This window comes from Enterococcus sp. GPZ-007 (assembly GCF_059374735.1).
This window is the reverse complement of the sequence record NZ_JCAFYN010000004.1, coordinates 115,344-156,523: the sequence shown is the minus strand read 5'-3', so window position 1 is coordinate 156,523 and position 41,180 is coordinate 115,344. Positions and strand designations below refer to the sequence as shown.

Genomic DNA, 41,180 nt, shown 5'->3' with positions numbered 1-41,180 from the left:
TTGTGCTTGAAAAGCCAAGTTACACATATATATACAAGGTCGAAAAGTGTGTCTTCGCACTTACTCACCTCCCCGTGATTTGTAGTGTATACAGGTTTCTTTAGGAATATTTTATTACAAAAAACAAGGTTCCGATAGGAACTCAGCACCTTTTCATCTGGTGTTGTGTCTTGAGCGGAATCGCGAAAGGAATGATTATATATATGAAAGATACAGGCGAGGAAAAATATTGTGATCCTATTAAGAGTATAAAATTCTCTAAAAGTTATCTAAGTAATATAAAAAAAATTGCAGAAACAGTTATTAATTATGATCCGGAGTTAACTGAAGAAATCTATAATGCTGAAAATGACAAAGCTAAAAAAATGTTTCGAGATATTAGACTTGATACTGACAAACAAAACATTCAAACTGGGGATATTGGGGATTATGTGATTTTAGTAGTGGCTAATATATTACGAGATGAAAAAAAGAAAATAAATTATGTTACCGGTAAAGGAAAGTATCTAAAAGCAAGTGATAAGTTGATATCAAAGGTTTTATTAAATGATAAAAATAAAGGAAATATTTCTGAATTTTGCAGGAATAACGGAATCCAAAGGAGCAAGTACTATAGAATACTTAAAAGAAATTTTAAGCACCAAAGTGATGTGGAACGAGTTAATAAGATTGCAGAGAGTGTAATATAAACTGTATAAGTAACCATTTATTCTTGGAAGATGGTTGCTTCTCGGTGTTTTATTATAGCTCGAATTTCTTTAAGCACTTTTGTCTAATTAGACAATAAAATCAATAATCTTCTGTCACAAATTTCAAGTGGAACTTAGCCACCTACTGAGATTCGCTTATTATTTAGTTTGTTATTTCTTTCATCCAATCTCGAATACGCCGAATATTTGCGAGGGAAATCTCTGCCAAGTGGGTGCCTTTGGGAATAAATCGCCAAATGATGCCATTGTGATTCTCATTTGTACCCTGTTTCCACGAAGCGCACAGATGAGTGAAGTATACAGACGTTACCTCTGACAAAAGTTTGGAGATGCTGAGAAAACTCAGTGCCATTGTCTGAAGTAATTGTTTGGAACAATAGCGCAAAGTCTTTGCCAGCGGCATCATGTAAGTTTTTAAGGGTACGATTCACAGGTTTCACGATTTGTCCATCAATTTTGATGATCATCTCGTAATGGGTTTTCCGTTCCGCCAAAGTCAAGAGGACATAGTCTTTGCCTGTTCACAGGGCAACCACTATATCGATTTCCCAGTGGCTAAATTCTTCTCGGCTATCCACCACGTCCGGTCGCTTTTCATCAGTTCGCCTAAAATTCGCTTGTTCTTGTTGTGCTTTCTTCGGGCTATGTCGCACTTTGAGGTATAAGTCAATATTACGAGTATCCATCAATTCGAGATCAATATAATGATACAAGAAGCTTGGAAGATATTCATAAGGAAGCGATTCTCACTTTTTGTACGTCCAACAACGGCATCTGGAGAGTAATTTTTAACTTTCATCATAAAATCCGCCTATCGAGCATAGTTAATGAACTAAAAGAACTAACGAATGAATCAGGTGAATTTCTACAAACGTTATATGGATGATTGATGAGAAGAAAAGACAATTAGATTGTTAAATTAATTTGAGGTTTTCAGTGTTTTTTTGTATTGGTATATGCAAACGAAAAAATAGGGAGCTTTTAATCGGCAGTTTTAATAGATTTAGTATAAACTTGCTAAAAATTTACATATTATTAAAGTCAGAGCCGAAAGTATTCATTAAATTGTAGCTAGTTTGGTAGTAGATTGAGCTAGTTTAGTAGTAGTTTGTCTTTATCTATCAATTAAGTGAGCTAGTTTAGCAGTAGATTGTGCTAATCTCGCACTAGATTTTATTATTCTCCTTTTAGAATATAAAATTGGTATATCTATCTCAAAGCTTCCCTCTAAAAATGACTAGCAATCTTCACATTCTGAAAGAGTGAAAGCGCTTCTTTTCTTCACACAAAGAAAGATTTTGATATCCAATAAATTCACACTAGGAAGAGTAACAAAAAAAGCCCTTAAACAAAGGCTTTTGAAGAGAATATGAAAGGTAAAAAAATGAGTGTGAGTAAATTTCACGCTTATTTTTTTCACAAACGAAAGAGATAAACATTTAGTACTTAGTGAAAGTTTCACATTTATTTGAATTCTATATTTGCTCAGTAGTATTCTTATTTCGATGTTCAACCAGAGCGCGGGCAGTAGCAAGTATCACTTGTCTCTCTGACTCGGAAAGAGTATTACCTTCATATGTCATAGTAATATTATTATCACTAATATCTATTTCTTCTGGGAGTTCTGAATTATTTACAGATGGATTATCCGTTCTTCCTAAAAGGTAATCCGTAGAGACATGGAAATAATCAGCGACCAGTTGTAATTTATCAGCTGTTGGGCTACTTTTTTTCCATTTATAAAAAAGGTTTTCTCCTAAGCTTAACTCTAAAGCTATTTGTTTTGGTGTTTTCCCACGTTTTTGAGCTAATTCTTTGATTTTATCAAAAGTCGTCATATTTCTCCTCCTGATAGATTACGGATTACGAAATATAATTGTAAAATATGATACTCATACATTTGACAAAAGTATCGAATTGGATTATATTTGTATCGTAAGCTAATTTAATAAGCTAACAAGCACAAGAAAAAGGCCTATAAAAATAAACAATTCGGCGTCGGCAAACTAAGAAATGTTGATTTAATAGAGTTGATTCTATGCTTATTTAACTACGAATAAATAGTATCCCATTGAATACAGACTGTCAATTGGAATTAGCTAATTATATTAGCTTACAAATCTATTGAGAAAGGGCAGGTTTTCTAATGTCACAACAATTGATCGAAGACATCAAGATACAATTAACATTAAAAAACAAAAGCCGTAGGTGGCTTGCAAAAAAATTAGGGATTTCTGCGGTGTATGCAAAAGAGATATTGGATGGGACAAAACCAGGAAGACCTCAAATTGAAAAGATGCAAGTTCTGTTAGCAGAACTGCAAGCAGGAAAATATGATCAGGAGGATAGCTAATGTCAGAACATACAATTAATTACAACAATTTGCAATATTTGGCGCTCATGCGATATGGACATCAAATCGGCTGTGGTTGGTACTCGATTTTAGTAAAAGCTGAGAAAGAACTGCTTGCACAAGGATACTCCATTACTGATGTTGAGAAAAAGGAAGGAGCTCTTTTGATTTCCTTAGATACAGACATGGAAAATCTGACATCTGAGGTACAGAATATTTTGTATGAGAGTGAGCTTACTAGTGAGACAACCTGTGAATGGTGTGGTATTTATACGGTTTCGCAAACAGTGATTGATAAGGAAACCTGTACGATTTGTGAAGGTTGTCAAGAAAATTGTGAGAGCTTAGTCGGAATTGAAAAACGAATGCTGCAACAAAGAATTCATAAACTTGAGCAGAAGATTCTAATTCAAAATAGGGCTTTGGAGAAGCAACAAAATCAAGCAGCATTTTTAAAAATGGAACTTGATCATTACAAAAAAGCAAATGAAAAACTGAAAAGCGGAACACGAAGGCCAGAAATTCGGGTGGTTACTTCAAATCGCCATGAAAAAAATTAGACCTAGTATAGATTAAGAGGGAGAGAATGTGAAAATGGGAAAACATAGTAAAAAAAGCAAAGTAGTTGAATATGGAAGAAGCACTAAGAAAAAAATTGGATATGTAACTTTATTCGGTACGGTTCTTTTAAGTAGTGGATTCTTAATGGGCGGACAGAATATTCAAGCATCTGAAACTGACGGTAAATGGGAGCCTCGATCCATCGAACAAATCAAAAAGGATGTCGCAGGAAAAAGTGAGTATACGATCGTTTGGGGCGACACATTGAGTGGGATTTCTCAAGCTACGAACTTAACAATGGAAAAGCTAGCTTCTTTGAATGGCATTGGTGATTACAATTTAATATATGCAGGTAATAAAATGATCTTTGAAGGAAATGCGGTCACCGTTCAAGATTCTAATGGAGTAGTAACAGATCGGCAAACGATTCAAGAATCAGATAAAGTAGTTCCTAACCAACCGGCAGGTCAATCAGTAGCACAAACTGAACATGCAGCTCCAGAGCAGCAATCACCAACTGTAGACAATACAGTAAACACAGGCGGTGGACAAACAGAGCAGCCAGCACCGACGCCTGAACAGCCGACAACACCATCAACACCAGAAGCTCCAGCAAATCCGACAACACCGTCTCAGCCTGAGCAACCAACAACGCCAGTTCAGCCAGAGACTCCAACACAGCCCGAAACACCAACGCAACCAGAACAACCTGCGGAACCGCAAATCAAATACACTGTTTGGTTTACAGTCTATGAAGGCGAGGATACTTCTAAAAATATCGTACGTGGAAGTCAATTTTTCGATACTGAAGCAGAAGCAACAGCATATATTGATAACTACGCTGACCAATTATTAATGCAGGGAATCGCAGGATCATACGGCGTAATGTCATGGGAAGTGTAACAATCATCTAAACGAATAAATGAATGAAAACACTTATTAGAGAAACAAATCTTCTAAGTGTTTTTCTTGTATAGAGAGAGTTGATTTAAAACGAGTAGTTGCTAACATACAATTAGCATATTGATTCAAAAATCAAACCTAGGCGTAAATTAATAAGGAGATCAAAATGAGGAAGAAAATTTTATTTTTTGTTGTGATTCTAAGTACTTTTCTATTTAGTGCTTGTCAAAAATCAGACTCTAATTCAAGTACAGAATCAACAGAACAGGCTAGCGAGAAAATGGGTAGTTCAAGTGTATCTGTATCACGAACTCGATCGACTTCTATCACTAGTGAAAATGAAAAGAATATTGCTAATCAAATAAATGACACACAAAATGAACTGACCAATGAAGAACTGGCAATTGCCTTGTTTCTATCAACCAATTTTCAAAACCGATCAATGGATGCAGCGATTACCGAACAAATCAATGCTTATGAAGAAGATACAGGATCTAGTTCTAAAATACAATTATCGAAAAGGATGCAGCCAGATATGATTGTAAGTTTTTCCTCAATGGGTTCAACGCAAAGAGTTCATTTCGAAGAAGATCTTCTAACTGTAACAGCGTATTCAAATTCTGGAGATGAATCAGTAGGAAAGTATAGTAAAAAGGAATTGAATCGAGAATTTGGAGAATATAAAAAACAATTGGCTATATTAGCTGAAAAAGCAGAAGCGTATTCCCCTTTAGAGGAATCATCTGAGGCAACTGAAAATTCTTCCGATACAACTGTCGATACTAAAAATCTAACTTCGCAGCAATTCAAAGATTGGGTCAGTGCAGTTTTAGATAAACAATTTAGTTTAGGTAGAACTTCTTTTCCGTATGATTTATTCTTAGAAAACCATGAAGGGTACGCCTATGTTCGAGTAAAACATAGCGAGTTACAAGTCGACACAATTACCATGTTCAGAATAAATAATGAAGGACTGTTAGAAGAAGAGGATAAATCAAATGGATATCCAGTATCTTATAGGGTGATGTCTTCAAAATTCATGGATACTTCTGATGTGAGTGTAATAAGGTATTAATAATATCAGAAGAGACACTAATGGATGGGGAATTCAAAAAGCTAATGTAAAGACAGTCTTTTCTATATTATAAATGGCATGTTTAGAATTCTAAAATACAGCATAATTAGCATGCTACGATAGCTGCTTGATTTTTGTCTTTATTTGGCCCCCACCTTTTTTATTCGCCTTTCTTTTAAACACTATCAACTGCCAAAATAAAAACTTGATTATGTAGGGGGAACGAATATTGAATCAATTTTCCGATCAATTATTACTTGCAGAAAAAATTGTTAAAAAAGTCCATGAAGGACAGAAAGATAAAGCAGGAGTAGACTATTTTGAACACGTAAAAACTGTTAGCAAAATGGGGAAGAATATAAACGAGCAAATCACTGGTTATCTTCACGATGTAATTGAAGACGGTGGACTATCATTGTCTGATCTAGATAACTATGGATTTTCAACTTTTATTCTGAACGCAGTTGAAGCAATCACTCGAAAGGATAACGAAAGTTGGAATGCCTATATTAGGCGGGTATGTGAAAACTCACTAGCAACAAAAGTTAAGCTTAATGATTTAACGCATAACAGCGATTTATCGCGAATTGGTCAACCCAAAAAGGTAGATTTTGATCGCGTAGAAAAATATAAACAAGCTATTTCTAAGTTAGAGAAAAAACTAGCTTCGCATAAAATCGTTTCAATTGATTTTGTCTCTGACCTACACATAAATCATTACGTGCAAATTTGCTCGTGTGACAGCCAATGGAAGCGGGAAACGAAAGAATTTATTTGGCAAAATTATTTAGTGGATCAAAAAAGTGAAGTCATTGTGTTAGCAGGTGACTACTCTGAAATCAATCGACAGTCAATTTGGCTAATTGAATCTTTTGCAGAAGCATATGACCATGTTTTAGTCGTTTTTGGTAACCATGATCATTATATGGTTGGAAAAGAAATGCTGGATGTATACGAGTGTTCTTCAGAGAATCGGGTCAGTGAGGTAGTAAACCATTTCAAAAATAGCCCCAATATTCACTTTTTGCAAAATAAAACCGTAGAAATTAGTGGTTTAACATTTGCTGGGTCAAGACTTTGGTACAATATTAAATCTGTTGAAAACTTAAAATTCTACAATTTACGATCAAACGATAGCAAGTACATTTTCCCTGATCCAAGCACTATTTATAAGAAATATCATGAAGCAGATATGGCTTTTTATGAAAGTTTAGAGCATGTGGACGTTATGATTACCCATGTACCACCAGTTATACCTCCGTCTGGCGGGAAGATTAGTGAGTTATATGTAACCCCAGTAAAAGAATTCAAATCGAAACATTGGATCTGCGGCCATCAGCACTTGGTAGAAAACTTCAAAATAGAGGATACCGTCTTCCATATGAATGCGGTGGGTTATCCATCAGAAGAGAATACACCTAGCATAAAAACATTCATTTGTGAGGAGGATTAGGAATGAAATTTTTTATTGCTGATTTACACTTTTATCACAAAAATGTGATTGACTTTTCTAATCGTCCATTTTCGAATACTGAAGAAATGAATGATGCACTGATCAAAAACTGGAACCGTGTTGTCAAATCTGACGACCAGATTTTTATTTTGGGAGATCTCTTTTATCACGCGACTGTCGATCAATGTAATAAAACGCTTAAGAAATTAAAAGGACGTAAATACCTAATCAAAGGAAATCATGAGAGCTATCTAAAACAAAAAGATTTTGACTTAACCGCGTTCGAATGGGTAAAAGACTATTATGAATTTAAAGAAGAAGGCAAAAAGTGGTGTCTTTTTCATTATCCGATTTTTGAATGGAACGGTGCTAAGAATGATTCATACCACTTATATGGGCACGTTCACAATAATACCCCAAAAATGTTTGAACAGGCTTTAGGACCGCTGGCTGTGAATGTCAGTGCTGACATGATTAACTTTACTCCAATTAGCAAGTACGAGCTTGAAGAACGAATAGCTCAACGAATCTGCCACCGAGCATGGTAAAGTGATTTAGATGCGTTAAAGTATGAACAGGTTTAGTTATTCGATCTGATGAAAAATGAAAAAGTTATAGCTGTATACAAGAAATTATTAGTTTACTTTCATATTACTCGATGGTATATCTAGGTAACCTAAGTATACCGAATGGAGACATTAGTATGACAGATGAAGAATTGAAACAGTTAATATCTTTAGGAGTTAAAATAAACGCAAGGATATCACAAGAGAAATTTCGAGGTGATATAAAAAATATTATACAAATTGATTTGGCACCGGAAAAGAAAACCAAAGAATATAAGAAAGTTGCAAAAGAACTTGCAAGAAGGTTATCAGAACGAGGGTTAGCCGAAGAAAAAATTATACCTTATGAGAAATTGAGTGAGATTGAAAAACAGGCTGTAATAATGATTCGAAATGATAGCAACCGAGACACAGAACATTTAAAAGGGGATTATGTTATTTCTAATTTTCTTGAAATTGAAAGAATAAAGCGTAATAAGAGTGTTCCACCACTGAAAAGGTTACAACTGAACGATAAGCAGATTTACCGAATTTTTCAACTGAATGCTCAGAAAGTATCCATTAGAGAAATAGCGAGTTCTATGGGTTTGAATAGAGGGACAGTCAATAAGGTCCTGAAAAAGGATTACATTGATAAAAGAGATATTGAACGGATTAGAGTTGCTGAAAAGAAAGTAGTTGAAAATCATAAAACAAAAAAGTAGATTGAGTGTTTAATGGTGTGTGTGGTATTAATTTAACGCTCTAAATTTTGAAACGGAGTGACAAAAAATGAAATCCAATGAATACGAAAACGAGTTACTGATGGCCAAGAAAATTGCAAAAACTGCACATAAAGGTCAATTGGATAAAGTAGGAGTCGCTTATTTTGAGCATGTAAAAGCAGTCGGAGAAGCTGGAGAAACAATCGAAGAAAAAATTGTTGGCTATTTACATGACGTTGTAGAAAATAGTGATATCACATTAGTAGATCTAGCCGCCCATGGTTTTTCAAGGAATACTTTGACTGCTGTAGATGCAATTACTCGTAGACAAGATGAAAGTTCTCGAAAGTATAATCAAAGAGTTGAGAGTAATCCTATTGCTGCGAAGGTAAAGTTGAATGCTTTGAAGTGCGATAGTGAGTTAGATCGAATTGATTCACCAAGTAAGAAGGAGTTATCTCAAAAAGAAAAATATAAAAATGCTGTAGATGACATGCTAAGAGATCAACTATTCGCTCATCTAAAAAAACTCGACAAGTTCCCTCCCATGAGATTTAAATTGGGTCAAAAAGTGAGAATTAAAGATAAAGAAAATCTTACAGGAATTATTTATGCAGCCGATTTTGGCGGGGCCATGGGATTTGATGTTCATACGTATGATGTAAAAATCAAAGATACACTGCATAAGCATATTCCTGAAGCACAACTAGAAGAGGTGGAACAAGAGGAGAGCGAATTATGAGTATACAAACCATAGTGGATGCAATCAATGATTATCAATATGAAAAAGGTCAAGAAAGTGGCATCCAACAGGATCAATTAATGTATACAGAAATCGTTGAAACAGGAGAAAACATTGTCAGTTTTGAGACAAGAGCTTATAGCAACGATACGAAGAAAGTTGAATTTTCAATAACAACAGAAAGAGGAAAAGTAATATCAATCAATGAACTATAGCAATTTTATTTTTTTCATAAAGCTTGAATTGTCAAATCAAATGCAACACTTTATCAAAGAAGACTTCATAAGTTGTTTTTCGAGAGTGTAATATAAATTGTGTAAGTAACTATTTTTGGGTTTTACCAAATTATTTTGCGTAAAAGTCAAATTCCTTATGATATAATAGAAAACGTACAAGTTATCAACTATTATTTTGGTTGATCATTCTTATATAATAGGGGTGTTTTGATGGGGAAAGTTACCTTACGAAGAAAGAAAATTATTGAAGTGTTAAGTAGTAATCCGATAATTTCTTTGACAGATTTAGCAACGCTATTGGATGTGACAACAGAAACTATCCGAAATGATTTGAAATCAGAATATTTAGTGGATAAGGTTGTTCAGGCACATGGTAGTGTGGCATTGGCCCATACAACAATTGCTAGAGATGTTCCCTATTCTTTTCGGAAGGAAGTCAATTCAGAAATAAAAAATAAAATTGCTGACCGAGCTTGTCAATTAATTTCTCCAGGGCAAGTTGTAGTCATTGAACATAATAGTATTTCTGTGCCGCTAGTTCATTTGCTTAGTCAAAATTCTGAACTGTTGAATAGTATTACGATAATTACTAATTCCTTTAGTATCATGCAGTATATTCAAGAAAAGCAACTGAGTATTCATGTGATTTTTCTAGGGGGGACATTTAGCCTTAAACAAGAAAACTCTTTTGGATCAACAACAGTAACACAAATGAAGAATTTAAGAGCCGATATTTCCTTTTTAAGTCCAAGCGCAATGAATGAGAGACTAGAGGTTACTGCATATAAGGAACAAGATGCAGAATTGCAGAAAGAGATTATGCGAAGCTGTAAAAAAAACGTGTTGCTAATTGAAAAAAATAAATACCCGGAGATTGCGATGTGGCGAGTGAACTTAGCAACGGATTATGATGAGATCATTACCGAAGTGTCTTTTGATACAAAACAAAAAGAATGCTTACTGCAGAACGATGTGCGACTTACTACAATCTAAATTTCTAAGAGGATAATTTGGAATATCCAATTTATTCTCTTTTTTTGCCAAAATATTTGGTATAAACAAAAAAAAAATTGACATTAACCAAAAATATGATAGTATTTGAAATGAAGAAAACGTTTTATTCGAAAAAAAGAGAAAGAGGTATCTCTAGTATGGAAAATAGCGAGATTATAAAAAAGTTGGAACGACCGCAAGGAAAGATTGATGTGGTTCTAGACACAGATACATTTAATGAGATTGATGATCAATATGCACTAGCATATATGATTCAGTCGCAAGATAAGTTCAATATTTTAGGAATTTATGCTGCCCCATTCTTTAATCACCATTCGGCAAGTCCGAAAGAAGGAATGGAAAAAAGTTACGATGAGATTTTAAATGTTTACAAGTTATTAAACCGTCCGGAATTTGAAACGATTACATTCAAAGGATCGACGGAATTTCTGACAGATTCAGAACCAAAGATGACGGATGCTGTAAAACATTTGATCGATACAGCATTGGATCATTCACCAGAGAATCCGTTATATGTGATTGGAATTGCTGCCGCAACAAATATCGCATCAGCAATTTTGCTAGAACCAAAAATTATCGATAATATAGTCGTTTTGTGGTTAGGTGGATTAGGATATGAATGGCATAACAATTTATCCTTTAACTGCCGCCAAGATTTAATTGCAGCAAGAGTATTATTAGATACGCCAATGCCATTAGTTCAGTTTCCTGGAATGGGTGTGATTTCCGCTTTTGCGACAACAGGCCCTGAATTGGAGTATTGGTTAAAAGGGAAGAACAGTTTTTGTGATTATATGGTTAATAAAACAGAAGAGGAGGCAAGAATTACGAATCTTAAAAATGGTGGGAAAGTTTGGTCTCGTGCATTATGGGATATCGTACCCATCGGTTGGCTATTGAGCGATGAATTTATGAAAGACAAACTTGTTTATAGCCCAATCATGCAAGATAATCACTATTACAGCTGGGATTTTAGAAGGCATTTTATCAAGTATGTCTATTTCGTTGAGCGCGATAAATTAATGGAAGATGTTTTTGAAAAGTTGGCGAACATTGAAACTATTTAGAAATGGAGGAGTTTTTTGATGGGGAAATATGAGAACCTAAATAACTTTATCATTGAAAATGTGGGTGGGGACGATAATATCTCTGCTCTGACACATTGTGTGACTCGACTACGCTTTACATTGAAGGATGAAAGCTTAGTAAATCGAGAAGCATTGGTAGGTCACAATGAAATTATGACGGCGCAAGCAGCGAATGGTCAATATCAAGTGGTTGTGGGAATGCAGGTTGATGATATTTATCAAGAAATGCTGCCTAAATTATCTATTTCAGGTTCAGCGCCTGAAAAGGAGAACGCTCAAGAAAAAAGTGGTGACAAAAAGACGCTATTGAATCGTTTTATCGATACTATAACTAAGATCATTACACCAACGCTTGGAGTTATGGTGGGGTGCTCATTGATACTGGGGGTACAGTCCCTCTTAGTGGCCTTTCATATCATCACACCTGGTGACGGAACGTTTGTCATTTTGAATGCGATAGGCTATGCACTATTCACTTTCTTTCCAATTATCTTAGGATATACTAGTGCCAAAACTTTCGATTCGGACCCATTTATCGGCATGATTGTTGGAGCGGCATTAGTTTTCCCGAATTTAGTAGCAGATCTAACTGGGTCGGACGTTCTTTATAAACTATTTGACGGAACCATTCTTCAAACCAACATTCATAGTAACTTCTTAGGCCTTCCAATTGTTTTCCCAGAGAATGGTTATACATCAACAGTCATCCCAATCATTCTTTCAATGTTTTTCTTATCTAAGTTAGAACGATTTGTAAAAGGTATTATTCCAAAATCGCTTCATTTTACATTTGTACCATTCTTTACATTGATACTTGGTGTTCCAGCAACAATTTTAGTGTTTGGTCCAATTGCAAATGTAGCAAGCAGCCTTATTTCTAGTGCAATTTTAGGCCTATTCAGCTTTTCGCCAATTATTGCAGCTTTGTTCATCGGAACGTTGTATACACCGTTAGTTATTCTAGGCCTGCATTGGCCGTTGGTTGCGATTGGAATTAATAATTTAGCAACAACTGGAACGGATTATTTACTTCCGATGATATTTACAGCACCTTTAGCACAGATGGCCGTTGTTTTTGCGGTTTATTTAAAAACGAAGAATCCTGAGGTGAAGAAAATCTGTGTTCCCGCGATGGTTTCTGACTTTTTCTGTATCATCGAGCCTTCAATCTATGGAATCACTTTGCCTGTGAAAAAGCGCTTCGTCTTCACTTGTGTGGGAACAGCAGTTGGTGCTCTGATTATTGCTATGGCTGATGTTCATAATTTTGCGAGTACCATTGGCGTCTTAGGTATTGGTGGTTTTATTAATCCACAAACCGGAGATACAAGCTTTGTGCTAATTGTTACTCTCGCAACATTAGCAACCATGGCTGTTTCATTCTTACTAACAATATTCACTTATTCAGAAGATTAGTTGATTAGCCGAGCAGGATGTTTCTTGCTTGGCTAATCTTGAAATTTGGATAGACATAAGGAGGAAAACATGTTTTTTGATCGATTTAAAAAAGTAAAAGAAACGATAGTTACTCAACCCGTTGCCGGTCAGCTTATCCCGCTTTCCGAAGTTGCGGATCCAGTTTTTTCACAAGAGCTAATGGGAATCGGATTTGCGGTAAGACCAAAAAGTGGGAAAATTTTTTCTCCTATTGAAGGTGTGGTAGAAAGTGTATTTCCGACACAACATGCGATAACCATGAAAAGTGAAGCTGGTGTAGAGCTGTTACTGCATATTGGGATCGATACAGTTGAACTAGGTGGGAAAGGTATTCAGACTTTGGTAACTGCTGGACAAAAAATTACTCCTAATACTCAAGTCGCTGAAGTAGATTTGGATGCATTGGCAGAATCAGAAAAAATCAGTGATGTTATCGTTGTTTTTCCCAATTTGGAGCGAGAATTGATTGGAAAATTTGATTTATCTGGTGAAAGCTCGGTTTTGGCTACGTTGTGAGGAGTATAAAGCTTATGAGGAATAAACTATTAGTAAACTTGTTAGGGAGCACTTTAATGGGAGTCGGAATCAGCTTGTTGATTTGGTTGGAGTTAGGAGTAGATACGATTAGTATCTTATATCTGGGTATCCAACAGTATTTTGCTCTACCTGTTTGGCAGCTATGTTTTCTATTTAATATCTTTGTTGTTTTCCTTGTCTTTTTGATTGAGCGGAATGAAATTGGTTTAGGAACAGTGGTCAACTTTCTAATACTAACCATTTGTTTAAAATATTTTCCGTTATTGTTGACTCATTTTTCAACAGACAATTTCACTCGAATTGTCCAAGGATTGTTTCTTTTGACAGGTGTCTCCATTCTGGCTGTGGGGTGTGGTTTATATGCTTCGGCGAACTTAGGAAGTGCGGCATTAGAAGCATTGAGTACTGCACTTTCTAAAAAGATTTCATTTAGTTTCAGAACTGTTCGAATTTTTTTGGATGGATTATTAGTGATTGCTGGACTGATATTAGGAGCAAAAATAGGCGTAGGAACTATTCTGTGCGTTCTATTGATTGGCCCGATTTCACAGCAAGTACAAAAAATGTATTGTTAACGAAAAGATAATAGTAATTGGCAGGAGGATTCGATGGAAAAATTATTAGAGACAGTTACCTATTTAAGAGAACGTGGGATTAAAGATGTTGATTTTGGTTTAATCTTAGGTTCAGGACTTGGTGAATTAGCAGAAGACATTCAGGGAAGTATTAACATTTCTTATCGAGAGATTCCAAATTTTCCAGTGTCAACTGTTGTCGGCCATATGGGTCAATTGGTTTATGGGAAGCTGGCGGGGAAAAAAGTTCTAGTTATGCAAGGACGCTTTCATTATTATGAAGGTCATCAAATGGAAGTAGTCGTTTATCCGATTCGAGTGATGAAGGAGTTAGGGTGCCATTCATTGGTAGTAACAAATGCTGCGGGTGGAATTAACGAAAGTTTTCAGCCAGGTGATTTGATGCTGATTACAGACCAAATCAATTGTATGGGTGATAATCCGTTAATTGGTCCGAATTGGGAGAATATGGGACCACGTTTTCCTGATATGAGTCAAGCATATGACTTAGGGTATCAACAAAAAGTAGAGAACCTTGCTAAGAAACAAAAAATTGTTTTGAAAAAGGGTGTCTATTTAGCATTTTCGGGACCAACCTATGAGACTCCAGCTGAGATTCGGATGGCTAGACTGTTAGGGGCTGATGCAGTAGGAATGTCCACCGTTCCAGAAGTGATTGCGGCTAATCATGCGGGGATGAAGGTTTTGGGGATTTCTTGCATTACTAATTTAGCAGCAGGAATGCAGCAGAGCTTGGATCATGGAGAAGTTGTTGAAACGACTCAGCGAGTAAAAAATATTTTTAGTTGTTTAGTTAAGGAAGTTCTGTCGATTTTGTAAGGAGGTGAAGTACTGTCATGGAAAAATCACAGATAAAGAGGCTGCCTAAAGTAGAGCTACACTGTCATTTAGATGGATCAATTCGCAAAGAAACCTTACGCAGCATTTATGTTGAACAAGATAATCCATTACGACTCTCTGACGCAGCGTTACATCAAGTAATGACCGCAGCTGAACAGTGCAGCTTAACTGAATATTTATCCTGTTTTCGAATTGTCTCATCAGGGCTGCATACCAAGCATGCTTTACAGTTAGCGCTTTTAGATGTAGCCAAGCAAGCAGCAGAAGAGAATGTTCTATATTTGGAAGTTCGCCTTTCTCCTGTGCATCTAACTACAGAGAGTTTTTCATTAGAAGATGTGACTGAAGCATTGATTACCGCTGTTGATATAGCTGAAAGACATTATGACATTCAGCTTGGTTTGATCTTTTGCTGTATGCGACAGCAATCAGAAAATCAGAATAAAGCGGTGATAGATCTAGTAAAAAGGTATCTAGGAAAGACTGTTGTAGCCGTTGATTTAGCTGGTGATGAGTTGAAATTTCCTACTAGCAACTATCGAGCTTTGTTTAGTTATGCAAGTCGGCTAGGTATCCCTTACACAATCCATGCAGGCGAAACAGGAAACCTAGAAAGTACGCTAACTGCGATTGATTTCGGGACCAAAAGAATCGGTCACGGAATCGCTTTAGCTCAATCACAAAAAGGAATGGAGATAGCAAAGAAACAAGAAGTGTTGTTAGAAATGTGTCCAGTCTGTAATATCCAAACTGGTGCAGCAGTTAACTGGCAAACTTATCCCGTGGAAATATTTAGTAAAAATAACTTAGCATTTTGTTTTAATACAGATAATCGCACAGTTTCGAATACAACATTAACGAATGAGTTTTTTCAAGTTGATCAAAACAGCTATTCTTTATCGGAAGAGATAATTTTTCAACAAACCAAAACAGCGATCTCTTACTTGTTTATTGATACTAAGTCTAAATTATCATTGATGAGAAGACTAGAAAGTTTTTTTAACCAAACATCCTAACGCTTACAATTATTTTGAATGAATAATGTAGAAAAAGTAGTCATATATCATTATTAGGAAGTCCAATCGTTTATTTTTAAGGATTGGACTATTTGCATGCTTTGAAAACCATTTGTTTTGTGAGTAGTTCTAGAGCCAGAAGTGTCTGCACAAGTTGAATGGAAAGAAGATCTTGTCCTTTACAATCGTTCGGGTCAACGGTTTCAAATCAATTTATTTTTATATGTTCTAGGCAATTCACGTTGGAAGTATATCAAGTTAACGCTAGACAGAAAACAAGATACATTACTTCGTTGTTTGAACAATACCTTTCTTTCTTAAGAAGGAATCCCGCATGAAATTTGGTTTGATAATATGCGCACCGTCGTTGATCAAAGTAGAACGCAGTTTAGAAAGGACATTTGGAGTCAAAGATTCTATAAATACAGTAAAGATGCAGGATTTAAACCAATTGCCTGTCGACCTTATCGTCCGCAAACAAAAGGGAAAGTGGAATGAATTTTATTTGAAGGCTGGTCGAAATGATGAGAGGCACATCCGCCGGAATCTCAAAAACTCTCGTAAACGTATACGAAGTATTGACTCAAATCCAGTACTAGCGAAAGAGTACTGATTACAATAAGTAGAAGAATTACTTTCATTTTCAACTGTAAACTGTCCATTAACTAAATCGAAAATCGCCTAAAAAGAATTTTTTATATCAAAATATTGATTTTGTGTTTTTTTTAGAGTAAACTCAAGATAATAAAATGATATTAGAGGGATAGACAAATTATGAATAACCAATCTGTGAAAATAGAACGTATAAACTTGGAAAATATCAAGAATGTATGCAATGGAACGATTGATTTGACAGCTAAAAATGAATCTCTCAATGTTATGGGGGTTTATGGTCAGAACGGTTCAGGAAAAACAGCGCTAGTTGATGCGTTGACAATGGTTAGAGAGCTGATTTTAGGTGGCAAATTAAATTCAGGAGAAGTAGATCTTTTAAATGAAGATAAAGAATCGAAAATAAAAATAGTAGTAGTATTTAATAGTAACTTAGAGGTTTCTTACGAAGTGAGGTTAAAAAATAAAGGCCATAACGTAAACGTCATATCAGAGTGTGTTTATTTAAAAAAATTAAAAAAGTATCAACGAAAAAAAATGATTTTTGATTATAGACCTACTGAGAATGGTATTTCCGTAGATTTTTGTGGAAATAAAGACAGAAAATACAATGAAGATGAACGCGTGGAGTTATTGACAGCGCATGCTTTATCTGAACAAAATGAAACCTCTTTTTTATTTAGTGAGAGAATTAGAAAGTTTGTTTGTGATGAAAAAAATAAAGGAATAATTAATTCAGAATTACCATTAATTTTAGAGTTTTTAGTAAATGAATTTGCTAAAAACTTGTTTTGTTACTCAAATAAATTTTCTGGGATGATATATGCTGAAATACTTTTACCTATGAGCTTTCAAGTTGAAAATATGTATGGCTTAGTCCCTATTCCCATGGATGCATCAGAAGAAATTTCGGAAAATTTATATGAAACAGCAAATCTGATTTTCACACAAATAAATCAAGTTTTACCAAATTTAATTCCAGGTTTAACGATAAAACTGAGAATTGAAGATAAAAGCAAAAACCTTGAAGGAGAAAGTGAATATCGGGTTTCTGTTGATTCTATTAGAAATGGTAAAGCAATTCCTTTTAGAAAAGAATCGGATGGAATAAAAAAGATTGTTTCTATTCTTAGTACGTTAATAAATGTCTATAATTCTTCAAACGTTATAGCTATAATTGATGAATTGGATGCTGGGGTTTTTGAGTTTTTATTAGGAGAAATTGTAGAAGCTTTGTCTGATGAAGCAAAAGGTCAATTAATTTTTACATCACATAATTTAAGAGCCTTGGAAGTTTTACCATATCAAAAGATTCTTTTTACGACAACTAACCCTAAAAATAGGTATATTCGGGTAACGAATGTGAAGAAAACAAACAATCTGAGGGATATGTATATCAGAGCAATACAGTTAGGTGGTATGGAAGAAGAAGTTTATCAAGAAACAGATTCTTATGAAATCAAAAGATCATTTAAAAAAGCTTTTAAAAAGAAACGCGATGCGAGGGATTCGCATGGTAAATAAAAGAAAAGTAGTGATCATTTTAACTGAGGGTGTAAATGATGTTGATTTATTAAAGCCATATATAGATCAAATAGTCGATAAAACAAAAGTTAGATTCGAAATTACTGGAGGAGATTTATTAACCAAGCCTGAAAATAGTAGAAAAAATGCAAAAAACATAGTAGGTGACATTGTATCTAATATTTGCAAAAAAAGAAAATTTCGTGATGAAGATATTTTGTTTGTTGCACATATACTGGATCTTGATGGTTCTTATATAGACGAAAAAGATATAATAGTTGTAGACTCTCATGATGGAAATAAAAAATATGATATAGAAAATAATAAAGTAGTGGTAAAAACAGACAAATTTAAAGACCATCTTCTGAATACATGGGGGAGAAAAAGAGATAGACAAGGCGTTCTACGTTGTACGAGTAGAATTAAAAATTTAAAGTACTATATTTACTATAACTCAATAAATGCTGAACACGTAGTAGCTGATTGTTTATTAGAGGAACAAGAAGATAAAGAAGATTGCATTGAAAATTTTGTTGAGAATAATACACTGGAACAATTTACTAGTCTTTTAGCGGATAGTAATATTTTACTTGGAAATGATTATAAAAGTTCTTGGTTAGCGATTTGTAATTCTAACGGTTTTAAAAGAGCATCTAATGTTCATTTTTTAACATTAAAGGAAGTATAACATTTTAAGCGGTCAAAGGATTGATACATCAATCTTTTGACCGCTTTTCATCTGGTCTTTTTCCTATTAAACTAGAGAGATGAAACCCAATATTTTACACGCCATTTTCTTTGATGAATATCAAAACTGGGAGAAATTCAATCAAAGGTACATGAGAAGGATTCGATCCGTTGTGAAAAGAGAAGTGAAGAAGTTTCGCGATTGTGGTGACCTTAAAAAAGGTTATCGTCTATTTGTCTGTGAAGGATGCCATGATGTAAAGAAAGTGGCTTTTCGTTGTAAAGGGAAATTTTGTCCAACTTGTGCAACTGGGGAAAGTCAACGGTGGGCAGAGGTTGCGGCGAATGATCTGTTTACAGTGACGCATCGACACGTCATCTTCACGATCGATGAAGGTTTACGTGAGATTTTTCTGAAGGAGAAGTATCGTAAGGAGTTTTTAAAAGGATTAATGAACGAAGCTGCACGGATACTATTAGATTTTTTTAGAAAGCACCATATACAAGCTGGGGTTGTGGCAACACTCCACACCTTCGGTTCTCAGCTAGAATACAATCCGCATGTTCATTTAGTCGTCACCATGGGTGGACTGACGACAGATGGAAAATGGAAGGACTATGACTATTTTCCGTTCGCAATGTTGAGGAAATATTGGCAGAATGCGGTCCTAAAGCTCATTCGAAGAACCTTATCCCAATGGGATAAGGCACGAGTCCAGCCGCTTTTACAAGCGGCGTACACGAAAAATGCAGAGGGTTTTTACGTGCATGCACCCAAAAGGAGCCGAACTTCTCTCAAAAAGATATTAGAATATATCAGTCGTTATATGAAACGTGGTCCCATTGCTTTAAATCGTATCCTTTTGTACGATGGGAAAATAGTGATGTTTCAGTATCATGATAAACGAACTAACACGGATAAGATAAAGACGATGTCGGTAGAGGAATTTATTGGTGCACTGATTCGTCATATTCCAGAGAACCAGTTCAAAACAATTCGTAGATACGGCATTTATAGTCGGCGGATCAAGACAATCATGAAAAAAGTATTAAGTAATTACCAGAAAGAGATTCAACGAATGCTTGTGAACGTGAAGAAAGCACTTAAACCAAAATCATGGTGTGAACGAATAGCCGAAGAATTCGGAGTAAATCCATTGGAATGTACTAGATGTGGCGAATATTATGAATTTAGTGGAGTTAGTGTGTCTAAAAATGGACGACTTGTAGTGAAATATGCGAAGAATAAAGAATCGGAACGATTCATGCGAGAGGAGAATAAAAAAATTGGGGAAGAAGCATCGAAACGTAAGTATGAAAAAGAAAAAGAAGCAGCTTTTAAAAAACTTCGATTCCAATGGAGTGGTTCATTACATTTGTCTTGAATGTGGGATAAAGGAAAAAATTCCAAAGGAAGTAGTTCAATTTTTGGATGCAGGAGATGTTGCATTTGATCCTGAGAACGCTCCGCAATTTGATTGCGAAAAATGTGGTGGAGAGATGTATCCAGAATATTATAAGAACGTACTTGGATACGAATTTAGAATCAGTGATCGACAATAAAATGATTCATCTAAACAAAAAGTCCTCAGGAGCGGTTTTCTCCTGAGGTTTTCTTATTGGAAGAGATAAAAAGCATTTAATCCTATACTCAAATTTCAAGTAGAGCTTAGCCGCTAAAGAGGAGTGGCTAAGTTTTACTTGAAATTTTTATTTATCCAGTCTTGTACTCTGTGAACTGGTGTTAGTGGAGCAGAGAACATTCATGTTCTTTTATGATAAAGCGCCAAATGATCCGTCGTGATTTTCCTTTTTTCACTTTACTAAGAAGAGTAGGGGTGATTAAAAGAACGTAAGTATTTTTTCGAGAGCTGCGAACTTTTGTTCGGGGCTGTTATAATCCTCTCCCAAAATGTGTCCACTAAATCATCCTAACCCCAACCCTAAAAAAGCTTTAACCATATTCGTTCAAAAGTAAAAACTAGCGATGCCTTCGAGTTTATTCAATCAAAGAAAATTATCGGGTGGAAATTTGGCAAGAAGATGACTAAAGAATTGGTTATTGTCCCTTTTGACCTTGCGTGTTTAAATCAAAGATCTTCAGAGAACTTGATTTTCCACTCAGATTTAGGTTCTCAGTACACCAGCGAAGCCTATGAGGCAAAGCTAAAAGAATTGAACATCCAACATTCCTTCATCCGGAAAGGAAGAAGTCTATCCGTCAAAAGCATATGAAAATTCTGAAGTTACTCATTTAGCTCTATTTCAGTATATTGAGGGATTTTACAATCACAAGTGAATTCAGAACAATATTGATTATTTAACACCAAATCAGATGGAGGAGTTGTCCTTACAAGCTTAGTTATTGCCAGCCACCTACAATTTTTTGTGAGCATTCCACTGGAGAATTCCTTCATCATTTCGATCAGCAATCAAATAAATTTTGTTTGATGGCTGGTCGAAACGATGAGAGTCTCATCCGTCGGAATCCCCAAAAAAATCTTAAATCATGTCCGATGTATTGACTCAAATCCAAAAAGTATATGGAGAGACAAGTGCCTTTTCTGTCTAGTGTAGCCGATTCACCCAACTTGGGTTTAACTATGTGGTGAGTGATTCACATCTTTCTTTTTATGAGTGGTATAATGGCTACATTAAAAACAGGAGGGCTTTGAGTTTGAGTGGGAGTCAGGAATTAGGACGGATAGAAGAAACTGCTTACTTGAATGCGGAAAATGTAGAACGTTATCGCTGGGTGATGCATTATTTCTTTACTCAGCATCGTCAAATGAATATGCTTCTTTATCGTGATGATGTATTGACATATGTTCAAGAAAAATTTGATGGTTCTTATGGTGAGCGAGAGGTTGATCAGGATCTAGATCAGCTATATCAATGGGGCAACCTGTCTCGGCGGCAGGAGATGGGAGAACCTAAAAGTATCGAGGAGTATAAGAATCGTCGTTACCGTTATCAGATTACGGAAACGAGTATCCAAATTGAGGAGATGCTGGAACGATTAGGGACTGTAAGTGGCAACAGTCAAGGGAGACTAGATAAAAATGTTTTCCAGGAGTTATTGGATGGCTTGCAGGAGCTAGTTCAATCTGATCTTTTTGACGAAGAGGAAACATACAAGTTATGGGAAAGAATTGTCCGTTTGTTTAGCGATATTCAACGGAATACTTCGAATTATATGGGTTATCTTGCGAATGAAGCGGTAGTAAACTACATGCAGACGGAGAAATTTTTGATTTACAAGGATCAATTTGTCCAATATTTACGAGATTTTATTGTAACGGTTCAAGGTCTGCATTATCAGATTGAGCACCAACTGCAACTGGTTTCTCAGGAGAAGCTGAAATTGGTTTTTGAGAGTATGTTGGCGCGTGAGCGAAGGATTCCTCGAATCGATGATTTTCAGCTGGATCAGGAACGGATCAAGAGTGAACTTTTTGGTAGTTTTCAAACGATGAAACGCTGGTTTATTGATGAGGGAGATAAAACGAGTGAATTTTCCACCTTGATTCGTTTGACCGAACAGATGATTCGTCGGATGACTGGTTTGATCCAGCAACTGAGCAGTCAGTTCAAGCAATATCAAAGTCGTCGTAAGGATTATTTACAATTGGCGCACTGGTTTGACGAAGTCGCTTCCTGTGATGAAGCGGCGAATCGTTTTGCCTCGATTTTTGGCAGTCTGACATGGAAGCATTATTATGGTGTCGAACCGATTGAAGGAACAAAAAACGAAAGTATTTGGAATTTATCGCCAGAGGTATTGCAGCTTGATTCCCGCAGCCGCAAGTCGCTCCTTAGTCAGCGAACGATCACCTATACGGTCGATCGCGAACTAAAAGAACAGCAACGAGTGGAGATTGCTGAAAAGAAAAACGAATTACAGACCAAAATCGCCCAGTTTATAACGGATGGTGAGATCCGTTTGATGGATGATCTAATGGTTCCAAGTGAGATTCGTGTGGTTTTTCTTCAATGGATCAGTAGTAGCCTGGCAAAGGATGTCCAAGTGTTTGAAGAGGAACGGCTCGTTTCAACCAATTTAGGCTATCAAGTGGGAATCATGATTCAGCCTGAGAAGCGGATCACGATTCGTTCTGAAGATGGGCTACTGGAGATGCCGCAGGTGACTATGAAGATCAAGGAGACCATAAACGATGAATGAGGATGTATTTTTAGCACTTGAGAACTTGTTTGAACAGTTCTGGATTATTCGGGATGAGCAGCCGGAGTTGTATCGAATGATCCTGCGCAATCGCAAAGAGATTCGAAAAATTTTAAATGAACGCTTTGGCTTGAATTTGATTTATCATCCGCGTTTTTTTCAGGTGCAAAAGCGGCCAATCAAGCCGATGCCTTGGATGGGGATCGAGGGCTTTTCGGATCAAATGGATTATGCTTTGATGATGTGTGCCATGGCGTACACAGAAGAAAAGAATGAAAAGGAAGCCTTCTTACTGAGTGAATTGGTGGAGGAGCTCCAGCACAGCTATCCGCGAGAAAATTTTGTTGATTGGACCAACTATCGCCATCGCCGAAGTTTAGTACGTGTTTTGAAAAAGATGGTGGAATTTCGTTTGATCGAAGTGATTGAAGGAGAGACTGAGGATTTCTTAAGCGAGGGAGAAAATCGTGGCGATGTGCTGTATCAGGTCACGGTCTACAGCCGCTATTTCTTGGGACAGCGGCCGGAATCTTATAGTGATTTTGAGGATTTTTCGGAAATGCAGGCGAGCTTTGAACGAATGTATCCAATTGAGCGACCCCATCGGGTGTATCAACGCTTGCTTTTAGAACCGGTACTTTTGCGGACAGAGGAGACGCTTTCTGATTTTGAGTATTTGAGAAATCAATATACTTCGATCGAAAAATTTTGGGAACAGACCTCCTTCCGCTTTGAATTGACGAGAGATACGGCGATTCTTTCGATCAATCGCCGCAGAGGCGGAAATTATTTTCCGGCTTTCCGAGTGGTGGATGAGATTTTGCTACAGCTTGCGGAGGTCTTTCGGCTGGCTGATCAAGATTATGATGAATACGGGCGGATTCATTTGTCACGAGTAGCGTGGCGAGCGATTGTTGAAAAACTGAAGGATACAAATGATGAGTATTGGTCCAAGGAATATCGTGAGCTGACATTGACTGAATTGGACGAAACACTGCTGAAAACAGCCTATGATCATCATTTCTTAACTCATGATGAAACGGATGTGGTCATATTCCCTTCATTTGCACGAACAATCGGATATCTGAACACGGAAAAGGAAGGGGATACAACAAGTGGAGGAAAATAAATGGCAGCTTAGTCGAGCGGGACTATTTAATTTTTGGTATTATGACAATCAAATTTTCAATTTTGCCGATGGGAAGATTTTATTGCGGGGAACGAATGGCTCTGGAAAATCAGTCACAATGCAAAGCCTGCTGCCGGTGCTATTGGATGGTCGAACAGAGACGAAAAGGCTTGATTCCTTCGGCTCGAATGCGCGGCGGATGGAGGATTATCTGTTGGGCGAGGAAGAGGTGTCCAATCAGTCTGAACGGATCGGCTATTTGATGTTGGAATATCGAAAAAAAGGTACGGATGAGTATTTTACTTCAGGGATCGGCTTGTCGGCCAGACGAGGTGGCAGCCTGAATAAATGGTATTTTGTGATCACCGATGGGACTAGGGTTGGTCTTGATGGAATTGATTTGGTGGAGAAGCTAGGAGCAGATCAATTTCAACCGCTGACCTTGAAACGCTTGAGAAATAAGTTGGAAATTGAGGGGAAAGGGAAGGTTTTTACCAAGCAAAAGGATTATGAAGCCTTCATCAATCAACGGATCTTCGGTTTTCAGTCGCTGGAGCAATTCGATGAGCTGATCAAGCTGTTGATACAACTGAGAAGTCCGAAGTTGTCGAAAGATTTCAAGCCAACGGTAATTTACGAAATTCTCACCGCTTCTTTACCACCCTTGAAAGATGATGATCTGCAACCTTTGTCGCAAACGATTAATCAGATTGATTCTTATAGAGAGCAGCTGGAGCAGCTAGAGATCGAGACTCAGTCACTAGAAAGCTTATTAAAGGCTTACCGTCCTTATCGTAGCGAAAAAATTGGTCAATTAGCTTCAACTTGGCTAGAAAAGAAGAACTTATTGAGTCAGATCACGCAACAGCATCAAGCACTTAGTGAGGAATTAACCGCGACTAAAACTGAGCTGGCGGAAAATAGGAAGCAATCTGAAGCACTGATGATCCGGAAAGAGGTTGTACAGAAGAGCCTACAGCAATTACAGATGGATGATCGACTAAAATTAGTTGAAGAAGGACAACGATTGGAGAAACAGCTGGCAGAAAAAAAAGCTGAGCTACAAAAAATTCAAGAGAAATTGAAGAAAAAGGAGAAGCAGCTTGATCAAGAAATCAATCAGCTAGAAGCCCTTGCTCGAAAGATCGCCGTTTCTGAAAATGAACGGACGGAATATATTGAAAGCTTATTTGATTATGCGTCGGCTTTTGCTTTTGAGGAGGAAACGGAAGAGATTAAACGGCAGCTGCTCCAGCCAGAGGTAGACGCTCATTTGACATATTGGAAAAAGCAGCTTCATGAGAAAAAGGAACAATTAGGGAAAGCTAAACAGCACTTGATCGAAATCGATAAGCTGCGGGAAAAACAAAAGACTGCCGATTCAGCGGTTGGTGAGCAGGAGCAGAGAGTTGAAACGGATCAAAAGCATTTGAAGCATTGGGAAGAATTTGCTGGCACAGAATTGGAAAAATTGCGAGAGAATATCTATCAATGGAAGCAAGCTTTTTCTTTTGATCTATCCAGTGATCATTTTATTGAGTTGATCCAAAATATAGAGACCTTGGGAGAGACCTCGCAAAGCTTTGAACAGCTGAAGGAGCCGCTTTATCAAAGTATTCAACAAATCAAAGCGGAATTGAACCAGCAGCGCTATCCGCTGACGAACCGTTTAAGGGAGCTGGAGCAAAAAACAGCGGAGTACCAAGCTGAACGGAAGAATTGGCTAAAAAAGCAAGATCCAATCCCTTTACGGACTGCCGCAACGATTGAGAATCGTGAACACTTAGTGGGGAAAAAGCAGAAATTTTACAGCTTTTACGAAACGGTCGATTTCCAGCAGGAGATCGATATGGAGAGTCGCAATCGATTAGAATCGGCGATTGCTGAAGTCGGTCTGCTGGATGCCTTGGTCTCAATTGATTCCTTGACGATCGAAAGTGACCGCCAGCTTCAGCCGACCGGAGCGATCGTATTAGGAGAAACATTGGCGGATTACTTGCAACCGGAGACCAGTCTATCAGCAGCGTATCAAAATTTAGTGACAGAGATTTTGCATGAGATCCAGATTACCTCTGAAACGTTAGACGCAGGTATTACGATGACTCCATCGGGCAGCTATTCGGTGGCGTTGCTGCAGGGAGAAGCTCATACGGATTATCAAGCTAGCTATATCGGTAAACGGAGTCGTGAAGAATTTCGTGAACGGAAAATTACTGAGCTAGATCAGCTGATCACAGAGCTAAAGGTGCAACAAAATGAACTGACAAATCAAATAGATCAGTTGGATCAGTGGGAAAAAAAATTAGCTGAGGAGGTGCGGCAATTCCCAACCGACGCTGATTTTCAGATGGCGAAGAGTGAATTGAAGAAGGCTGAGATGCAGCTGAAGGATGATCAATGGCAACTTCAACAGCTTCGGCAGCGCTTGAGCGAATTGCTGCAGGAGCTGCAGCAGACCCGGTTCACCTTTGACAAGGTACTCTCGGATTATTATGGTTCGAAGACCTATGAGGGATTGACCGATGGCATCAAGTCTATCGGTGATTTCGTGGATACTTTGGAAGATTTGCGGCTGAACCATACACAACTCATCAATGACCAAACGCGTCATGGAGAAAAAGACTTATACCTTAAGGATCTACAGGAGGAACAAGCGGAATTTCTGTTTGACCAAGGGGAGATTAGTCGGACCTTATCACGAACTGAACAGTTTTTAGCTGAGAATTATGCGCAGCAGTCGTTAGAAGATATCGAGAAGCTACAGTCGGAATTTCGTCGTTTTAAGAAAGAGGAGCAGGAATTAGACGAAAACGAACGTAGCTTGACGAATCGCAAGGAGGCCTTGATCAAGCTGGAAACCAAAGCCGAGGCTGACCTAGAACGTGTCACCCAAGAGGAAATCGAGCTTCAGCAAATGGAGGAACTGTGGGGAAAGACTTACCGTGCGGAAACACTGCGTTTTAAAGTAGACAGGATTACCGACTTTGTTGAATTAGCCAAGACAGAAGTTCACCCAGTGGATTCAGACAAGCTGGCGAAAAGTGAAGAGATCTTTGAAAATGCTTATCGCCGTTTTGAAAATGATTTATTAGAATATCGGCCGGTAGTTCGTATCGAGCAATCGATTTTGGAAGAGGAACTATTATCTACTAGCGAGCTGGAATATTGGCGCATGATGAACAACCAAAAAATCGTCAATTTGGATGTCGACGGTCAGTATGAAGATCCATTTACAGTCCAAGAAAAAATTGAGCAGCAGATCGAGACGACTCGTCTTTACTTGAGTCAAGAGGACGAGCAGCTTTTCCGTCAAATCATTTTCGATTCTGTCGGTCAGGTGTTGCGCCGTTCGATTGAAAAGGCGCAAAAATGGGTGGCTCAAATGGATCAATTGTTGAAACGGCAGGGAAAAGAAAATTCTTCCGGCTTGACGCTGTCCTTAAAATGGTTGCCGAAGGATCCAGAGCACAAAGATGAATTATCGACCTCGCGTTTGATCGCCCTGCTGAAGAAACCAGTAGAAACCCTACAAGATACCGACCTATTAGCCATTCGTAATCACTTTGAGGATAAGATCAATTTTGCGAAGGAGCTGCAGGCGGGGGATGAAGGGAATGAAAGCTTGTACGATACACTGAGGGATATTCTAGATTATCGGAATTGGTTTGAATTTCAACTGTCCTTTAAAAAAGGAGATGTTAATTTCAAGACGATGAACAACAATCAATTCTTCAAGTTTAGTGGGGGAGAAAAAGCGATTGCGATGTACCTACCGTTATTTGCGGCAGTCTATTCCCGCTATCAGGATGCTAGTGCGAATGCGCCATACATCATTACTTTAGATGAAGCATTTGCGGGGATCGATGATAAGAACATCTCTGGATTGTTTGAGGCCTGTGAACAATTGGGTTTTAACTATGTTATGAACTCTCAATCATTACAGGGAGAGGTTTCAACAGTCACGAACCTGAATACCTATGAACTGATCCGACCTAAGAATTCCGCGGTAGTTTCGTTGCTTTGCTATCACTGGAATGGTCGAAAGCGTCAGTTGGTGCTTGACGAATGACAGCACAAGAGCATTTAAAGAAAGCAGCTTTGCAGTATTTTGACAGCCCAGCTTTTCGAAAATTTTTTACCGAGCTCGCGCGAAAGTTTTACCATCAAGGTAATTTTGGCAAAAGCGTTGGCTTTCAAAAATTTTCTGAAGAAGAGTTGTCAGAGCTGATGCACTTCATGGGTTTTAGTGAGTGGGAATGGTCAAAAAGACACAGTATCTCGGTGACCAAGTTTCTTCAAAGCTATCAGGAAAGTCGCTTTGCCAGTCTACCTTTTTCAACGGTACTTGAATCGGTGCTTGGGCGGCCGATAAGCTACAAGCAGGAGATTTTTCAGGCAGAGCAGCGTGAGTATCGACGTTTTGAAAGCATGCTACAAGAGAGCCTCTCAGGTCATGAAGTCTATTTATCAACGGAGAAAAAGAAAAGCTGGTTAAAAAGCTTTAAAAATGATCAAGACATATTGTCAGTAGGTCTGACCAATCTGAAAAAGGCGTTGGATCACTTACCCGATCACTTTGAGAAACTGCCCTATTTTTCATATCGTTTATTCCGCGATCCGCATCGTTTAGATCGATCCACCTTAAGCGGACGTTTGTTTTTCGATTACTTAGAGTCAATCACACGTCTGTTTAATCAAGAGTCTGCTTATATGGGTGATGCTGAATGGGAAAATGCGGTCTATGAAAATTTTTATTTGTTAAAGGACGACTCCTTTAATGCGGTCCAAATAAACGGGTTGATCGCCTATAGTCAAGAAAAAGAGGTCCAACTGTGGACCGCGGCAGCTCAATCGTCCATTGCATGGAATGTTCCGCTGAAGCATATTTTAGAGGTTGATCGGATTGTACCGTTTGTGGGAAACAAGGTCCTATTCATTGAAAATTCCGGTGTTTTTTCGATTATCTGCGGCGTTTTTCCTCAACTGCCTATCGTGTGCTCCAGTGGGCAATTCCGTTATTCTGTCTGGAAAATAGCAGAGAAGCTTACTACCAGCGGTGTTGAGATTTTTTATTCAGGTGATCTTGATCCAGCAGGGCTGCAGATCGCCCAGAAAATTCTACGGCGCTTTGCACCACAGGTTGTTTTGCTGCTGATGGATGAAGCTGCCTATCGCAAGGTTCCAAAAGAGGTAGAGCTGTCAGAGGAACATCTCAGGCAATTGGGCTCCATCAATGAGCCTAGTTTAACAGCAGTCCGAGACTTGATGAAGATAGAGAAGCTGGCGGGCTATCAGGAAGGCCTGTTGGAAGAATTGTTTGAGCTTTTAGCTCAATGGTAAAAAGTCTTAATATTAGTCTTTTTGTTTAATATCGAGTTTTTTTCGAAGAGTTTTTAGAGATAAACTAAACCAGTTTTACACGCACGAAAATGATCACAAAACAACTGAATGGTAAATTCCACAGAGCTTCCAATGGGCCAAAACTACTTTTTGATTAAGGAAACCTCAGGGGAAACTTACACTATTTCATGAATGGGGATTAATCTAATTTTAGGGGGAAAGCAAAAACTATTCCTTAATAAATTGGGATAACAAGTAATCTCTAGTATCATTTGAAAAAAATTGTTCCCTACGCATAGCGTCACTGATAAAGTGAAATAATAAAAAAATGAACACCCATAAAAGTGGAGATTAACTGCCAAATATTGGTTGCTAATCTCCACTTTGCATAGTTATTTCATTACTTTTTTTGGATTCGCTTTTTTGAATTTCAAAAAACTGGACTTTTTCAGGGCTCCCTACGCATGCAATCGTTTTTTTGTTATATTGACGTATAACATAAATAGGTACAACAAGATGTCTTATTGTATCACTAATAGAATTGTTTTCTTTGAGACTAGTGAGGCTCACTCAAGCCTTTACTAGTGTTTTTTGCGTACCTTTTGCTCAGTTAGGTAGAGCAGTTGGTTCACAACCGTCCAGTCATAGATTCGATTCCTACAGGGGACATTTAATTATAGAAGGAACCATTGATTAAAATTTACGTTTGAATGTGAACATTATTGTATTGCTAATGAATATGAAAATATAAAGGAATATTCTTACAGATTGTCTGTCAAAAAATAGGAGTAAAGTAGAATCATCAAGTTTTATTCCTTGCTGGCTCTCTTTTGCATCTTGTAATGTTACGCAGCAGATGTCTTATGATTTTTTTGCTATTTTGCCAACTTAAGATGTATCATAAACATTCAGAATGACTATGCAGTAAATTATTTTCTAGAATCACTTCAAAAAAAGATAACTTATCTATTGATATCCTTGGTCCGTATGATTAATTATCCTCATTTGACTGTGTAGGAGATTTTTTCTTGTATACCACTATTGAAAATGTAAAATTAAATTATGTTTACTTTTCTTTTTCGGTAAATTAATATTATTATTCAATATTGATTGCCGATAAATAATATATTATAATATAATTTGGAAGTAATTAGCAATGGATTGATGAGGTGTTGATTATTTCCATTTTTATTTTTCTGGGGTAATAATGATTTATTTCATTGCTATAAGTAACACTTCACTGAGATTAATGTGGAATATTTGATTATAAATTCTATTTAAGAGCTGCGAATGACAAGAAAAAATTGCTAGATTTTTTACTGACAGATAACAAAAAAATAAAGTGGTTCACTTGGATATCGAATGATACTAGCTTTAAAGGGGACATTGCGCCTTTAGCTAAGCTGATTGTGAATATAAGCACCGGATACGAGTTACATGCAGACCGTGCGGTTTTCTCTCTTAACCTAAGGAAGCGAGTCTCCTACTAAATGAATGAGATCATACTTTATGAACCATGGGTCCGATTCACTTCTATCAGGTGGATCAACAAGAGTAAGAAATTGTAAATGAAAAGAAGGATGAGGAGATTTTTATGAAGAAAAAGTACTATCAAAAACAGATAAAAACAGTTTATCGTTCGAAAAGAAAACAGCCACCATTTGTGAAGGCGGGAGTGAGAGGCGCGACTACGGTGATTGGCTCTGTTTCTATCCTATTAAGTAGCGCACCAGTTGCGCTTTGTGCAGAAGAGGCAAGTGGAAACGAGGGTACAGGGACAGCTATTCGACAGACGCAAGCGACAAATCAAGCAAACGGAACAAAAGATAGTACTCCGATTGAAAACACAACCGATTCAATAGAGCCAACCGAACCGACTGACCCAGAAATTCCGACAGAGCCTACTGAACCAACCGAACCAAGTGATCCTGTGGAGCCAGAAGAACCGGTCAAACCAGTGGAACCGACTGATCCAGTGAAGCCGGAAGAACCAACAGAGCCAAGTAAACCGGAGAAGCCGGAAGAACCAACGGAGCCAAGTAAACCAGTGAAGCCAACAGAACCAACAAAACCGGTAGAACCTACGACTCCAACCGAACCAAAAACACCAACAGAAAATAAATCAACAAATCAGCCATCAGAGCCTGCCCCTGTTGAACAACCAACCGTGAGTCAGGTCGAAACACAACCGATCACAGAACTGGTTCCTTCAGCTAGTGAGGCAAGTGACGGCGCTCTTCATTTTGAAAAGGATGAATCGGTGGAAAGCTTCATTAAAAAGATCGGTGAACCCGCTCGTAAGATTGGACAAAAAGAAGACTTGTACGCCTCAGTGATGATCGCTCAAGCAATTTTGGAATCAGCATCTGGTACCAGTCAACTCGCTCAAGCGCCAAATTATAATTTATTTGGCATTAAAGGCAGTCATAACGGTAAGAGCGCTACCTTCAGTACACAAGAAGATACTGGAAATGGCAGTATGATCACGATTCAAGCTGAATTCAGAGCTTATGAGAACTATGAAGAAAGCTTTGAGGACTACGCTAAGCTGATGAAAGAAGGATTATCAGGTGGTAGTGATTACTACAGTGGTACATGGAAGTCCAACACCGCAAGCTATGAAGATGCAACGAAATTCTTAACAGGACGCTATGCGACAGATACTTCCTACAACCAAAAACTGAATGGATTGATCGAGACTTACAACTTAACAGAATATGACAAAGAAAAAGCGGAAGCAGAGGTTAGTGCGCAAGGCTATGCGATTCCAGTGGAAAACTACACAATCTCTAGTCCGTATGGCACAAGAGGCAGTGAGTTCCACCGAGGACTTGATATGGCTGCAGCGCAGGGCGAACCAATCTATGCTAGTAAATCAGGAACCGTCAATGTTGCAGAGTTCCATTATTCTTGGGGAAATTATGTGGTGATTGAGCATGAGGATGGTATGACAACTCTTTACGCACATCAATCCCAATATGTTGTGAAACCTGGCGATCAAGTTGAGCAAGGTCAAATTATCGGTTACGTAGGAAGTACTGGCAACAGTACCGGAAGTCACTTGCACTTTGAGCTTTGCCGTGATGCGTCATTAGGCCAAGACCAGTTGATTGATCCCGCATCGGTTCTATTTTTAGAGGTTGACCATGAAATTTAACGAAGAAGATATTAAGAATACGACCTTCCCAAGTGGTGCAATGGGGTACAAGAAAAGAGACGTCGATGACTTTTTGATCAATGTTGCTAAGGACTACGGTTCTTACCAGCGACAGTTAGACAGAAGTAAACAGGAAACTGAAGCCGCCGAGAAGGAAAAGCAAGAGCTGCTCAGTCAGCTAGAGAAACAAAAGGCAGAAGGTGCGCAAGCGTTGGAAAAAGCCAAGCAGGAAAAACAGGTACTGAAGCAACAGCTTACCGACCTTCAAACAGAAAGTGTGTCGAACAATCTAAATGAAGACACCGTGTTATCGTTAGCTCAAAAAGTCGCCTTGCGGATCGAAAAGCAGGCGAAGGAAGAGGCTCAACTCATTCTTACCAACGCGGACCAGTATTACGAAGAACAGTTGAAAAAGCTGGAAATGAAGCGTAAGGAGATTGGTTCAGAAGTAGTGAACAGTCTTTCGGACTTGATTGGCAGTGAACGGATGATTGTGGCATCGATTGATACTGTTAAACAGGAATATGTCCGATTAATGAATGACATTCGTGAAAAGTACGAAGAGCTGACAGAAGAGCCAATGAAGGAGTGATAAAGGGTGAATTTTAAACCAAAAGATATCCGAGAATTGACGTTTCGTCGGCGACTATTTGGTTATCGTGCTAGCGATGTGGAGGACTTTATGCGGCATGTGGTGGAAGATTATGAATCCTATCAGATCAAAAATAGTGAGATCGAAGTTTATCAGGATGAAATCAGGCAATTGAGGGAAATCAACCGCACACACGAGGAGACTAGCCAAAAGCTCAATGAGGATATTCAGCAACTACAACTGGCAAACGAGCGACTTCAAGTATTTGAAGAAGAGTTTAAAGATCTGGAGAGAATGAAGGAACTAGCAGAAAAAACCGCAGATACTGTGCAACTGGAAGCAGAAGTTTTATTAGAAGAAGCTAGAAAACAAAAAGACAAGCTGATTCAAGAAGCGGAGACAGCTAAGATGAATCATTTATTAGATTTCCAAATCGAGTTAAGTGAGTTAGTAAATGAGAAGGACCAGCTTAATAATCAAATTGCCAGTAAGAAAAGGGAATTCTTCGAACTAGAGCTTCAATACGAAGACATGATTGCCACAAAAGAACGTATTTCAGAAGAAGCCCAAGTCTTGAAGCAGGAGTTCTTATCACTGAGAAGTAAGCTAATTCAAAAATATGCGGAAGGTATAGATGATTTCATTGAAGAAAATCAATTATTTAATCAGCCAATAGCTGACGAATATGAAAAAGTGTTGAAGCTCACTTCTAAGCGGATTGGATAGAAAACAAGTGATCAGGATAAAAACTTGAACGACCATACTCTATTATTGCTGATAGAGTATGGTCGTTGATTTTGTTATGAAACTAAAACTTGAAACATGAGTTTTACCTGAATCACTTATCGTACCAGGTATGTTTACGTGAAAACTAACGCTAAGTATCACAAACTGGCTGGTTTTGGAGGTCTCTTGATAATTGAGCAATAAATTTCCTAAGGATGTTATCTAAAATTATCTCATTTAAGACATATTCGCCAGTCCTCACTTCTTGAAAAATTTGAAGCAATTATCGGATTACTTCAACTACGGGTATCTCTGACAGTTCATCAATCAGGAAATAAAATAACACGCTAATCGTTCGATCGTCGATTGCTTCTCGCTCTTGAACGGCCAAGAACATGTAAACAATCGCCACCGCTGTTGTGTGCGCAAAGATGCCGTTATAAGCTAAACTTTGGTACTTCGCTAACTTCAAATATTGTTTGCACATTTTGAAATAGACCTCGATCGACCACGACGTTTCTTGTTTTGTTTGAAAATTTCTTTTATATCCATCATCTTTCCTTCGTAGCGATAATAGATTTTTTTAGTGCGTTTCACCATCGCAACACAATGACAGCCTAACGTTCTAAGCTTCTGGAATATTTTTGGACTAGAAAACCACGTATCAAACAAGATATAGTCTGCTTGAATACCTTGATTCAAGGCATATCTAACCAATTCAACGGCTGAAGAGGTCTCACAAATTTGATTCTTGCCGGAAAGCAGGGAAAATGCGACCGGAATAAATCTGTTGCCATCAGACCAACCGAGTTGCAGAAAGCGAAAGCCTTTGATGTATTTTTTCTTGGCATGATCGTATTGCAGAAATGCACCTTCTACTCTTTTCGCGTTTGTCCGTGCGTGCATGGACAAACGCGAAAATGAATACGTTCTCCGAGTATCAGCGGTCAACGTTCCGAAATAGTCACTGACCGCTTTGGCTAAAAGCAGAAGTAGTTTTTGCCAATTGATCCTAGAGTCGTTCAATAGGTTGCGGAATGTTTTATCTGAAAAAGGCACGTGACTGGTTTGTTTCCGATAAAAACGATCCATCGATCATTCAAAATAAATGATTGGACAATAAAGGAAAAAGGAACAGAACATGAAATTTTGCGATGACGTTTTTTATTTTAGCAATTGGCTAAGTTCATTATAAAATCCGCCCTTTATTTTTTTATTTTTCCACGCTCAGGTAATTCAATATTGAGCTTTAGGGCTAATTTTTCTATTCGTAACTGAGTTTCTAGGGACGAATAGTCTCGCCTGATTACTCTATAAAAAGTTTGATGAGTTTGTGAGACTTCTTTAATTGCTTGAGTCAAACTCATATGAGCGTACCTTCCAATTTTAGCATAAATCATTAGCAATCGTTCAATTTCAAGATCAGTGAGTTTGCATCCACCTCTATTTCTATTATCACCTTTCTTAAACGGCTTCAGTTGCTGCTTTTCTAAGATCTCTTTTTCCTTACGTAATTGAGAAGTAGTTTCTTGCAACTCTATGTAGTTCTGTTTCCAAATATTTGATTGTTCAAGTTGCTGATTTAGATTAGTAGATTCAATCTTCTCATTTTTCAATTCATTGCGTAACTGAGAAGTAGTCTTCTGCAATTCTACGTAATCTTTTTTCCATCTACCTGATTCTTCACGATAGTAATCATTTGACTGTTGAAGTTTTGAGACCTCATCCTTCTCATTTTTCAATTCATCCCGTAACTGAGAAGTAGTCTTCTGTAATTCTACGTAATCTTTTTTCCATCTATCTGATTCTTCACGATAGTAATCATTTGACTGTTGAAGTTTTGAGACTTCATCCTTCTCATTTTTCAATTCATCCCGTAACTGAGAAGTAGTCTTCTGTAATTCTACGTAATCTTTTTTCCATCTATCTGATTCTTCACGATAGTCATCATTTGACAGTTGAAGTTTTGTGACTTTATCCTTCTCATTTTTCAATTCATTGCGTAACTGAGAAGTAATCTTCTGCAATTCTACGTAATCTTTTTTCCATCTATCTGATTCTTCACGATAGTCATCATTTGACAGTTGAAGTTTTGTGACTTTATCCTTCTCATTTTTCAATTCATCCCGTAACTGAGAAGTAGTCTTTTGTAACTCTATATAGTATTGTTTCCAAATATACAATTGTTCTTGCTGGTAAGTTCCTAACCTCTGTAATTCACGGATTTCTTTATCCCTTTGATTTAATTCATTTAATAATTTTCTTTCAAAAGGGGTAACGAGACGTTCTTTATCGTTCCATCGTAATTTTTCTTCATTATTCATATAATCCACCTCTTTGTATTATTTTATATATACATAATAAATCATTTGTTAGGTATTGTAAATTTTTATGTGTGATCAATAAAAACAAAAAAATACTAAGAAAGAAGATGGAGGGGGGAGCTCATTCCACGGTCTTTCTTAGTGTGATTAATGAAAAAATCTGATCTAAAATGATTTGTCTAGAAACTTAGCTCTGTGAGAACTGTGCCTCATATAATTTCTTATAAAACCCATCTTTTTGTAACAGCTCTTGGTGATTACCGACTTCCAAGATATGTCCGTGATCAAGAACAAGAATCTGATCGGCGTTTTGGATCGTTGATAGACGATGGGCGATCACAAAGCTAGTATGGTTCGCCATCATGGCTAGAAAGGCACTTTGGATTTTTTGTTCGGTCAAGGTATCGACGGAACTGGTTGCTTCATCGAGGATCAGCATTGATGGCTGACTGATCATGGTACGGGCGATCGTCAACAATTGCCGTTGCCCGTCTGAAAGCTTGATGCCAGCTTCACCGACGATTGTATCTAGTTTATCTGGCAAACGCATCACAAAATCATACATATAGGCATCTTTTAATGCCCCGTAGATTTCTTCATCAGTGGCTGATTTGCGACCATAACGCAGATTGGCTCTTAGACTGCTGTCCATCAACCACGTTTCCTGCAATACCATTCCGAATTGCTGCCGGAGACTATCGCGAGTCAAATGGCGAATATCTGTGCCATCAATCGTGATCTTACCTTTATCGACTTCATAGAAGCGCATCAAAAGATTGACCAAGGTTGATTTTCCAGCACCGGTCTTGCCGACAATGGCGATGGTTTCGCCTGGTTCGACGGTTAGGTTAAAGTCCTCGATTAACGGCTGATCTTTTTGATAAGCAAAATCCACATGTTCGAAAACAACTTTTCCTTTTGCCTCAGCTAAGGTGATGGCGTCTGGATCATCGGCTTGCTCAATGGGCTCCTTCAGTAATTCAAAGGACCGATCAAGACCGGCGATGGCCGTTTGAATCTGGATTGTAATCCCAGACAATTCAATAAAGGGCTTCGTAAACTGGCTGGAATAGATTGTAAAGCTGGAAATAATCCCAATCGTTACTCCGCTGTCAGTTTTCAATGCTAGTAATCCACCCACGAGGCCAACCATCAAATAAGCGAGATGGTCAACAAAGCGTGAAGATGGGTTGGTTAATGAAGAAGCAAATTGTGCTTTTTGTCCTCGAACATAGAGCTCTTGGTTCAAGGCTTCAAAGTTCGTTTGGTTTTGATTTTCACGTTGGAAGGCTTTGACAATTTTTTGATTGCCAACCATTTCCGTAATGAATCCCGAGATTGAACCAACTAATTGCTGCTGGCTGGTAAAGTATTGCTGCGAAGTCCGAGCCACGATATAGGTGATCAAAAAGATGATCGGTGTTGCTACCAGTACGACCAGTGTCAGCGTCGGACTGAGATACAACATAAAAACTAACGCGACTAAAACGACGGTCATGCCGGAGAATACCTGATTGAAGACCGCAGAGATCGCGGTAGAGATATTGTCCATGTCATTCGTAAAGCGGCTGACGATATCGCCTTTTGAGCTTTGGTCGTAATAGCTTAAAGGCAGCTTGTTCAAATGGGTAAAGGTTTCTTCCCGCAGCTTAGCGACTGAGTCGAAAGCGACGGTATTTCCCAAACGTTGAATGAAGTATTGGCTGACGACCGTTACTAAGAAGATTCCAATAAATAATTGAAGAATCTGGAAGAGTCGCGGAAAATCAACGGCTCCTTGATTGACCATCTGATCGACAGCGGCACCGATATAGTAGGTCATTAATACGGAAGTAATCCCGCTGGCGATTCCTAAAATAATCGCCGCAATCAATTCCTTTGGATAAGCAGCGAGATAAGGGATGAACAATTTTAATGAGCGGAAAAAGCTCTTCTTCTTAATCATTGATCAGCACCGCCTTCCGCTTGAGAGTTGACCAGCTCTTGATAGAGTTCAGATTCTTGAAGTAACGCGTCATGTTTTCCCTGGGCTGCAATTTTTCCATTGTCCATTAATAGAATGGTCTCAGCGTCTTGGATCGAGCGCAGACGTTGCGAAATAATGATCACACCGCAATCGAGATCGCGTTTTAGCGCTTGGCGTAAATCTAAGTCGGTTTGATAATCCAAGGCGGATAAGGAGTCATCCAAGATCAGTAATTTTGGTTTACGGATCAATGCTCGGGCGATGGTCAAACGTTGACGCTGTCCGCCAGAGAAGTTCTTTCCGTTTTCAAAGATTGCTGTGTCCAAGCCCTTCGGCAAGGTTTCAACGAATTCACTGGCTTGAGCGATGGCTAAGGCTTCCCAGCATTCTTCATCTGTTGCGTCGGCTTTGCCCCATTGCAGATTTTCACGGATCGTTCCGCTGAATAAGACTGCTGTTTGCGGTACGATCGCGATTTCAGAGCGTAAGCTGTCTAATGCCCAAGCTTTAACATTGCTACCGGCAAAGCTGACGGTTCCTTTTGTAGCATCGTAAAAACGTGGGATCAAGCTGATCAGGGTTGATTTTCCGCTACCTGTTGCCCCAGTAATTCCAAGCACCTTGTTTTCCGCTAAAGTAAAGGAAACATCCTGTAAGGCAAGCCCTGATTTTTCTGTATAACGAAAATCGACATGATCAAAATCAATTAAAACAGCTTGTTCGTCCGCTTGTTCAATCGTACCATCATCGACTAACGTCGTATCTGTCGCGAAAACTTCATTGATCCGATTGGCAGAAGCTGCTGCCCGAGTGAAGAGCACCACTAGATTGGAAACGACGATTAACGCTAAGAGCATTTGGTTCATATAGTTGATCAAAGCCAAGACTTGCCCTTGCTCCAAATGTCCAAGATTGACTTTAAAACCTCCAAAATAAAGCAAAGCAACCACACCCGCATTCATAATCAGGGTCGTGCTAGGGGAGAGTAATGCGGAAATATTCGCCACACGTTGATTTAAACGAGAGATTTCCTCAGTTTCTTCATTAAAGTGTGCAGTTTCTGTTTTCGTTCGAGCGAAGGCGCGAATAACCCGTACCCCACTTAAATTCTGAGTCACCAGCTGATTCAACTGATCGAGCTTTTGTTGGATTTTTTTGTATAGCGGGACTGAATAGTGAATGATCAAAAAGAGAATCAAACAAAATAGCGGCAGCAGGATCAAGAAAATCAGGCCCATTTGCCAATCAATATAAAAGGCCATGATGACCGATCCGATACTCAAGAAGGGTGCGCGAACGACTAAACGAATCAGCATCGCCAAGGCCACCTGCATTTGATTGATGTCATTGGTCATACGGGTGATTAGCGTGTCTGTGCCGAAACGATTCAATTCCTTATGGGAAAAGCTGTTAATTTTTTCCATTAAGCGATTGCGCAAAACGGTACCGAAGCCCTGTGAAGCAATTGACGCGTAGTATTGACAGACTAGGGCGCAAAGCAATCCAACGATGGATAGTCCCAGCATCGCCACTGCCATCTCAATGACTTTCCCTTGATCGTGATGGGCGATTCCTTCATCGACCAATCGCGCCATGAATAGGGGCAGGATCAGTTCGAAGACGGCTTCTAAAAATTTGAAAAACGGGCCAAGGATAATCTGTTTCCGATAATCTTTGGCATGACGTAAAAGCTGAAACATATAAGTTCCTCCAATATATAAAGTAAATAATCAGCAGAATAGGATCGCTTCTATTGTAACTTACTTGTCAAACAACACCGAAACATATACTCGAAATTTTTTCCTGAACATAAAAAGAGTGACAGAAGCTTTTTCTGCCACTCTTTGATTATTCAGTTTTATCCAACTCACCTTTGCTGGAAAGCTCACTGATGGTTTCTTGGATGAAATGTCTGCTCTGATCAGTGATGAAGGGGTCGATCACAACGACCGGATAGTCTTTCGGTAACCCTTCCGAGGAGCCTGTGGTGATCAAACAGTCATAATTTTTCAGTTCTTCCTTCAGATTCGGGATACCGCCGGATAATTGTTCAAAATGAGTGATCGTGAAGTTACCATAAACACTCTCAAAGATTTGTTTTGCTAAGAAGGTTTCTTCCGTTGGCGACAAATCTGACAGTAACAAGATCTTCAGTAACTGGTCTTGACTGGCTAACCATTCCAAGCTGTATACCTCGGTGGTAATCAATAAATATACGTAGTTTTGAATATAATCGTCCTCTTGATACATGTTGTATTTATCAACAAAACGTTCAACCAGTTCTCGAACTTTTTGGACCCCTCTACTGTATACTTTGGTGGCATGTTCGACGAAGACGGAGCGATTGCGCCACAATACACCTAAGTATTTTCCATTTGGATCACATAAGTAAAAATCATTGGATAAAACGGTAGCCAGGTTAATTCGATCCTGCTTCATTAGTTTTTTTCCGAGCATTTGATTGAACTCATCCACTAAGGAAAAATGTTGTATAAAGAGTCTTCGATACTTTGGATTATCGGTCATCGCTAAGTTTCGGTGTTGGATACTGAAGACGATCGCATCTGAGAAGGTCAGCCAGAGCGTATCTCGCAGCATATCTGGTGTCAGCTCCAGATTCACCCCTTCTCTGACGGCTTTCTTCAATTTTTTATAGGAAAGCCCCATCGGCAGTACGATACCATCCGTTCTTAGCTCCTCCTTAGGAAAAGGATGGCCGCTTTTTATCCGCCAAAAACTAATGTACATATTATAGATTAGCCGTTTTTGAAATACATATTTTTCATGGATGTTATTCACCTTCACAAAATCTTCGATATATTCTTCAAGGATGTAAAAGTGGTTAGATGGCAGCTTCGGAAGGGTACTCTCGAAGGAACTTTGTCTTTCGCTGTAAAAGCGATAATAAAAGTTTCGAATCTCTCCTTCGTTTCCTTCGATCCGCAACGGACGATAGTTGAGCTCCATTCCTGCTTCGGTCAAAGTTTCCTCAATCTTTTTTAAATAGCGCTGCGTGTTAGAGGAACTGATATATAATTTTTTGGATAGCGCGGTGATACTTTCGCATTCTTCATATAGAAGCTCTTCAATGATTTGAAATTCGGGACAC

34 protein-coding genes and 2 pseudogenes (1 of these 36 only partly in view) are annotated in these 41,180 nt (G+C 38.2%); 30 read left to right on the top strand and 6 right to left on the bottom strand.

The genetic code is table 11. The features are described 5' to 3' along the window. The first annotated feature begins 203 nt into the window (after positions 1-203). Positions 204-689, top strand: a complete 486-nt coding sequence (locus AC4J95_RS04335) for a hypothetical protein (RefSeq protein ID WP_494548741.1) — start codon at positions 204-206, stop codon at positions 687-689. A 1,496-nt stretch (positions 690-2,185) separates the two neighbouring features. Here the strand turns inward: AC4J95_RS04335 and AC4J95_RS04330 are convergent. Then, positions 2,186-2,548, bottom strand: coding sequence for a helix-turn-helix domain-containing protein (locus tag AC4J95_RS04330; RefSeq protein WP_494548740.1), 363 nt, complete (start codon positions 2,546-2,548; stop codon positions 2,186-2,188). A gap of 308 nt (positions 2,549-2,856) precedes the next feature. Here AC4J95_RS04330 and AC4J95_RS04325 point away from each other — a divergent pair, with 308 nt between their 5' ends. The 29 genes and pseudogenes from AC4J95_RS04325 (at position 2,857) to AC4J95_RS04185 (ending at position 33,781) form a co-directional block, all read left to right on the top strand. Then, positions 2,857-3,063: an XRE family transcriptional regulator gene (locus AC4J95_RS04325; RefSeq protein WP_216410589.1), complete on the top strand. Its 207-nt coding sequence runs from the start codon at positions 2,857-2,859 to the stop codon at positions 3,061-3,063. Next, positions 3,063-3,623 (top strand): hypothetical protein, encoded by a 561-nt coding sequence (locus AC4J95_RS04320; RefSeq protein ID WP_216410588.1) that lies wholly within the window; start codon positions 3,063-3,065, stop codon positions 3,621-3,623. Before AC4J95_RS04325 ends, AC4J95_RS04320 begins: the two co-directional genes overlap by 1 nt. 28 nt (positions 3,624-3,651) lie before the next feature. Beyond that, positions 3,652-4,527 carry a LysM peptidoglycan-binding domain-containing protein gene (locus AC4J95_RS04315; protein ID WP_216410587.1) on the top strand — a complete coding sequence of 292 codons (876 nt, stop codon included), beginning with the start codon at positions 3,652-3,654 and terminating at the stop codon, positions 4,525-4,527. 166 nt (positions 4,528-4,693) lie between these two features. Further along, the gene (locus AC4J95_RS04310) at positions 4,694-5,602 is read left to right on the top strand and encodes a hypothetical protein (RefSeq protein WP_216410586.1); all 909 of its coding nucleotides are present in this window, start codon (positions 4,694-4,696) and stop codon (positions 5,600-5,602) included. Positions 5,603-5,831: 229 nt separating this feature from the next. Then, a complete protein-coding gene (locus tag AC4J95_RS04305; protein ID WP_216410585.1) occupies positions 5,832-7,055 on the top strand; it encodes a metallophosphoesterase family protein in 1,224 nt (407 codons plus the stop codon). A gap of 2 nt (positions 7,056-7,057) precedes the next feature. After that, complete coding sequence (locus AC4J95_RS04300; RefSeq protein ID WP_216410584.1) at positions 7,058-7,603, top strand: metallophosphoesterase; 546 nt, start codon at positions 7,058-7,060, stop codon at positions 7,601-7,603. A 155-nt stretch (positions 7,604-7,758) separates the two neighbouring features. Next, positions 7,759-8,325 (top strand): winged helix-turn-helix transcriptional regulator, encoded by a 567-nt coding sequence (locus AC4J95_RS04295; protein ID WP_216410583.1) that lies wholly within the window; start codon positions 7,759-7,761, stop codon positions 8,323-8,325. A 67-nt stretch (positions 8,326-8,392) separates the two neighbouring features. Next, entirely contained in the window at positions 8,393-9,067 is a 675-nt protein-coding gene (locus AC4J95_RS04290) for a hypothetical protein (protein ID WP_216410582.1), read from the top strand. Next, positions 9,064-9,282 (top strand): hypothetical protein, encoded by a 219-nt coding sequence (locus AC4J95_RS04285; protein ID WP_216410581.1) that lies wholly within the window; start codon positions 9,064-9,066, stop codon positions 9,280-9,282. The genes AC4J95_RS04290 and AC4J95_RS04285 overlap by 4 nt, the downstream gene beginning before the upstream one ends. A gap of 231 nt (positions 9,283-9,513) precedes the next feature. Further along, on the top strand, positions 9,514-10,296 hold the full coding sequence (locus AC4J95_RS04280) for a DeoR/GlpR family DNA-binding transcription regulator (RefSeq protein WP_216410580.1): 783 nt from the start codon (positions 9,514-9,516) through the stop codon (positions 10,294-10,296). Between the two features lie 158 nt (positions 10,297-10,454). After that, positions 10,455-11,384 carry a nucleoside hydrolase gene (locus AC4J95_RS04275; protein ID WP_216410579.1) on the top strand — a complete coding sequence of 310 codons (930 nt, stop codon included), beginning with the start codon at positions 10,455-10,457 and terminating at the stop codon, positions 11,382-11,384. Between the two features lie 18 nt (positions 11,385-11,402). Then, the gene (locus AC4J95_RS04270; protein WP_216410578.1) at positions 11,403-12,821 is read left to right on the top strand and encodes a PTS transporter subunit EIIC; all 1,419 of its coding nucleotides are present in this window, start codon (positions 11,403-11,405) and stop codon (positions 12,819-12,821) included. 69 nt (positions 12,822-12,890) lie between these two features. After that, on the top strand, positions 12,891-13,358 hold the full coding sequence (locus tag AC4J95_RS04265) for a PTS sugar transporter subunit IIA (RefSeq protein ID WP_216410577.1): 468 nt from the start codon (positions 12,891-12,893) through the stop codon (positions 13,356-13,358). Between the two features lie 14 nt (positions 13,359-13,372). Then, on the top strand, positions 13,373-13,954 hold the full coding sequence (locus tag AC4J95_RS04260) for a YczE/YyaS/YitT family protein (RefSeq protein WP_216410576.1): 582 nt from the start codon (positions 13,373-13,375) through the stop codon (positions 13,952-13,954). A gap of 33 nt (positions 13,955-13,987) precedes the next feature. Continuing rightward, entirely contained in the window at positions 13,988-14,794 is an 807-nt protein-coding gene (locus tag AC4J95_RS04255) for a purine-nucleoside phosphorylase (protein ID WP_216410575.1), read from the top strand. 17 nt (positions 14,795-14,811) lie between these two features. Then, entirely contained in the window at positions 14,812-15,831 is a 1,020-nt protein-coding gene (gene add / locus AC4J95_RS04250) for an adenosine deaminase (protein WP_216410574.1), read from the top strand. Positions 15,832-15,966: 135 nt separating this feature from the next. Then, positions 15,967-16,326, top strand: a pseudogene (locus AC4J95_RS04245) (IS21 family transposase); the annotation flags it as partial. A 279-nt stretch (positions 16,327-16,605) separates the two neighbouring features. Beyond that, the gene (locus AC4J95_RS04240) at positions 16,606-17,967 is read left to right on the top strand and encodes an AAA family ATPase (protein WP_216410573.1); all 1,362 of its coding nucleotides are present in this window, start codon (positions 16,606-16,608) and stop codon (positions 17,965-17,967) included. Further along, a complete protein-coding gene (locus AC4J95_RS04235) occupies positions 17,957-18,655 on the top strand; it encodes a hypothetical protein (protein ID WP_216410572.1) in 699 nt (232 codons plus the stop codon). Before AC4J95_RS04240 ends, AC4J95_RS04235 begins: the two co-directional genes overlap by 11 nt. A 79-nt stretch (positions 18,656-18,734) precedes the next feature. Next, a complete protein-coding gene (locus AC4J95_RS04230) occupies positions 18,735-20,039 on the top strand; it encodes an IS91 family transposase (protein WP_494548739.1) in 1,305 nt (434 codons plus the stop codon). Between the two features lie 43 nt (positions 20,040-20,082). Continuing rightward, entirely contained in the window at positions 20,083-20,217 is a 135-nt protein-coding gene (locus AC4J95_RS04225) for a hypothetical protein (RefSeq protein ID WP_002302374.1), read from the top strand. Positions 20,218-20,616: 399 nt separating this feature from the next. Further along, positions 20,617-20,889 (top strand): DDE-type integrase/transposase/recombinase, encoded by a 273-nt coding sequence (locus AC4J95_RS04220; protein ID WP_367397921.1) that lies wholly within the window; start codon positions 20,617-20,619, stop codon positions 20,887-20,889. A 442-nt stretch (positions 20,890-21,331) separates the two neighbouring features. Continuing rightward, positions 21,332-22,837 (top strand): TIGR02677 family protein, encoded by a 1,506-nt coding sequence (locus tag AC4J95_RS04215; RefSeq protein ID WP_216407812.1) that lies wholly within the window; start codon positions 21,332-21,334, stop codon positions 22,835-22,837. Next, the gene (locus AC4J95_RS04210; protein WP_216407811.1) at positions 22,830-23,966 is read left to right on the top strand and encodes a TIGR02678 family protein; all 1,137 of its coding nucleotides are present in this window, start codon (positions 22,830-22,832) and stop codon (positions 23,964-23,966) included. The genes AC4J95_RS04215 and AC4J95_RS04210 overlap by 8 nt, the downstream gene beginning before the upstream one ends. Next, positions 23,953-28,035: a TIGR02680 family protein gene (locus AC4J95_RS04205; RefSeq protein ID WP_494548738.1), complete on the top strand. Its 4,083-nt coding sequence runs from the start codon at positions 23,953-23,955 to the stop codon at positions 28,033-28,035. The genes AC4J95_RS04210 and AC4J95_RS04205 overlap by 14 nt, the downstream gene beginning before the upstream one ends. Then, positions 28,032-29,306: a DUF2399 domain-containing protein gene (locus AC4J95_RS04200; protein ID WP_494548737.1), complete on the top strand. Its 1,275-nt coding sequence runs from the start codon at positions 28,032-28,034 to the stop codon at positions 29,304-29,306. Before AC4J95_RS04205 ends, AC4J95_RS04200 begins: the two co-directional genes overlap by 4 nt. A gap of 1,594 nt (positions 29,307-30,900) precedes the next feature. Then, complete coding sequence (locus tag AC4J95_RS04195) at positions 30,901-32,463, top strand: M23 family metallopeptidase (protein WP_494548736.1); 1,563 nt, start codon at positions 30,901-30,903, stop codon at positions 32,461-32,463. After that, positions 32,453-33,055 carry a DivIVA domain-containing protein gene (locus AC4J95_RS04190; RefSeq protein ID WP_494548735.1) on the top strand — a complete coding sequence of 201 codons (603 nt, stop codon included), beginning with the start codon at positions 32,453-32,455 and terminating at the stop codon, positions 33,053-33,055. The genes AC4J95_RS04195 and AC4J95_RS04190 overlap by 11 nt, the downstream gene beginning before the upstream one ends. A gap of 6 nt (positions 33,056-33,061) precedes the next feature. Continuing rightward, the gene (locus AC4J95_RS04185) at positions 33,062-33,781 is read left to right on the top strand and encodes a DivIVA domain-containing protein (protein ID WP_494548734.1); all 720 of its coding nucleotides are present in this window, start codon (positions 33,062-33,064) and stop codon (positions 33,779-33,781) included. A gap of 151 nt (positions 33,782-33,932) precedes the next feature. Here AC4J95_RS04185 and AC4J95_RS04180 read toward each other — a convergent pair. The 5 genes and pseudogenes from AC4J95_RS04180 to AC4J95_RS04160 all read right to left on the bottom strand — a co-directional run. Then, positions 33,933-34,950, bottom strand: a pseudogene (locus tag AC4J95_RS04180) (transposase); the annotation flags it as partial. Positions 34,951-34,986: 36 nt separating this feature from the next. Next, positions 34,987-36,105: a hypothetical protein gene (locus AC4J95_RS04175; RefSeq protein WP_494548733.1), complete on the bottom strand. Its 1,119-nt coding sequence runs from the start codon at positions 36,103-36,105 to the stop codon at positions 34,987-34,989. Positions 36,106-36,292: 187 nt separating this feature from the next. Next, positions 36,293-38,050 carry an ABC transporter ATP-binding protein gene (locus AC4J95_RS04170; RefSeq protein ID WP_494548732.1) on the bottom strand — a complete coding sequence of 586 codons (1,758 nt, stop codon included), beginning with the start codon at positions 38,048-38,050 and terminating at the stop codon, positions 36,293-36,295. Further along, positions 38,047-39,771, bottom strand: a complete 1,725-nt coding sequence (locus AC4J95_RS04165) for an ABC transporter ATP-binding protein (protein ID WP_494548731.1) — start codon at positions 39,769-39,771, stop codon at positions 38,047-38,049. Before AC4J95_RS04165 ends, AC4J95_RS04170 begins: the two co-directional genes overlap by 4 nt. A gap of 148 nt (positions 39,772-39,919) precedes the next feature. After that, positions 39,920-41,180: the 3' portion of an AcpB/EbpR/MafR family transcriptional regulator gene (locus AC4J95_RS04160; RefSeq protein ID WP_494548730.1), read on the bottom strand. It continues 260 nt past the right edge of the window; 1,261 of the gene's 1,521 nt are visible here — the last part of the coding sequence; the start codon falls outside the window, past its right edge; the stop codon is at positions 39,920-39,922.

Coding starts and splice junctions, on each gene's coding strand:
- AC4J95_RS04320 (WP_216410588.1), top strand. CDS start 3,063: ATGTCAGAACATACAATTAATTACAACAATTTGCAATATTTGGCGCTC.
- AC4J95_RS04200 (WP_494548737.1), top strand. CDS start 28,032: ATGACAGCACAAGAGCATTTAAAGAAAGCAGCTTTGCAGTATTTTGAC.
- AC4J95_RS04270 (WP_216410578.1), top strand. CDS start 11,403: ATGGGGAAATATGAGAACCTAAATAACTTTATCATTGAAAATGTGGGT.
- AC4J95_RS04210 (WP_216407811.1), top strand. CDS start 22,830: ATGAATGAGGATGTATTTTTAGCACTTGAGAACTTGTTTGAACAGTTC.
- AC4J95_RS04295 (WP_216410583.1), top strand. CDS start 7,759: ATGACAGATGAAGAATTGAAACAGTTAATATCTTTAGGAGTTAAAATA.
- AC4J95_RS04190 (WP_494548735.1), top strand. CDS start 32,453: ATGAAATTTAACGAAGAAGATATTAAGAATACGACCTTCCCAAGTGGT.
- AC4J95_RS04235 (WP_216410572.1), top strand. CDS start 17,957: ATGGTAAATAAAAGAAAAGTAGTGATCATTTTAACTGAGGGTGTAAAT.
- AC4J95_RS04175 (WP_494548733.1), bottom strand. CDS start 36,105: ATGAATAATGAAGAAAAATTACGATGGAACGATAAAGAACGTCTCGTT.
- AC4J95_RS04335 (WP_494548741.1), top strand. CDS start 204: ATGAAAGATACAGGCGAGGAAAAATATTGTGATCCTATTAAGAGTATA.
- AC4J95_RS04170 (WP_494548732.1), bottom strand. CDS start 38,050: ATGATTAAGAAGAAGAGCTTTTTCCGCTCATTAAAATTGTTCATCCCT.
- AC4J95_RS04330 (WP_494548740.1), bottom strand. CDS start 2,548: ATGACGACTTTTGATAAAATCAAAGAATTAGCTCAAAAACGTGGGAAA.
- AC4J95_RS04240 (WP_216410573.1), top strand. CDS start 16,606: ATGAATAACCAATCTGTGAAAATAGAACGTATAAACTTGGAAAATATC.
- add (WP_216410574.1), top strand. CDS start 14,812: ATGGAAAAATCACAGATAAAGAGGCTGCCTAAAGTAGAGCTACACTGT.
- AC4J95_RS04300 (WP_216410584.1), top strand. CDS start 7,058: ATGAAATTTTTTATTGCTGATTTACACTTTTATCACAAAAATGTGATT.
- AC4J95_RS04310 (WP_216410586.1), top strand. CDS start 4,694: ATGAGGAAGAAAATTTTATTTTTTGTTGTGATTCTAAGTACTTTTCTA.
- AC4J95_RS04260 (WP_216410576.1), top strand. CDS start 13,373: ATGAGGAATAAACTATTAGTAAACTTGTTAGGGAGCACTTTAATGGGA.
- AC4J95_RS04165 (WP_494548731.1), bottom strand. CDS start 39,771: ATGTTTCAGCTTTTACGTCATGCCAAAGATTATCGGAAACAGATTATC.
- AC4J95_RS04255 (WP_216410575.1), top strand. CDS start 13,988: ATGGAAAAATTATTAGAGACAGTTACCTATTTAAGAGAACGTGGGATT.
- AC4J95_RS04265 (WP_216410577.1), top strand. CDS start 12,891: ATGTTTTTTGATCGATTTAAAAAAGTAAAAGAAACGATAGTTACTCAA.
- AC4J95_RS04275 (WP_216410579.1), top strand. CDS start 10,455: ATGGAAAATAGCGAGATTATAAAAAAGTTGGAACGACCGCAAGGAAAG.
- AC4J95_RS04290 (WP_216410582.1), top strand. CDS start 8,393: ATGAAATCCAATGAATACGAAAACGAGTTACTGATGGCCAAGAAAATT.
- AC4J95_RS04195 (WP_494548736.1), top strand. CDS start 30,901: ATGAAGAAAAAGTACTATCAAAAACAGATAAAAACAGTTTATCGTTCG.
- AC4J95_RS04280 (WP_216410580.1), top strand. CDS start 9,514: ATGGGGAAAGTTACCTTACGAAGAAAGAAAATTATTGAAGTGTTAAGT.
- AC4J95_RS04285 (WP_216410581.1), top strand. CDS start 9,064: ATGAGTATACAAACCATAGTGGATGCAATCAATGATTATCAATATGAA.
- AC4J95_RS04325 (WP_216410589.1), top strand. CDS start 2,857: ATGTCACAACAATTGATCGAAGACATCAAGATACAATTAACATTAAAA.
- AC4J95_RS04230 (WP_494548739.1), top strand. CDS start 18,735: ATGAAACCCAATATTTTACACGCCATTTTCTTTGATGAATATCAAAAC.